Annotated in this window: 60 protein-coding genes, 1 pseudogene, 1 riboswitch and 1 other annotated feature (2 of these 63 running past the window's edge); of the genes and pseudogenes, 15 read left to right on the plus strand and 46 right to left on the minus strand. The window is 38.4% G+C overall.

Annotated features, from left to right (window positions below):
• The 21 genes and pseudogenes from NSQ14_RS13665 to NSQ14_RS13765 form a co-directional block, all read right to left on the minus strand.
• Nucleotides 1–10, minus strand: partial view of an acyl-CoA dehydrogenase gene (locus NSQ14_RS13665; RefSeq protein WP_326973567.1) — the beginning only. It extends 1,205 nt beyond the left edge of the window; the window shows 10 of its 1,215 coding nt (coding positions 1–10); its start codon is at nucleotides 8–10; its stop codon lies off the left edge, out of view.
• 133 nt (nucleotides 11–143) lie between these two features.
• A complete protein-coding gene (locus tag NSQ14_RS13670) occupies nucleotides 144–542 on the minus strand; it encodes a MaoC/PaaZ C-terminal domain-containing protein (protein WP_272537314.1) in 399 nt (132 codons plus the stop codon).
• 5 nt (nucleotides 543–547) lie between these two features.
• Nucleotides 548–997, minus strand: coding sequence for a MaoC family dehydratase N-terminal domain-containing protein (locus tag NSQ14_RS13675; RefSeq protein ID WP_041845580.1), 450 nt, complete (start codon nucleotides 995–997; stop codon nucleotides 548–550).
• A 12-nt stretch (nucleotides 998–1,009) separates the two neighbouring features.
• Nucleotides 1,010–1,774, minus strand: a complete 765-nt coding sequence (fabG, locus tag NSQ14_RS13680; protein WP_041845579.1) for a 3-oxoacyl-ACP reductase FabG — start codon at nucleotides 1,772–1,774, stop codon at nucleotides 1,010–1,012.
• Between the two features lie 60 nt (nucleotides 1,775–1,834).
• Nucleotides 1,835–3,010 (minus strand): acyl-CoA dehydrogenase family protein, encoded by a 1,176-nt coding sequence (locus NSQ14_RS13685; RefSeq protein WP_034771820.1) that lies wholly within the window; start codon nucleotides 3,008–3,010, stop codon nucleotides 1,835–1,837.
• A 165-nt stretch (nucleotides 3,011–3,175) separates the two neighbouring features.
• Nucleotides 3,176–4,363 carry a thiolase family protein gene (locus NSQ14_RS13690; protein WP_034771822.1) on the minus strand — a complete coding sequence of 396 codons (1,188 nt, stop codon included), beginning with the start codon at nucleotides 4,361–4,363 and terminating at the stop codon, nucleotides 3,176–3,178.
• Nucleotides 4,364–4,378: 15 nt separating this feature from the next.
• A pseudogene (locus NSQ14_RS13695) lies at nucleotides 4,379–5,526 on the minus strand (acyl-CoA dehydrogenase family protein).
• 460 nt (nucleotides 5,527–5,986) lie between these two features.
• A complete protein-coding gene (locus tag NSQ14_RS13700) occupies nucleotides 5,987–7,657 on the minus strand; it encodes a sigma-54 interaction domain-containing protein (RefSeq protein WP_428831596.1) in 1,671 nt (556 codons plus the stop codon).
• Between the two features lie 183 nt (nucleotides 7,658–7,840).
• Nucleotides 7,841–8,167: a bacillithiol system redox-active protein YtxJ gene (gene ytxJ, locus NSQ14_RS13705; protein WP_095142305.1), complete on the minus strand. Its 327-nt coding sequence runs from the start codon at nucleotides 8,165–8,167 to the stop codon at nucleotides 7,841–7,843.
• A 1-nt stretch (nucleotide 8,168) separates the two neighbouring features.
• On the minus strand, nucleotides 8,169–8,399 hold the full coding sequence (locus tag NSQ14_RS13710) for a hypothetical protein (RefSeq protein WP_346216488.1): 231 nt from the start codon (nucleotides 8,397–8,399) through the stop codon (nucleotides 8,169–8,171).
• Between the two features lie 63 nt (nucleotides 8,400–8,462).
• Entirely contained in the window at nucleotides 8,463–8,585 is a 123-nt protein-coding gene (locus tag NSQ14_RS13715) for a hypothetical protein (protein ID WP_346216489.1), read from the minus strand.
• A gap of 13 nt (nucleotides 8,586–8,598) precedes the next feature.
• The gene (locus NSQ14_RS13720) at nucleotides 8,599–9,063 is read right to left on the minus strand and encodes a DUF948 domain-containing protein (RefSeq protein WP_227091754.1); all 465 of its coding nucleotides are present in this window, start codon (nucleotides 9,061–9,063) and stop codon (nucleotides 8,599–8,601) included.
• Nucleotides 9,064–9,327: 264 nt separating this feature from the next.
• Nucleotides 9,328–10,644, minus strand: a complete 1,317-nt coding sequence (gene murC, locus NSQ14_RS13725; protein WP_227091753.1) for a UDP-N-acetylmuramate--L-alanine ligase — start codon at nucleotides 10,642–10,644, stop codon at nucleotides 9,328–9,330.
• Nucleotides 10,645–11,091: 447 nt separating this feature from the next.
• A complete protein-coding gene (locus NSQ14_RS13730; RefSeq protein ID WP_346216490.1) occupies nucleotides 11,092–13,962 on the minus strand; it encodes a DNA translocase FtsK in 2,871 nt (956 codons plus the stop codon).
• 474 nt (nucleotides 13,963–14,436) lie between these two features.
• Nucleotides 14,437–14,589, minus strand: coding sequence for a hypothetical protein (locus NSQ14_RS13735; RefSeq protein WP_161792927.1), 153 nt, complete (start codon nucleotides 14,587–14,589; stop codon nucleotides 14,437–14,439).
• Between the two features lie 307 nt (nucleotides 14,590–14,896).
• Nucleotides 14,897–15,505 carry a YtpR family tRNA-binding protein gene (gene ytpR / locus NSQ14_RS13740; RefSeq protein ID WP_041845695.1) on the minus strand — a complete coding sequence of 203 codons (609 nt, stop codon included), beginning with the start codon at nucleotides 15,503–15,505 and terminating at the stop codon, nucleotides 14,897–14,899.
• A gap of 4 nt (nucleotides 15,506–15,509) precedes the next feature.
• Entirely contained in the window at nucleotides 15,510–16,319 is an 810-nt protein-coding gene (locus NSQ14_RS13745) for a DUF1444 domain-containing protein (protein ID WP_041845696.1), read from the minus strand.
• A gap of 32 nt (nucleotides 16,320–16,351) precedes the next feature.
• A complete protein-coding gene (locus NSQ14_RS13750) occupies nucleotides 16,352–16,666 on the minus strand; it encodes a thioredoxin family protein (protein ID WP_041845697.1) in 315 nt (104 codons plus the stop codon).
• A 214-nt stretch (nucleotides 16,667–16,880) separates the two neighbouring features.
• Complete coding sequence (locus NSQ14_RS13755) at nucleotides 16,881–17,390, minus strand: hypothetical protein (RefSeq protein WP_340497489.1); 510 nt, start codon at nucleotides 17,388–17,390, stop codon at nucleotides 16,881–16,883.
• A gap of 2 nt (nucleotides 17,391–17,392) precedes the next feature.
• The gene (locus tag NSQ14_RS13760) at nucleotides 17,393–17,920 is read right to left on the minus strand and encodes a DUF84 family protein (RefSeq protein WP_346217125.1); all 528 of its coding nucleotides are present in this window, start codon (nucleotides 17,918–17,920) and stop codon (nucleotides 17,393–17,395) included.
• 247 nt (nucleotides 17,921–18,167) lie between these two features.
• Nucleotides 18,168–19,244, minus strand: a complete 1,077-nt coding sequence (locus NSQ14_RS13765; RefSeq protein WP_311316014.1) for a M42 family metallopeptidase — start codon at nucleotides 19,242–19,244, stop codon at nucleotides 18,168–18,170.
• A gap of 351 nt (nucleotides 19,245–19,595) precedes the next feature.
• Between NSQ14_RS13765 and NSQ14_RS13770 the strand changes: the two genes are divergently transcribed.
• Complete coding sequence (locus tag NSQ14_RS13770) at nucleotides 19,596–19,910, plus strand: PepSY domain-containing protein (RefSeq protein WP_034771855.1); 315 nt, start codon at nucleotides 19,596–19,598, stop codon at nucleotides 19,908–19,910.
• A 164-nt stretch (nucleotides 19,911–20,074) separates the two neighbouring features.
• On the opposite strand, the gene NSQ14_RS13775 is transcribed toward NSQ14_RS13770, so the two are convergent.
• From NSQ14_RS13775 to trmB, 3 genes are all read right to left on the minus strand, one after another.
• Entirely contained in the window at nucleotides 20,075–20,920 is an 846-nt protein-coding gene (locus tag NSQ14_RS13775; RefSeq protein WP_346216491.1) for a YtnP family quorum-quenching lactonase, read from the minus strand.
• Between the two features lie 129 nt (nucleotides 20,921–21,049).
• Nucleotides 21,050–21,922: a YitT family protein gene (locus NSQ14_RS13780; RefSeq protein ID WP_346216492.1), complete on the minus strand. Its 873-nt coding sequence runs from the start codon at nucleotides 21,920–21,922 to the stop codon at nucleotides 21,050–21,052.
• Nucleotides 21,923–22,156: 234 nt separating this feature from the next.
• Complete coding sequence (gene trmB, locus NSQ14_RS13785; RefSeq protein WP_041845704.1) at nucleotides 22,157–22,807, minus strand: tRNA (guanosine(46)-N7)-methyltransferase TrmB; 651 nt, start codon at nucleotides 22,805–22,807, stop codon at nucleotides 22,157–22,159.
• 215 nt (nucleotides 22,808–23,022) lie between these two features.
• On the opposite strand from trmB, the gene NSQ14_RS13790 reads away from it, so the two are divergent.
• Nucleotides 23,023–23,301: a YtzH-like family protein gene (locus tag NSQ14_RS13790; RefSeq protein WP_034771859.1), complete on the plus strand. Its 279-nt coding sequence runs from the start codon at nucleotides 23,023–23,025 to the stop codon at nucleotides 23,299–23,301.
• A gap of 78 nt (nucleotides 23,302–23,379) precedes the next feature.
• Here NSQ14_RS13790 and NSQ14_RS13795 read toward each other — a convergent pair whose 3' ends face one another.
• The 4 genes from NSQ14_RS13795 to dat all read right to left on the minus strand — a co-directional run bounded on the left by NSQ14_RS13795 (nucleotide 23,380) and on the right by dat (nucleotide 27,004).
• A complete protein-coding gene (locus NSQ14_RS13795; RefSeq protein ID WP_034771860.1) occupies nucleotides 23,380–24,153 on the minus strand; it encodes a phosphotransferase family protein in 774 nt (257 codons plus the stop codon).
• A gap of 204 nt (nucleotides 24,154–24,357) precedes the next feature.
• Nucleotides 24,358–25,317, minus strand: a complete 960-nt coding sequence (locus NSQ14_RS13800) for an NERD domain-containing protein (RefSeq protein ID WP_251245956.1) — start codon at nucleotides 25,315–25,317, stop codon at nucleotides 24,358–24,360.
• A 103-nt stretch (nucleotides 25,318–25,420) separates the two neighbouring features.
• Nucleotides 25,421–25,981 (minus strand): RNA 2',3'-cyclic phosphodiesterase, encoded by a 561-nt coding sequence (thpR, locus tag NSQ14_RS13805; RefSeq protein WP_041902929.1) that lies wholly within the window; start codon nucleotides 25,979–25,981, stop codon nucleotides 25,421–25,423.
• Nucleotides 25,982–26,137: 156 nt separating this feature from the next.
• Complete coding sequence (dat, locus tag NSQ14_RS13810) at nucleotides 26,138–27,004, minus strand: D-amino-acid transaminase (RefSeq protein WP_034771863.1); 867 nt, start codon at nucleotides 27,002–27,004, stop codon at nucleotides 26,138–26,140.
• 874 nt (nucleotides 27,005–27,878) lie between these two features.
• Between dat and NSQ14_RS13815 the strand changes: the two genes are divergently transcribed.
• Nucleotides 27,879–28,100, plus strand: a complete 222-nt coding sequence (locus NSQ14_RS13815; RefSeq protein ID WP_041845709.1) for a DeoR family transcriptional regulator — start codon at nucleotides 27,879–27,881, stop codon at nucleotides 28,098–28,100.
• A gap of 76 nt (nucleotides 28,101–28,176) precedes the next feature.
• On the opposite strand, the gene NSQ14_RS13820 is transcribed toward NSQ14_RS13815, so the two are convergent.
• On the minus strand, nucleotides 28,177–28,893 hold the full coding sequence (locus NSQ14_RS13820) for a pseudouridine synthase (protein WP_270578639.1): 717 nt from the start codon (nucleotides 28,891–28,893) through the stop codon (nucleotides 28,177–28,179).
• 430 nt (nucleotides 28,894–29,323) lie between these two features.
• Here NSQ14_RS13820 and NSQ14_RS13825 point away from each other — a divergent pair, with 430 nt between their 5' ends.
• The gene (locus NSQ14_RS13825) at nucleotides 29,324–29,584 is read left to right on the plus strand and encodes a hypothetical protein (RefSeq protein ID WP_346216493.1); all 261 of its coding nucleotides are present in this window, start codon (nucleotides 29,324–29,326) and stop codon (nucleotides 29,582–29,584) included.
• A 114-nt stretch (nucleotides 29,585–29,698) separates the two neighbouring features.
• Here NSQ14_RS13825 and NSQ14_RS13830 read toward each other — a convergent pair whose 3' ends face one another.
• Nucleotides 29,699–31,309 (minus strand): putative polysaccharide biosynthesis protein, encoded by a 1,611-nt coding sequence (locus tag NSQ14_RS13830; protein WP_034771868.1) that lies wholly within the window; start codon nucleotides 31,307–31,309, stop codon nucleotides 29,699–29,701.
• 566 nt (nucleotides 31,310–31,875) lie between these two features.
• Between NSQ14_RS13830 and NSQ14_RS13835 the strand changes: the two genes are divergently transcribed.
• Complete coding sequence (locus tag NSQ14_RS13835; protein ID WP_152618001.1) at nucleotides 31,876–33,153, plus strand: NAD(P)/FAD-dependent oxidoreductase; 1,278 nt, start codon at nucleotides 31,876–31,878, stop codon at nucleotides 33,151–33,153.
• A gap of 36 nt (nucleotides 33,154–33,189) precedes the next feature.
• Here NSQ14_RS13835 and NSQ14_RS13840 read toward each other — a convergent pair whose 3' ends face one another.
• Nucleotides 33,190–33,375 carry a sporulation protein Cse60 gene (locus NSQ14_RS13840; protein WP_034771870.1) on the minus strand — a complete coding sequence of 62 codons (186 nt, stop codon included), beginning with the start codon at nucleotides 33,373–33,375 and terminating at the stop codon, nucleotides 33,190–33,192.
• A 178-nt stretch (nucleotides 33,376–33,553) separates the two neighbouring features.
• The gene (locus NSQ14_RS13845) at nucleotides 33,554–33,868 is read right to left on the minus strand and encodes a rhodanese-like domain-containing protein (protein WP_034771871.1); all 315 of its coding nucleotides are present in this window, start codon (nucleotides 33,866–33,868) and stop codon (nucleotides 33,554–33,556) included.
• Between the two features lie 70 nt (nucleotides 33,869–33,938).
• On the opposite strand from NSQ14_RS13845, the gene NSQ14_RS13850 reads away from it, so the two are divergent.
• Both NSQ14_RS13850 and NSQ14_RS13855 read left to right on the plus strand, forming a co-directional pair.
• Nucleotides 33,939–34,232: a hypothetical protein gene (locus NSQ14_RS13850; protein ID WP_041845712.1), complete on the plus strand. Its 294-nt coding sequence runs from the start codon at nucleotides 33,939–33,941 to the stop codon at nucleotides 34,230–34,232.
• A 277-nt stretch (nucleotides 34,233–34,509) separates the two neighbouring features.
• A complete protein-coding gene (locus NSQ14_RS13855; RefSeq protein WP_346216494.1) occupies nucleotides 34,510–34,701 on the plus strand; it encodes a hypothetical protein in 192 nt (63 codons plus the stop codon).
• Nucleotides 34,702–34,783: 82 nt separating this feature from the next.
• On the opposite strand, the gene leuS is transcribed toward NSQ14_RS13855, so the two are convergent.
• From leuS to NSQ14_RS13885, 6 genes are all read right to left on the minus strand, one after another.
• Nucleotides 34,784–37,198, minus strand: a complete 2,415-nt coding sequence (gene leuS / locus NSQ14_RS13860) for a leucine--tRNA ligase (RefSeq protein WP_328168310.1) — start codon at nucleotides 37,196–37,198, stop codon at nucleotides 34,784–34,786.
• Nucleotides 37,199–37,297: 99 nt separating this feature from the next.
• Nucleotides 37,298–37,530 (minus strand) — a binding site (T-box leader).
• Nucleotides 37,531–37,818: 288 nt separating this feature from the next.
• A complete protein-coding gene (gene bioB / locus NSQ14_RS13865) occupies nucleotides 37,819–38,811 on the minus strand; it encodes a biotin synthase BioB (RefSeq protein WP_346216495.1) in 993 nt (330 codons plus the stop codon).
• 37 nt (nucleotides 38,812–38,848) lie between these two features.
• Nucleotides 38,849–39,433, minus strand: coding sequence for a biotin transporter BioY (locus tag NSQ14_RS13870; RefSeq protein ID WP_034771875.1), 585 nt, complete (start codon nucleotides 39,431–39,433; stop codon nucleotides 38,849–38,851).
• A gap of 79 nt (nucleotides 39,434–39,512) precedes the next feature.
• Entirely contained in the window at nucleotides 39,513–39,782 is a 270-nt protein-coding gene (locus NSQ14_RS13875) for a hypothetical protein (protein WP_328168313.1), read from the minus strand.
• A 135-nt stretch (nucleotides 39,783–39,917) separates the two neighbouring features.
• Nucleotides 39,918–41,105: an MDR family MFS transporter gene (locus NSQ14_RS13880; RefSeq protein WP_251250003.1), complete on the minus strand. Its 1,188-nt coding sequence runs from the start codon at nucleotides 41,103–41,105 to the stop codon at nucleotides 39,918–39,920.
• A 473-nt stretch (nucleotides 41,106–41,578) separates the two neighbouring features.
• On the minus strand, nucleotides 41,579–41,845 hold the full coding sequence (locus NSQ14_RS13885; RefSeq protein WP_041902934.1) for a YtzC family protein: 267 nt from the start codon (nucleotides 41,843–41,845) through the stop codon (nucleotides 41,579–41,581).
• A gap of 335 nt (nucleotides 41,846–42,180) precedes the next feature.
• On the opposite strand from NSQ14_RS13885, the gene NSQ14_RS13890 reads away from it, so the two are divergent.
• Nucleotides 42,181–43,146, plus strand: a complete 966-nt coding sequence (locus NSQ14_RS13890) for a TIGR01212 family radical SAM protein (protein ID WP_041902935.1) — start codon at nucleotides 42,181–42,183, stop codon at nucleotides 43,144–43,146.
• On the plus strand, nucleotides 43,143–43,715 hold the full coding sequence (locus NSQ14_RS13895) for a class I SAM-dependent methyltransferase (RefSeq protein WP_034771884.1): 573 nt from the start codon (nucleotides 43,143–43,145) through the stop codon (nucleotides 43,713–43,715). The genes NSQ14_RS13890 and NSQ14_RS13895 overlap by 4 nt, the downstream gene beginning before the upstream one ends.
• 209 nt (nucleotides 43,716–43,924) lie before the next feature.
• Here NSQ14_RS13895 and NSQ14_RS13900 read toward each other — a convergent pair whose 3' ends face one another.
• Nucleotides 43,925–44,926, minus strand: a complete 1,002-nt coding sequence (locus NSQ14_RS13900; protein WP_034771885.1) for an LLM class flavin-dependent oxidoreductase — start codon at nucleotides 44,924–44,926, stop codon at nucleotides 43,925–43,927.
• Nucleotides 44,927–45,112: 186 nt separating this feature from the next.
• Nucleotides 45,113–46,183: a tetraprenyl-beta-curcumene synthase family protein gene (locus tag NSQ14_RS13905; protein WP_041845719.1), complete on the minus strand. Its 1,071-nt coding sequence runs from the start codon at nucleotides 46,181–46,183 to the stop codon at nucleotides 45,113–45,115.
• A gap of 202 nt (nucleotides 46,184–46,385) precedes the next feature.
• Between NSQ14_RS13905 and NSQ14_RS13910 the strand changes: the two genes are divergently transcribed.
• Complete coding sequence (locus NSQ14_RS13910) at nucleotides 46,386–46,910, plus strand: gamma carbonic anhydrase family protein (protein ID WP_346216496.1); 525 nt, start codon at nucleotides 46,386–46,388, stop codon at nucleotides 46,908–46,910.
• 44 nt (nucleotides 46,911–46,954) lie between these two features.
• Here NSQ14_RS13910 and hmpA read toward each other — a convergent pair whose 3' ends face one another.
• Nucleotides 46,955–48,157 (minus strand): NO-inducible flavohemoprotein, encoded by a 1,203-nt coding sequence (gene hmpA, locus NSQ14_RS13915; protein WP_041845721.1) that lies wholly within the window; start codon nucleotides 48,155–48,157, stop codon nucleotides 46,955–46,957.
• A gap of 437 nt (nucleotides 48,158–48,594) precedes the next feature.
• On the opposite strand from hmpA, the gene NSQ14_RS13920 reads away from it, so the two are divergent.
• A complete protein-coding gene (locus tag NSQ14_RS13920) occupies nucleotides 48,595–49,041 on the plus strand; it encodes an Rrf2 family transcriptional regulator (protein WP_346216497.1) in 447 nt (148 codons plus the stop codon).
• A gap of 202 nt (nucleotides 49,042–49,243) precedes the next feature.
• Here the strand turns inward: NSQ14_RS13920 and metK are convergent, their stop codons facing one another.
• Entirely contained in the window at nucleotides 49,244–50,440 is a 1,197-nt protein-coding gene (gene metK / locus NSQ14_RS13925) for a methionine adenosyltransferase (RefSeq protein ID WP_041848375.1), read from the minus strand.
• A 331-nt stretch (nucleotides 50,441–50,771) separates the two neighbouring features.
• Nucleotides 50,772–50,876: riboswitch (SAM riboswitch) on the minus strand.
• A gap of 242 nt (nucleotides 50,877–51,118) precedes the next feature.
• Here metK and pckA point away from each other — a divergent pair.
• On the plus strand, nucleotides 51,119–52,699 hold the full coding sequence (pckA, locus tag NSQ14_RS13930; protein ID WP_326973592.1) for a phosphoenolpyruvate carboxykinase (ATP): 1,581 nt from the start codon (nucleotides 51,119–51,121) through the stop codon (nucleotides 52,697–52,699).
• A gap of 363 nt (nucleotides 52,700–53,062) precedes the next feature.
• On the opposite strand, the gene NSQ14_RS13935 is transcribed toward pckA, so the two are convergent.
• Together NSQ14_RS13935 and NSQ14_RS13940 are read right to left on the minus strand one after the other, a co-directional pair.
• Nucleotides 53,063–53,434, minus strand: a complete 372-nt coding sequence (locus NSQ14_RS13935; protein ID WP_034771896.1) for a PH domain-containing protein — start codon at nucleotides 53,432–53,434, stop codon at nucleotides 53,063–53,065.
• A gap of 162 nt (nucleotides 53,435–53,596) precedes the next feature.
• Entirely contained in the window at nucleotides 53,597–53,839 is a 243-nt protein-coding gene (locus tag NSQ14_RS13940; protein WP_034771897.1) for a DUF2584 family protein, read from the minus strand.
• Nucleotides 53,840–54,107: 268 nt separating this feature from the next.
• Between NSQ14_RS13940 and NSQ14_RS13945 the strand changes: the two genes are divergently transcribed.
• From NSQ14_RS13945 to NSQ14_RS13955, 3 genes are all read left to right on the plus strand, one after another.
• Entirely contained in the window at nucleotides 54,108–55,112 is a 1,005-nt protein-coding gene (locus NSQ14_RS13945) for an ABC transporter substrate-binding protein (protein ID WP_152641350.1), read from the plus strand.
• 176 nt (nucleotides 55,113–55,288) lie between these two features.
• Entirely contained in the window at nucleotides 55,289–56,068 is a 780-nt protein-coding gene (locus tag NSQ14_RS13950; protein WP_346216498.1) for an ABC transporter ATP-binding protein, read from the plus strand.
• Nucleotides 56,046–56,852, plus strand: a complete 807-nt coding sequence (locus tag NSQ14_RS13955) for an ABC transporter permease (protein ID WP_034771900.1) — start codon at nucleotides 56,046–56,048, stop codon at nucleotides 56,850–56,852. Before NSQ14_RS13950 ends, NSQ14_RS13955 begins: the two co-directional genes overlap by 23 nt.
• Before the next feature lie 83 nt (nucleotides 56,853–56,935).
• Here NSQ14_RS13955 and ytkD read toward each other — a convergent pair whose 3' ends face one another.
• Both ytkD and NSQ14_RS13965 read right to left on the minus strand, forming a co-directional pair.
• Nucleotides 56,936–57,409: an RNA deprotection pyrophosphohydrolase gene (ytkD, locus tag NSQ14_RS13960; RefSeq protein ID WP_041844759.1), complete on the minus strand. Its 474-nt coding sequence runs from the start codon at nucleotides 57,407–57,409 to the stop codon at nucleotides 56,936–56,938.
• A 46-nt stretch (nucleotides 57,410–57,455) separates the two neighbouring features.
• Nucleotides 57,456–57,671: the 3' portion of a hydrolase gene (locus NSQ14_RS13965; protein ID WP_346216500.1), read on the minus strand. Its footprint extends 111 nt past the window's final position; 216 of the gene's 327 nt are visible here — the last part of the coding sequence; its start codon lies beyond the right edge, outside the window; the stop codon is at nucleotides 57,456–57,458.

Below are 57,671 nucleotides of genomic sequence, written 5' to 3' on the forward strand. Positions count from 1 at the left end.
TAAAATCCACCCGACTCACCTCCGCTTTCATTTCAATCGTATTTGGAAGAAAGCCGGACGTTGGAACCTTTTGTCCGGCTCTTCACACGAAAATCAAACAACACTTTTTAAGCTTGCCTATTTGCCGATCGTTTCAACAGAAATCATACTGCATCATATAGCCTAAAATGAACGCTTCCCTTGACAACCTCTTGGCCATTTTCTTTAACAGCTTTAACATTGAAAAACAGATTATTTCCACTCGTTTCTGCTAACTCCGCTTTTAATGTCAATACATCATCAAGAAAAACCATTCCTGCAAAGCGAACTTTATATTCCTTGATAAAACCTTTTTCTAAAAAAGGAGTAAATAGTTTGCTTAAGTTTCCCATTGTCCACATACCATGAGCAATGATTCCCGGTAACCCCGCTTTTTTTGCTTCCTCGTCAATCGTATGAATCGGGTTGAAGTCACCGGAAGCTCCGGCATATTTAATTAAATCCAATCTTGCTACCGGGGCTAATGTCACTTCCAAGGTTTCTCCGGGTTTAAACTCTGTCATTGTTTTCACACATTTATCCCCTTTCGTACGGCTTCTGTAATAATAACATTTTGGATTTCGGTAAAAATGGTTTTACCTTTTGTATCCTCGCCCACTCGTTTGATGACCACAAAACCCATGTCACCACTTTTTCCCTTCTTTTCATAATAGTCCTGAATAATTGTATAACAATATACTTCTTCACCGACAAGGAGAGGACGTTCATATTGATACGTTTCTTCGCCATGAATTAACCCTTTCATTGGAAGATCGACTCCTTCCAATACGCCATAGTCGAATACCCTTGGGAATGTGGGCGGCGCGATATTCACGCCATACTTTGACTTTTCCCCGTATGTTTCATCGACAAAAATTGGATGCAAATCACCGATTGATTCAGCAAAACGTTTCACGAGTAATCGATCAACGGTATTTTTCACTTTGTTTGATGTCTTGCCAATCCATTCTTTTGACATACTTTTTCCCCCTTATGCTTTTGGTCCGCCGGCAACATACAGGACTTGACCGTTTACGAAAGATGATTTTTCATCGGCAAAAAACGCGACAGCATTGGCAATATCTTCCGGTTTCCCGCCTCTTTGGACCGGAATTTCTGCGGCTGCTGCTTTCACAAATTCATCAAACGGTACCCCGATTCGTTCGGCAGTAGCTTTTGTCATTTCTGTTTGAATAAATCCCGGCGCAACTGCATTGGTTGTAATCCCATATTTTCCCAGCTCAATGGCCAATGTTTTTGTAAACCCTTGTAAACCTGCTTTTGCCGTGGCATAGTTGGCTTGACCTCGGTTACCGAGAGCAGATGTAGATGATATATTTATGATTCTCCCATACTTTCTTTCTACCATATATTTTTGTGCCGCCCGTGCCGCATTGAATGACCCTTTCAAATGAACATCCATCACTTGTTGCCAATCGTCGTCCGTCATTTTAAATAGTAAATTGTCACGGATAATTCCGGCATTGTTAACAAGAATATCGAGCGACCCGTACTTTTCGACAACTTCTTGCATGGCAGTTTCTACTTCATTGGCGTTGACGACATTAGCTGCCTTTGTATAAACATCGAATCCCGATTGAGCAAATTCACTGGCTGTTTCATTCAATGCTTCCTGATTTATATCAATAATGGCTACTTTAGCACCTTCCTCCAAGAAAAGTTTTGCTATTCCTTTTCCGATGCCGCGGCTGCCTCCTGTAACAAATGCCACTCTTCCTTCAAAACGTTTACTCATATTTTCGACCTCCAATTGAATTTTTTGTTTTCCTGCTATTTTTACCGACTAATCATTGTCTCAAATAAAATCCCCGATATGAACATGACCTTTTAATAGATTCCGAGAAATAATCATACGCTGGATTTCATCCGTACCGTCGTAAATGCGCCATAATCTTGCTTCCCGGTACCAACGTTCAATCGGCAACTCCTTCGTATAGCCCATACCGCCATGAATTTGTAAAACTCGGTCAACTACCCGATTTCCCATATTTGACCCGTATAATTTTGCCATTGAAGCTAAATGGCGGTTATCTTCTCCTTGATCAAGGGTAAAAGCAGCGTTTAACACCAACCATCTGGCCGCTTCAATTTCGACGGCGGAATCGGCAATCATCCATTGAATGGCTTGACGTTCGGCAATCGGCTTTCCGAAAGTGACCCGTTCTTTTGCATAATCAATTGCCATTTGTAATAATCGTTCTGCCGCACCGACTGCCCGGGCACCGACAATCCATCTGGCAAAACCGATCCATTCCAAACCGAGTTTATAGCCACCATGCAATTCTCCCAAAATATTTTCTTCCGGTACGCGGACATTTTCAAAAATTAAACTGGCCGGTCCCCATTCGCCCATTGTATGAATATATTCCGAGCGCCAGCCCATATCACGGTCGACGATAAAACAGGTAACCCCTTCTCTTCCTGTTTTTGCATGCCTTTCTTTATCGGTAATGGCAATGACCATAACAAAATCGGCTTCGTTCCCACCGGTAATAAATGTTTTTTCCCCGTTTAAAACCCATTCGTCCCCGTCTTTTACCGCAGTCATTTTTATATTTCTTGTGTCACTGCCGGCACCCGGTTCTGTCATGGCAAAACAAGATTTTTTCTCTCCGTTAATTGTCGGGATTAAATATTTCTTTTTTTGTTCCTCGTTACAATAGTAAAGAATATTATCAGCTGAACCGCCGAAACTGAATGGAACAAACGTTTTTGAAATCTCCATGGTAACGATTGCCTGCATCATTTGGCCGAGGTCAGCCCCGCCATATTCACTAGGTGTATTAATTCCCCAAAATCCTGCATTTTTCGCTTTAAGTTGAAGTTCTTTTACTTTTTCTTGCGGCAAGCTTGGTCTTCCTTCCCGCTCATTTCTTAGCACATCATTTTCCAATGGGATTAGTTCTTTTTCGACAAATTTACGAATCGTTTCTTGAACCATTTTTTGTTCTTCCGTAAGACGTAAATGCATAAAAAATCTCTCCTTTATTAAAATTTATGGCGTCTGTAAAAACGATCGCTCTATACTTTTACAGGGTGCTCTTTAAAACTTGTTTTTCTATTTTCCGGCGGCTGTTTCGGTAAGTCTTTAGCATAGTCTGCCGATAAGCTTTTCAGTGCCGATTATTTATGGACTCTAAAGCAACTCAATCATCATCGCCATGCCTTGCCCCCCGCCAACACACAATGTGGCGATACCAAATTGTTGTTGCCGTTTTATCATCTCATAGAGAAGGGTCGTTAGGATTCTGGCACCGGTTGCCCCGACCGGATGTCCCAAGGCAATCGCACCACCGTTTACATTTACCTTTTCATAATCAAGAGATAGTTCACGAATACATGCCAATGCTTGTGAGGCAAAAGCTTCATTCAGTTCAAAAAGATCAATATCTTGAATGGATTTGTTTTGTTTAGCTAACAACCTTTTCACTGCGGGAACCGGTCCAATTCCCATAATTTCAGGAGACACACCGGAAACAGCCCAATCGACAATTTTGGCTAACGGTTTTAACCCTAATTCTTGAGCTTTTTGCCGCTTCATCATGACAAGCGCCGCTGCACCGTCATTCCTACCGCATGCGTTTCCCGCTGTCACAGTCCCGTTTGGTTTAAAAGCCGGTTTTAATGTTGCCAACTTATCCAAGGTTGTCGTGAATCTTGGATGTTCATCTTGAGTGAACTGAAAGGACTCTTTTTTCCGGTTCACTTGTACAGGAATTATTTCTTCTTGGAAGCGCCCTTTCATAATTGCCGCTTTTGCCCGCTTCTGGCTCTCAAGGGCAAAAATATCTTGGTCTTCTCTGGAAATCTTGTATGTTTCCGCCACATTTTCAGCGGTCATCCCCATGCCAAGGTTAGCACCATAAATCTCTGTTGGTTGCTGGCCCGCTTCTGTATTGGAATCTACTAAATAAGGTGTTTCATCGCCAAATCGGGCGCCACGGAGATAAATCGGCGAACGGCTCATACTTTCTGTTCCACCGGCAACGACAATTTCCGCATCCCCGCGAAGAATTTCTTGGACGCCGGATGCAACAGCCTGCATTCCCGAAGCACAAAGACGATTAACTGTAAATGCAGGAGTCGTCTCTGGAAGCCCAGCCCTAAGTGCTGCTACCCTGGCAACATTTGATGATTCGGTTGTTTGACGGACTTCTCCCATAATGACTTCATCTATTTGATCCGGTTGGATACTTGCTCGATTGATTGCTTCCTCAATGACGAGTGCGGCCAGATGTCCGGAGCTGATATTTTTGAGAGAGCCACCAAAAGTACCAATCGGCGTCCTGACAGCGCTTACAATAACAACTTCTTCGTTCCCCATTTACGCCCTCCTTTTTCAGCTGTACTCTTTCATTAACTGTTTTGCAATAATATTTTTCTGTATTTCAGATGTACCTTCATAAATTCTTGTAATCCGGGCATCTCGGTAAAATCGTTCAATCGGATATCCGGCAATATATCCTAATCCGCCATGAATCTGCAACGCTTTATCGGCAACACGGTTGTAAGTTTCCGAACCGTATAGTTTTAACATTGCCGCTTCTTTAATGACATTTTTTCCCTCATCCACCATCCAAGCTACACGGTATGTAAAAGATCGCAAAGCTTCTATTTCGACTGCCATTTCAGCAAGCATATGGGCGACTGCTTGATGTTCGATGATTGGTACCCCGAACTGTTTCCGTTCTAAGGTATACGTTGTGGCCATATCCAATAATTTTTGACAACTTCCCAGATTTCTGGCAGCCAGACCGGCACGACCATTCGTCAAGATTTTTAATGCATTTATATACCCTGCCCCTTCTTCGCCAAGCATGTTTTCTACCGGAACTTCACAATCTTCTAAAATAATTTCTGCGGAATGAGACCCGCGTAATCCCATTTTTTGTTCAACCGTGCCGATGTGGAATCCCGAAAAACCTTTTTCAACTATAAATGCGGTTATTCCACGAGCACCTTTTCTGCGGTTTGTTACCGCCATGACAGTAAAAATATCTGCTTCCGTTGCATTCGTAATATAATGTTTTGTTCCATTTAAAATATATTTATCTCCCTTTTTTACTGCGTTGTTTGCAAATTGGCGGCATTTGATCCGGCTTCCGGTTCCGTCAGCGCAAAAGCGCCGATTTTTTCACCACTTGCCATTGAAGGCAAATATTTTTCTTTTTGTTGTTCGTTTCCAAATTCGACGAGTCCAACAGTGCCAATCCCTGTATGGGCGCCAATTAAGGTCGTGTAACCGTTATGAGTTTGTCCAATCTCCTCATAGATCGCACATTTACCAACCATCCCGATCCCCAGACCGCCATATTTTTCCGGAATACTTAAACCGAACAGACCTAATTCTTTCGACATCTCAATGATATGTTGTGGAATTTTATCATCAGCTTCAATTTGCTCGGCAACCGCTTCAACCTCTTTTTGGATAAAGTCTCTGACATTTTCTTTCAAGAGTAAAATATCTTCATCCAGTTGAAAATCCACTCCCGTCACTTCCTCGTTTGTCAAATTCTTGTCACAATTTTATATTGCAAGTAGTGTGCCAACTTTTAAACGATAACAATATGCATAATCAAGTGAAACTTAAATCAGTGGGTTTTTATCATCACTGATGGTTAGTTGAACCAATTGGACCTTTACGGGCAGTTCATACCCTACCAATCTTCTTTGTAACTCAAAAATCTTGAGGTGAGGGACTTACTGCCCGTTAAGATGGGATAAAATGTAATGCAATTATGAATTATTAAACCATATTCCTATGTTTCTATTTGATTTAATTTTGTATCGAATAATTCATTTTTGAATTAAAAAACACTCGACTTTGACACGAAAGCCAAAGTAAACAGACTGAGAACATGGTTTCACCCTATGATTTAATTTAATTGTCAAAATTGAAAAAAACTGCTCCGGACAATGGGTTGGAACAGTTTTTCAATCCTTCACACTATTCATTTTTTACTTTGATGTTGTATTTCTTCAACTTGCGGACGACGGTTGGCTGACTTGTTTGCAGCGCTCGTGCAATTTCATATGTATTTTGATATTTTTTCGCCGCCTGACGCAACAGCCTCCTCTCAACGTCTTCCACGGCTTCTTTCAATGAAAGTTGAGTTTGTTGTCCAACGATTTCCGAGGAACGGTATTCTTTTGGCAAGTGATCAATTCCGATTTTATCTTGATATACGGTAACCACTAATCGTTCAATCAAATTAGAAAGTTCACGAATATTCCCCGGCCAATCATACACCGTGAGAAAATCAATCAGTTCGTAATCAAATTCCTTATACAACTGATATTTTTGATTATATGTTTTTAAAAACAAATGGATAAGCGGCAATATATCTTCCCGACGTTCACGCAACGGAGGAATATGAATTGGAATCACATTGAGTCGATAATAGAGGTCTTCCCGAAATTCACCCTGTACCACCATCTCATATAAATTTCGATTGGTTGCGGCAATAATATGGACATCAACCTTCTTCGGCTTCGTTCCCCCTACACGTTGGATTTCCCCTTCCTGCAGAACACGTAAAAGTTTTACTTGTAAATTTAATGGTAATTCAGCCACTTCATCAAGGAACAATGTACCGCCATTCGCTAATTCAAACATACCTGGTTTGCCATTCCGATTCGCCCCGGTAAAAGCACCGGCCTCGTAACCAAATAATTCGGATTCAAGTAATTCCGGCGGGATGGCACCACAATTTACTTTAATCAGTTTTCCGGTTTTCACTCGGTCACTATTTTCATAGATAAAATTTGTTAAAACATCCTTTCCGACACCGGTTTCCCCTAAAATTAAGATGGTTGCATCAAAATTAGCAATTCGTTTCGCTGTTTCAAAAATGGCTAACATTTGCTCACTTTGAACAACAATCCCGTACTTTTCCTCATATTCATTTTTTGGTTGCGGGGCCTCCGTCTGGAATTCATGGTCTTTAAGATAATCAATTTGTTCCGCTTGGATTCGATTCAAATCAGTGAGGTCTCTAATATTGGTAACAATCATATCAATATTTCCTTGACTGTCAAGTACCGGAGTTCCTGTTAAAAGCGTAATATTTCCAATATAATTTTTTTGGACAAATGACACCGTTTTCTTTTTCTTCAATGCTTCTTCTGTTACGGAATTTTTTAAAATCCCCCGTCTTACTAAATCCTTTACATTTTTCCCAAGATAATAATGTTTCGGGATCCCGGTAATTCGTTCAATTGCAGCATTTGTCCGAATCGTCACTCCTTCCCGATTTGTCAAATAAATACCGTCATAGGAATGTTCAAAAACAGCTTCCAATTCATACTTATGTCGTTTCAAATCATTCAATGCCTCGAGCAAATCGGTGACACCGCTTGTTTCAATTCCGACTAATAGATTTTCATTTTGCTTGATTTGTTTTTTAATAACTAAATAATCTTTCCCGGTGATTTTTGCCATTAATAAATTAGGGTCTGATTGATTCGGGACCACTTGTAAATAATCGGTTATGTTTTTATCCTTTCCTAATCCTGTTAACAATGATTCAAATGCTTGGTTGTATGAAACGAGTTTGTCATGATCATCCATAATAGCGAATGGGATAGGGAAATGGTTCCACTTTTGCAAAAAAATCACCTGCCTTGATAAAGATTGTTGCCGGGTTTTCGTTATTTGGCGGTCATACATGCTTTTGTACCAACGAAGCTGTCTTATTAAGTGGCACCACCTATATGAGGGGAAGGCTTATTTTAAGAAAAGGACTGTCCCCATCAGAACTTTCCTTAGGACAATCCCTCTTCTCTTGTTCATTGTATGATCTTATAAGGTAACTTTTTCTATCGCTTCTTTCGTTATCTCGCCGTGAGAATTGTGCCACTGTACCTCTCCGCTCTTAATATAAAAGATTTGCGGGGATTCATGTTTAATTGCAAAATGGTCTGCGATATAATTGGACAATGGTCTACTTTCTTGGACCGTTAAATAATATCCGTTGATTTCATTATGTTCTTCCAAATAAGCAGTAAATTGGTCAAATGCACCTCGGCTAAATGGACAAGTTAAACTATGTTTGAATAATAAGAATGAACTTTCTTTTTCCAGAATCGATTTAAATTCACTTTCTTCGTATATTTGTTTGAGAGGCAAATTATTTATCCCCCTTATTTTTTAAAGCTGCCAATTTCTCATCAATTTCATTTGATAATTCCTCAATTGTTTGCTTGGCATCTTCTAATACTTCTATGGCTTCATCATCGGATTTTTTTGTCATTGATTGTACGGCGTCGACTAAGAAGTTTGTTTGCTCTTGAACAGCTTTCGTTAATTTTTCTTTGGCATCATTGGCAAATTCCCGGACATCATTGCCTTTTTGAATCACAATATTCTTGACTTGATCACTTTTATCTAAAGCAAAATTGGCCTTTGATTGAATTTCGCTACGTTAATCTTTTCCGGATTTTGGTGCAAATAATAGAGCTGCAAGCGAACCAATTACACTCCCGATAATCACACCTGTTAAGAAATCCTTTGTCTCCCTTGTTTCCGCTTTTTTGTTTTCTTCCATTTTCATCATCCTCCTACTCTGTTCGATTATCGATGACAATATTTGCTTCCTTATTATGTTTTCTGCGTTCCTTAATTTCAATCCATTTGTCCTTCAGTTCGCCGGCAAGTTTCCCCCAGCTGATAACTTGTGAAATTTTATCCTGATTATCTGCCACTTTTTGAATGACTGTGTTTGAAATACTATTCACTGAATGATTAAATGCCTGAAGGGTGTGTCCGACTTCTTCTACCGCTATGACGACAGAATCTAGTTTTTTTGACTTTTGTTGGATATCAGCCGCCAAATCATTGGTTTTTTTGAGTAAATTTTCTGTTTCCTTTGTTACCCCTTGCAATTGCCCTTCCAAACTTTCTACAGTATGTGAAATATGGTTTAACGTTTGTGTTAATGATTTTAATGTTTGTATAATATAAATGACCAATACAACAAAAGCAACGGCCACTACAGCCACACTTATGTACAAAATCGCTTCCATTATGAAAAACTCCCTTCTATTTCCTCTCTTACCAATCTTTACATTCTATTCTATTTCAATTAAAACATTTTTACAAAGAAGAATCGAGCCTATATACTAATTTTTTATTAAATATTTCGTACAGGTATCTGAAAAAGTACCGAAAAGCTCTCCCGTATACAAAAAAAGCCATCCAACAGGTCCTTAACGAGCCAATAATCCGGTCAAACTTCCGGTTAGTGAATCGCAAAACTCCGTCAGACAGCTTTCCAATTTTCTATCACCTTATACGGTTTTATGTTCTTTTTTCAAATAGCGTTCATAGGCTTCTTGATATTTATGAACATCCCCGGCACCCATGAACAAGACAACACTGTTTTCAAAATCAGCTAATTTGGCAACATCTTCTTCTGCTAAAATTTGTGCTCCATCAACCTTGGCTTGTAGATCTTGGATAGATAAATTTCCGTGATTTTCCCGAGCCGATCCAAAAATTTCACAAAGGAACACTTCATCAGCTGCACTTAAACTATTGGCAAAATCATTTAAAAAGGTTTGTGTTCTTGTAAAAGTATGCGGTTGGAAGACGGCAACCAATTTTCTATCCGGATATTTTTGTCTTGCCGAATTTAGTGTTGCCCGGATTTCGGTCGGATGATGGGCATAGTCATCAATTAATATTTGCGAACCAATTCTTTTTTCAGTAAATCTCCTCTTTACGCCATGAAATGTTTTTAACCCTTCACGAATAATCGAAACATCAATATCCTCATAATGACAAATCGTAATGACACTTAATGCATTCAATACATTATGATCGCCAAATAACGGAATGAAGAAGGAAGAATAGAAATTGTTACGAACAAAGACATCAAAAGTTGTTCCTTCCTGTGTCGTTTCAATATTTCGTGCCTGAAAATCATTTTCATCACCGAAGCCATAAAAAAGTACCGGAACTTTCGCTTGAATTTTTTGCAGATGCTCATCATCACCGCAAGCAATAATTCCTTTTTTCACCTGCAATGCGATTTCTTGGAAAGCAGAAAAAACATCCTCTACATTGGCGTAATAATCGGGATGGTCAAAATCTATATTTGTCATAATACAGTAATCGGGAAAGTATGAAAGAAAATGGCGACGATATTCACATGCTTCAAAAACAAAATAAGTGGCGTCCTTAACCCCTTTCCCTGTTCCATCACCAATTAAATAAGATGTTGGTTTTGCCAATTCCATGACATGCGAAAGAAGCCCGGTTGTCGATGTTTTCCCATGAGCACCGGTAACTGCGATACTTGTATAATTTTGAATAAAATCTCCTAAAAAGCGATGATAACGTATGACCGGCAGTCCTAATGCCAACGCTTTTTGAATCTCTTCGTGGGAATCAGGAAATGCATTTCCCGCGATAATTGTCATTCCCGGTTTTATATTGTCTTCTTTAAAAGGATAAATGGGAATTCCTAGTTTTTCCAATGAATCTTGCGTAAAATAATGTTTTTCTACGTCCGATCCTTGGACTTTGAAACCCATATTATGAAGGATTTGTGCAAGGGCACTCATCCCGGATCCTTTAATTCCTACAAAATGGTAAATAGTCATGTTAGAACCTCCAACAATGTCACTATATAATATGCATTATATGTATGAGAGAACTTATTTCGTGTTTCGTACAAATTTCAAAAAGCCATTTTCCAAAAGTTCGTTATTTTTTAAAATGAACCGACCCTTTCGCTCAAGCAAAGACTTTCGCCGGCTTCCAAGCTTGCAAGTAACGTAAAATATTCACGACCGTTGGCGAAAACAGCCTTTCAAAAATTTCCTGTCCCTAATCCAATTAGAATTGTTCACTACATAATGCGCTGAACCGCACTTTATGTATTATAGCATTTTCATTTCAAAAAAACTATCGCTTATCTATATCCTTGCCCGCCAAACCTAAAATTTTCAACAAAAGCCGAGTTTTATAAAATTTTTTTTGAATCGGGTCGGTAGGATTTTTCGATCAGTCGACCCGGTTTCTGCAATTTTATTTGCATGTTTCCATCTTTATAGAAGCTCCTTCAACTGGTCTAAATCGTTATTTGTCATTAATACATCACGCGGTTTACTACCCTTTGCCTCCGAAATCATGCCTTTTTCTTCCATCAATTCAATAATTCGTGCTGCCCGATTATAGCCGATTCGAAAATGTCTTTGTAAACTTGATGTAGAGATATTTCCTTGTTCTAATGCATATTCACAAGCCTCATAAAGAAGTTCATCATTCTCGGCTAAATCAGATTTTTTAATAAGTTCTTCTTGTTCAAATAAGTAATTCGGTTCACCTTGGGTCCGAACATGGTCAACCACTTTTTCAATTTCTTCATCTGTAATAAAAGCACCTTGAATGCGGACCGGTTTTGCCGTTCCGTTTGCCACAAATAGCATATCGCCTTTTCCAAGCAGACGTTCCGCTCCACTAATGTCAATGATCGTACGGGAATCAATTTGACTCGATACGGAAAAAGCAATCCGTGTCGGTACATTTGCTTTAATCAAACCGGTAATGACATCAACAGAAGGTCGTTGGGTCGCAATCAACAGATGAATACCACATGCACGAGCCTTTTGGGCAATTCTGGCAATCGCTTCTTCGACATCAGCCGGTGCCATCATCATTAAATCAGCTAATTCATCAATAATAATCACAATATATGGTAATTTTTGTTCTTGCATTTCACACTTCTCGTTAAATTTACTAATGTCACGTACACCGGAATGAGCAAACAATTCATATCGTCTTTCCATCTCATCGACCGCCCACTTTAACGCCTGGGTTGCTGCTTTCACATCGGTAATGACGGGACTAATTAAGTGTGGAATGCCGTTATATGGAGACAACTCCACCATTTTTGGATCGATTAATAATAATTTTACTTCTTCAGGTCTGGCCTTATATAAAAGACTGATAATAAATGTGTTAATGCAAACACTTTTTCCGGAACCTGTCGCACCGGCAATTAAACCATGGGGCATTTTTTTAATATCGGTCATAATCGGTTTACCCGTAATGTCGAGACCAAGAGCCGCTGTTAATGGAGAGTTTGCATCAATGAAACTCGGTTGATCGATGATGTCTCGCAGATAAACCGGCCGGCTGATTTTATTCGGTACTTCAATCCCGATTGTGTGTTTACCCGGAATCGGTGCTTCAATTCGAATTTCTTTCGCGGCAAGACTTAGTTTTAAGTCATCCGTCAAGTTGGTAATTTTACTTACCTTCACTCCCATATCAGGGGATAATTCAAAACGAGTTACTGTGGGACCGACAGAAACATCAACGACTTTCGCACCGACATGGAAACTCCGTAACGTATTGTTTAGAATCGCTTTTTGATCCTCAATCCACTCGTCATTGGATTGTTGAAAAGTAAATTTATTTAAAAGATTACGGGACGGGAATTGATAGTCCTGTTCTTCAACTGTATTGGTTTCTGTAGCGGCAGCAGCCATTTGTTGAAAAATTTGCTGTTCCGCTTTCTTTTTCAAAAATTCCCGGTCTTTTTTCAACATAAGAACATTGAAAGGAAGATGTTTTTTCGTTGTCGGTTTCGTCGCTTGTTCTTGATCGTTTCGTTTACCAGATTGTTTTTCTTTCGCAACATTTTCCTTATGTTCATTCATTGATTTTGCTTTTTGAATTTCTTTTGCCTCTACCTTTTCCATATTGTTATTTGTTGGGTCGATCTCCACTGTATCGGTTAATTCCTCGACAGTGACTGTTTCCTTATTCAAGTCATCATCCGGTTCTTTGGCAAATTCATCTTCTCGCATGACCGGCTCTTGATTATTTTTTTCGAATTCAAGCGCTTCTTGTTGCTTGGAATCTTGATTTACAGTTGGGACATCTTGCAAATAGTGCTTCTCTGGTTTATCTGTTTCAATACTCCACTCGGTCAGTTGTATATCTTCCCCGGATTCAGCTGTTTCTGATGACGTTAAAAGGGGGGCTTCAGTCCTCTCCGCTTTCATGAAATCATCGTTAATTTCTTGATTTTTTTCTTGTTCCGGAGTTGTTTCTTCCATTTTTCCGATTGCTTCCTGCGACAACGAAGAAAGATCTTGTGTTTCGGTGTCAAAGTCAGATTGTTTTGATTGGATCATATCCGGAAATGAGGTTGACGTATCACCATTATTTTCCGTCTGTACCTCTATTTTCATTGATAAGGAATTTTCTTTATCTGTTATCTGACTATTTGTGGCAGCCCATTGCTGACTATATTCCGGCTGATCCGGTTTTTCCTTCCTATTGGGAAGTTGATTGATTGTTATTTGTTCTTTTTCTTGACCATCCTCATATAAATTTGAATGATCTCTGCTTTGAACAGTTTCCCTTATCTCATCTTGGTCATCATGGAACTCGTGACCAGACAATTTTTTATTTTCTGCATTTCTCTCAAAAGTGGTCAGTTCAAATTCAATGATGTCATCCTGTTTTTTTCTCCTTTGAAACCCGTAAATAGGTGAAGGAATTTCAGTTGGATGAAATGGTCGCTTTTTATGAATCTTTTCTTGCCGAACCTCATGAACATCATTGCTAATTGCTTCAGATGCTTGATTATTTTGTTTTGAGGTGGGTCCCAATTGCGGTGCAGAGGATGTCTTTTCCTTTTTCTTTTCATACCGGCGAATATCAGCTTCGTGGCGCCGCTGTAAAAGATCACGAATATCGGACATACCTTCTTTCATGTTTGCACGATGATGAATGATATGTTTGCCCTCACCCTTTTCAATTAAAGGCCGATTCGTGGAACTTTTTGGATATTGATATGTTACTTTTGTCTTAAGCTCTTTGCTTTGAACCGCATCGTTAGTTGGGCCTAGCCATTCATCCTCATCATCTTGGTAAAAAGAAAACCATTTTTTATACCAATCCATTTCCATCACTCTCTTTCAAAACATACAATAACATTTTACTATAAAATGAAGTTGAAAGGGGGGAAAACTAACATGACAATTGAAGCAGTCATTTTACAAGTTGATCATTTTTTTTACATTTGCTCAGGAAATAGAAATTCCTCAACTAGGAAAGGGGGGGCGCATTAATGTGACTGACGAGAGATTTGTCCTCGTCGCCAAAAAATAGAATTTTTCACCCAAATACGACGACGAGAATAGGTCTCGTCGCCAAAAATAGGATTTTTTCACTTCAAAACAGCGACGAGATTCAGGTTCGTCGTCAAAAATGAGCATTTTTCGCCTCAAAGTGGTGACGAGATTCAGGCTCGTCGCCAAAAACAGGCATTTTTCACCTTAAAACGGCGACGAGATCAAGGCTCGTCGTCAAAAACAGGCATTTCTCACCTTAAATCGGCGACGAGATCAAGGCTCGTCGTCAAAAACAGGCATTTCTCACCTTAAATTGGCGACGAGATCAAGGCTCGTCGCCAAAAAATCAAGATTTTCACCCAAATACGACGACGAGAATAGGTCTCGTCGCCAAAAAAGTGCGTTTTTCACCGGAAAATGGTGACGAGATTCAGGCTCTTCGCCAAAAATGAGCATTTTTCACCTTAAATCGGCGACGAGATCAAGGCTCGTCACAAAAAATCAAGTTTTTCATCCAAATACGACGACGAGAATAGGTCTCGTCGCCAGAAACAAGCATTTCTCACCTTAAAACGGCGACGAGAACGTATTTCATCGATTTGATTGGTTTGCTAAAACGCAAAACTAAACCATATTATTGTAATGTTTGATTTAGGATTCTGCCTCTTATTTGAAAAGCGCAGTACCAGTGATAACACACTACCAGAACTTAAGATGCTTGAGTTGCAACTGCAGCCAATTTAATCTTGTTTTTTAGCTGCTTTTAATATTTAAATTCAGTTCCTACCGTATATGTATCTTCCAGAACAAGAATCCCTTTTTTCTCCGGAGCATTTGGAAGTGCTAATTCCCGGGCTGAACAAATCATTCCTTGTGAAGATATACCGCGAAGTTCAGCAGGTTGGATAACAAGACCGCTCGGCATCACTGCACCAATTTTAGCGACAACGACTTTTTGCCCGGCATCCACATTAGGCGCACCGCAAACAATTTGTAATATTTCGGTTCCAACATCGACTTTACAAACACTTAATTTGTCTGCTTGCGGATGCTTTTCCTTTTCTTTCACATAACCGACAACAAATTTTGGTGAAAGATCAGCAGTTAACTGATCGGTGAATCCGTGACTGTTTATGATTTCATTTAATTTCGCCACCAATTCCTCCGTCAAGTCTACAAGTCCTTTCGTCACAGTAAAAGAAACATAGTTTGAGGCATTGAAGAGGTTGAACCCTGCTGTCTCACCTGTCTCACTGTTTACGATTTTTACAACATCATCTTTTTTCTCATATGTAAAATTTGCTTGATTTACCGGCTTCAACGAAATTAAAAATATATCGCCGACTCCTTCTTTATTGTAAAAAATGTTCATTCGATTACTCCTTTCTAATCGGCCGGTTTTTGGCCATAATAAAAATCGGTTCGAGTTTCCCATCTTCATAATAAAAAGAGAGGGCAGTAATTGGAATCGCTCCATTTGTAAAAAAACTCATCGTCATTTGGGCCAATATATCATATCCGATATCATTTTTTATGTCAGCAAAAATCAAAACATCTTGATGGGGAATGGAGATAGCGAGTTTCCCTTCAACCTTTTCTTCCATTTCTTTCAATAAGTTTTCATTCAAAATCCGGCTCGCATCATATCCGTCATTCGTATTTAAAAAATAAAAGTCATTCCCGCGGACGGAGTCTTTTTTCAACGGATTAGCAAGGGATCGTAAATTAAACTTGGCCATTTCCCGGATCATGTTCGGCTCCCAATTTTCTTTTGCTAACATGTTTTCATCAATTAGTCGATATGTATTGCCTAAATCCAAGGCATAATAAATCCTCGTTTCCGCGGTATGCTCATCCACTAACATTTCTCCACCTGTATCTGTTCTTTTCGGAAAAGAGGTGGAACGAATGACCGGAAAGATGTTTTTCTCCTGTCCGGTCAATTCGATTGATGACGTCATCGCTTTTAATGCTGCTTCTACATAATAGACAACTTCATCAATAGCATGGTCCCGTTCTTTTTCCCATTTCCCGATAATTGGTGGTAAAGAAATATTAATCCCTTTTTTGATTTTTGTATCTTCCACCCTTAATTCATCTTTATCACGATTGAAAGTAATTTTCCGGTTGTCGCCTGCTAAACGTTGTTCTAAAATTTTTTTCAAGGTTGTAACCGACATTTTCATAGGAATCACTCCATATTATGGATGCACAGGAACTACTTTAATGAATCCATAAATTTTTCCACTTCTTCTTTTGTTTTCCGATCTTTGCTGACAAAACGTCCGATTTCTTGACCATCTTTAAAAACAACAAAGCTTGGGATGCCAAAAATATCCAGTTCCCCGCATAAGTCGATAAATTCGTCCCGGTCAACGGAAACAAAAGTGTATTCTTTATATTCATTTTCAATTTCCGGCAAAAATGGTTCAAGGAAACGGCAATCCGGGCACCATCCGGCCGTAAATAAAAAGACATGACTTCCACTATTCTTTAGCGATTCAAATTGTTCAACGGATTGTAATTTTTCCACTTATAAACCCTCCAGCAATATTTAAAAATTTTGGTTGGAAATATTCTCTTATAGAGTTTAGCAAAGGAGGACAAGACTTTCCACTATCTTGTTTTTAGTACCTCTTTTGCAACTTCCCTCGTGGAGGTCTCCAATGTGAAGATGCTTTATCGCGTCAACTCGTTTTTGTCTTCTTTAAGTCTCCAACGCAACATATGGTACCAATTAGCTGTTATTATCCCTTTAATTCAATAGAAGATACCACTTTCATCATCGTTTCCGCATCCTGGGTTAATCGCTTCATATCTGTCATGGTAGTCATTTTATAGCCGCCGATTCCGACCGTCAGTTCATATTCATCTTTGTTTGTTTCTTTTAAAAACACATAACCGAACTTATTTTTATTCGTAAATGTTTCAGTAAACGTATAGGAATTAGCTTCCTTTAACATCGCCTCGTAAACAACCCGGCTATCCTCTTTTTCATTCTTATTGATGAATAAAATAAATATTTGGTCTCCTTTTGTAACAAGGATATTATTTGCATCCGATTCATTCATTTTCATTGCGAAAGGTAAATAGAAACGAATATCATCGGTCTCTTTATTTGGTTTCTCACTTTCAGCCGTCACACTTGACTCCAACAGCTCTTTAACATCTTGCTGTTTATCCTGAAGTGATGAAGTACAAGCAGATAAAAGAAAAACGAACAACAGTAATTGAATTACTTGTAATTTTCGAAGCATGATCAGCCCCCGTTACTTGTTTTGTTGGCATAATCGAATTGCCCTTTTAATAATTTCACTACCTGTGTAAACATCTCAACCCGGTTTACTTGGCCATCGGTAAAAATTCCGATTGCCCCTTCATGAGAACGAATATTTTCTTGTTGACAAAAGTCATCCATTACCGGTCCCAATTCTTCCCCATTTCTTAATCTCTGACTAATATAAGCAGGCAAAACAATTCGTGCACCGCCGGCGATAAAAGGTTGTTCAGAAAATTCGCGTATAACAAGTGCTCCCCAATTGCACAACATTAATCCGTGTAGTGATTCATTTACCCCTCCTTCCAAACCAGAACCAATATCAGCATCCGTTTCAGCAATGGCATTTTTTGCTCGATTGATCGCTCCTTGGATCGTTTCCTCATCAGAAAATGGCTGTTCGCTTACATTGGATGGAACTTTGCACGGGATTATATCCGCCCCATTATAAAATATATTATAAATAGCCTGCAATTTTGCCTGATTTGTTGTACCTGCCGCCAGTCTCATGATCATTCCTCTTTCTCTTAAAAGAATTTTTGTAAAAAAAGATAGGGTAAAAACAACAGTTCCTACCCGATGGCTTCATAATATATAAATATAGAAAGAACTCAATGATTGGGGGCGTTTCCGGGTAAAGCGGAAAACGTGAGCCCCCTAAGAATAAGGATTTCAATTTACGATCTTATTCAGTTCCGCTGCTTGCGTAAATAGCTTTCGATTAAGCTTGATCAAGGAAATATACGCAAATCGATGGTTATACATTGGCTTTTATACTCGCAACCGTTGTTTTATCAGCGGCTTTGACAAGTTTGATAAGCAATTCTTTCGCTGCCAAATAATCATCAACATGAATAATGGATGCATGCGAATGAATATACCGTGCACAAATTCCGATTACCGCACTTGGTACTCCTTCATTGGCAAGATGAACTTGACCCGCGTCCGTACCGCCACCGGAAACAAAATATTGATACGGTATATGATTCGATTCTGCCATATCTAATATGAATTCCCGTAACCCCCGATGTGTGACCATGGTTGGATCATAAATGCGAAGAAGCACACCTTCACCCAGATGACCAAATTGGTTTTTATCACCGGTCATATCATTTGCCGCACTGGCATCCAAAGCAAAGTATAAATCCGGTTTAATCATGTATGCGGAAGTTCTTGCCCCGCGTAAACCTACTTCTTCTTGAACGGTCGCTCCGGAATATAATGTGTTAGGCAATGTCACTCCTTGAAGCTCTTTTAAAAGTTCAATGGCAAGTCCACAGCCATAGCGGTTGTCCCAAGCTTTTGCCATGATTTTCTTCGGATTGGCAAGCGGTGTAAACGGGCAAATCGGGACAATTTGTTGCCCGGACTTAATTCCGATACGTAAAGCGTCTTCTTTATCGTCGGCACCGATATCAATTAATAAGTCTTTTATTTCTGTTACTTTGTTCTTATTTTCAGTACCTCTTAATAAGTGTGGGGGAATCGAGCCGATCACACCATCCACCGGCCCATTGTCCGTAAATATTTGGACGCGTTGTGCTTGTAATACTTGGGGTGACCAACCACCTAAAGGCTGAAAACGGATCATTCCGTTTTTTGTTATCGCTGTAACCATAAAACCGACTTCATCCATATGACCGGCGACCATAATCTTCGGACCGTCTTTTTCACTATGTTTTATTCCAAAAATACTCCCCAGACCATCTTGAACAATTTCATCCGCATATTTCGTCAACTGTTCTCGCATAAAATTTCGGACAAAATGTTCATTTCCGGAAGTTCCCGGAAGTTCAGTTAACACTTTAAATAAATCCAATGTCTCTTGATTCACATTATTACCTCATTTCTTTAGGATTACGAAAAATATGTACATTGTTTATTTTACAGAACTTTTATCGCTTATGCCATAAAATGAAACTTGAAGAAAATCGGACACTTACGATAAGTGAAACTCCTATCAGTGGGGGTTTTCCACTCCACTAATAGATAGTTAAACCAATCGGACCTTTACGAGCAATTCCCCCATCTATCCTCTTTGTAAACTCGAAAATTTTAAGGTGGAGACTTGACTCGCCGTTAAGGTAGGATAAAAAACCGGTTTTCTTTATATACCAAACTAAAATTAGCTATAGTATTTTATCTGAAAACTAGGTATACTTTTTCATAGTAGGAGGCGAAATGAATGAACAAAAAAAGTTTTCTTGCCGGGATCATGTGCGGAATCGCTTTTGGATTTCTCTCAAGCAAAGCAATGACAGAAAACCGCAGCAAATTTACATCTGAAGAAATTTTACATCTCATAAAAAACACTGCAGGGGCAAATGGGAAAGTGACCGGATCATGGATTATGACTAAACCCGAAACTTTGAATCAAAACTCATTCACATATCAAGCGTACCGTGGCGGGATTACGAAAATAGAAGACAATGATGAAAAACATTTTGAATTTTTAGCCGATGCCAATACAGGGGAAATTTTGGAATGGTCAATCGTTTAAACTACCACTAGGCTATAGGCGTAAGGGTTTTACGCCCATTTTAAAAAAATTTCAAACCGGACATCTCAATATGATACGAAAACCCAGGATTGCTGAAACATCCCTGGGTTTTTTCTTGATAACTCAATCGCCGTTTTAAAGTAATTTTTGCGACAGGTTAAAAATTAATTTTTTTGGATCGCAATCGACTGAACGATATTCCCTTGAATATCCCATTTAAGCGCACGATAAACAGCATCATGATAAAAGGTAAACCAAGCATTATGTTCCTCTGCATAAAGAATCCACTTTTGCTTTTCAGCGATGGAGTTCATTGGATAATCGTCATAGGCCATTACCCAAAGTACATTTTGATGTGCATGTGTCGGTAACAGGTCAGCCAGATGGATGGCCGTTTCCCCCTCTGATTCCATGATTATAATTGCATGACCGTTACTGTGCCCGCCTGTATGAACCATGCGGATACCGGGTACAATTTCTAATTCATTATGAAAGGTTTCAACTTGGTCTTCAATTCCCTTCCAATTATTTTCCCAATAGGTTGATTTTGAGCGTATATTCGGATTCCGCATTTCATCCCATTCCGTTTCTGTACAATAAATGATCGCATTTGGAAAACCGGGTACAAACTTATCTTCTTTTGGTAAAGTTAATCCACTCGCATGATCAAAATGAAGATGAGTCATCAATACCGCATCGATATCGGTTCTTTTCAATCCAAGTTCAGCCAATGATTCATCGATCTTAGATTCCTCTGTAACACCATAATTTCTTTTTTGCTTATCCGTTAATTTTCCATTGCCGATTCCTGATTCGATTAAAAAGCGTTTTCCATTTACTTCAACAAGAATTGGATCTGTTCGGCACTCAATTTGGTTTTTATCGTTAACTGCATATTTTTTCGTCCATAACGGTTTCGGGACAACCCCGAACATGGCCCCGCCGTCCAAATGGGTCACGCCACCATTCAGCCAAGTCAACCTTATTTTCCCAATATGTAATTGTTCCATTCTCCCACCCTTTCCGGAAAACCTTATTTATCAAAATATTAATCTAAAGTTAAATATTATTACAAGTAAAATCTATTTTCCGTCTAGGGGGGTTGGAAAAAAATTAGATTTTTACCAATGATTCGAAAATCAATGAATGCTTTTCTTTTTGAATTGCCCACCTTTTACATCGCTAACATCCGTCATAGCCAAAAAAGCATTCGGATCAAAATAGCGAACAATCGCTTTTAATTTTGCTTCCTCCAAGCGGGTTATCACACAATAAATGACCTTCTTCTCCTCTCCGCTGTAGCCTCCCTCACCGGTGAAATATGTAACTGTTCTCCCTAAACGATTCAACAAAGCTTCACCGATTTCTTTATATTTATCCGAGACAATCAAGACGGATTTCGATTCATTCATACCAACAATAACAATATCAATAACTTTAAAAGCGATAAAGTAAGCAATTAACGAGTAAAATGTACTGTCAATACTAAATACGAAACCGGCGCTACCAAGAATGAAAATATTAAAAATCATAACAACTTGTCCAACAGAAAATGAGGTTTTACTACTGATTAAAGTGGCTAAAATCTCTGTGCCGTCGAGTGCGCCATTATTTCGCAAAACCGTGCCGACACCGACCCCGAGTACGATTCCGCCAAAGATCGCTGCCAACAACGGATCGTCAGTGATTGGCTCAACATGGTGAAATAATTCCGTAAAAATGGATGCCAAAATAATCCCGTATAAACTTTGGAATGCAAACGATTTCCCGATTTGCTTGTAGCCGATGAATAAAAAAGGAATATTTAAAACAACGAGGAAAATACTGAAAGGGATAGGTACAATGAGTTCATCTAAAATTAATGATATACCGACAACGCCGCCATCGATCACTTGATTGGGAACTAAAAATGTTTCCAATCCATAAGCAAATATAATTGCACCAATTGTTATAAATATATAATTCTGAAAAATCTCCTTGAATGAATTTTTTTCTTGATAACGATCAGACATAAAATTCCTTCTTTCCTTATAAAATAAACTTATCTTTATATACTATTATAAAACGAAACTTTTTTATAAGGAAAGAATTTATTATTAAATTTCCAAAAAAAATTTTATGAGCAATATTTTCGTTACGAGAAATAGTCGCTGAAAACTTTGTTTGTCCGCGGCACAGTCAACTTATTTGGCAAACTAATCATACGGAAAACCAAACATTACAAAAAATAAAATCTATCTAAATTTTTATTTGCTAATTGTAGGAAATTGCACTTCACAACGATAAATCCGATTCCCTTTTTGTAAAAATTTCTCTTCATATTCGGTCATTATATTCCCTTGAAAATCACTATTGTGTAAATCAAGGCTAATATATTTCAATTTCAGTCCGTATTCAGAAAAACTAATAAGGGAATATTCAAACAAAGCTTGATTATCTGTTTTAAAATGCAGTTCGCCTCCACTAACCAAAACCTTCGCGTACATGTCTAAAAATGATTTATAAGTAAGCCTCCGCTTCTCATGCTTATTTTTTGGCCACGGATCGGAAAAATTTAAGTAAAGACGGTCAATTTCACCCGGACCGAAAACATCAATCAATTTTTGGGCATTCATATTGAGCAATTTTAAATTCGGTACTTCAGCTTCAATGGCACGGTCCAATGCCGAAACAATCACGCTTGTATACGCCTCAATCCCGATATAATTGATTTCAGGATTCGCCTTTGCCATTTCCGTAATAAAACGCCCCTTTCCCGTACCAATTTCTATATGAATAGGGTGATTATTACCAAAAAGGTCATGCCATTTTTCCTTCCACGTTTCCGGATGATGTACAACAAATTGCGGATAGTTCAACAATTTTTCTTTTGCCCACGGTTTATTTCTTAATCGCATCTTGCCACCTCTTTTGTTAAATGTATTACTTATTTTTGCATCAATCATTAAGTATAAAAACTGAAATTTGTTATATGATAAGAAAAACAGCAGCGCCAACTTAGCGACGTACAAATCGATCGGCTAAAAGCGCAATGCTTTGTTGATACAGCTTAAAGGCCCTGACGCCGAAGTTTTCTTTATATTATAAAAGATCTCATCAAGGGGGAATCATGATGCCTATCCAATACACTGATCAAATGAATTTGTTAAAAGATATTTTACAAAACCATTCTAAAGATTGCTGCGGATCTGTATCAGAATGTGAACAAATTGAACGACTCGCCAAGGCTTTGATGGTTAATCAAAATATTGATCAAACCGGAAAAGCAATACTAAGCGAAATTTATTCATACGGTCAGAATGGAAAATATACCCAACATCTTGATGAACATATATCAAATCACCAAGATCAATTAAACTCTTGGGTAGACCAGATTAATCAATTCAGTTAGTTCAATTCAGATAACGTGAAAAAATCTCCCTGACTTCGAAATTAGGGAGATTGTTTCAGTCGGTTTTCTTCGTACATCTTACTTGATTGTGTCTAAATATTCAAGCCAAAATACACGATCTTTTTCATTTCCTTTACTATCAAAAAATTGAATCGATAAGAGCGTCTGATAATAAACATACCATTTTAAACGATTATAGATGGAATCAGTCAAGTATATCCCATAATTATTTAACCAATTTTCCCATTCATCCTCGGGTACGTACCAATATAATAACGGTCCAAGATCGAAAGCCGGATCCCCGATAATGGCACTTTCCCAATCAATTAAAAATAATTCATTCTCATCGGTAATCATCCAATTATTATGATTCATATCTCCATGGCAAACTGCCCAATTATTCGGTCGTATTTCAGGTACATGTTGCTCCAAGTAACGAATCGTCTTGGAAATAGCGAATTCTTTTATTAAGTTCGCATTAAGTTTGCTCTGTAGTTGAGTAAGTAATATTTCAGGGGAAAAAGGTGTTTTTCCTAATCTTTTCATCATTGATAAAAGAGGCTTTGAACGATGAATTTTTTTTAATAATTTGGCAACATCTTCACCACTCATATCATTCGGTTCAAGTTTTCTGCCCTTGATCCATTTTTGTGCAGTAAACACATCCCCACTTTCCGACCGCTTTGTCCAAATCAATTTGGGAACAATTCCTTCAGCAGAAAGCACGGCCAAAAATGGTGATGAATTTCGTTTTATAAATAGTTTTTTGTTTTCATGAGAAGCGATGAAAGCCTCACCTGTTAAACCGCCGGCCGGTTCTAACACCCAACCATTTTCAAGTATATGTTCCACCGTGTTCACCCTCAATGCTGCTCTTTGGTCCCTAATAATGCATCGTATATAGAAAAGAAAAAATGATAAAGTTGCCGTTCAATAATAGTGACTTTATGATTGTATCCCTTTGTGAACGTTTGCGTCAAGTCAAAATTTCCTAAATCCTGCCATATGGAATATATTTACACAAAAATGCGAGCGCAAACTTTGTAGTGGGATGATTTAGTAAATTCTTGACTTGGAAACAGAATGACAATGAATAAGTAAAGCTCTGGCCGCTTTCAATTGTCCGTTTTTCATTGGTGCTTTAAATTCTCGCATTCTTTCAAACCATTCGGGATAGTTCCGATGGTCAACCAATGTAATTCCGTACGGAGCAGACGGAAAATCAATGAAACCGTTGCGGCTGATCAATACTTTTGATATCGGAAAATCAATATTTGCTTGCTTCCATATTCCTTTTATAATCGATTCCGTACGATTTAATGCAATAAGTGGGTTTAAAAATTTTTTCCGTTGATGATTAACCCTTTTTTCCCAAAAATGGTCTTCCGAGCCTATATAGACTGCTTGATCCTCTGATTCTATAAATTTTATACAAACAACTTCCAACGGGGTTAACAAAATGGTCTCGGTTTGAATCTCGGCCTTTTTTAAAGAAAATACCGGTTTATACAAAAATAAAAATGTATCCGGGAACCGTAACATAAAATATTTCAGGTTTTTTTCCCAAAAATAAGAAATGTCGACATTCGATTGTTCAAAAACGGTTGAACTTGCCCACTGAATTTGTACTTTAAATATTTCCTCCAAAAATTGGTACTTTAACTCGTCAACTGTTTTAGGCATTGTTTCAAACTGGAATGGAAATCTGTTCATGTTCGCGTCTTCATCGTCTATTATTGTCCATTCCTTGACTTGACCCGCAGCATCTTCCTGCCATTCTTCTTTATTTTTTGTAAATACCGATTTCATTTTTCCCCAGATTTTTTCCTTCCCTGACGGTTCTTCAGTCGCTGTACTAATTATTTCAGGGCTTGAATTTACTAATACGCCTTCATCCCAAGCTTTATACAATTGCTGCCACTGCAATCTTTTCAAACGAATAAAGCGGGAAGGATATTTATATATATCCAGTTCATATCTGGAAACATAGTCTTGCAGTTTTATCAATTGTCCCATTATTTCTACCCTTCCTTTTTAATACATCAGAAAAAATACTGAAGAACAGCCTATACATACGCTTTATTGTCCGGTCACAGACGGCATGTTCTTTTTCTTACCATCAAGCATCCAGTTGAAACACATGATATTCTTTATATTTTGGCGTTTGATCAAGATGTGTTTCATATAAAACAATTTGATTAACAGAAAATGAAAAAGATTTCCGGAAGCTATACAGATCCAGCAGGTTCATTTGGAAAGGATCGGTTCCACCCCATTTTCTGGCTAATGTAATATGAGGGCGGAATGGTTTTTTATCAAGAGAAAACCCGAGTTTTATACATTGATTATACACGTTTTTCTGTATACCTGTTAACCGTTCACAAGTTTTAACATCCAGCCAAAAAATCCGCGGTTCCGTCGCCTTTCCAAATGTCCCCAACTGATGAAAAGTAAGCTCAAATGGTTTTTCTTCCTTTGCGATTTTTTCAACAGCAGCGATTGCTCTTTCTAACATTTCTATTTCTTGATCCCCTAAAAAAGCAAGGGTGATATGATAATCTTCGGGATGGACCCAACGTTTAAACGGAAAATGCTCTTTATTCGTCATAACCCATTGGTGAATAAATTTCTTCGCTTCACTCGGTAATTTTACGGCAAAAAAATAATGATTCCCTTTCATAATGGTACTCCCTCGTACATTTTTATTCATTATTTATTGTACACCAAAAAAGGGAGTAGTACTCAAAGATTTATAAATAAACAAACTGTAATTGTTAAAAAATTATCTTATCTTTGGCCATTCCGTTTCGTGTAGAAGTATATTTGTAAGAGACAATTATTCCACCTTGCTTAAAAGATGACCACATTCATGCTCTATTTCTTGTTCAAATAATGTTTGAAGTTTTCTCGTTACATCCCCTGGCGTCCCGTTTCCAATTTTTACACCATCTACTTCAACAATCGGGATGATTTCCATTGTCGTACTCGTTAAAAACAGCTCGTCGGCATTTTGTAATTGTTCCACAGTAAAACCGGTTTCTTCATAAGGCAGTTGGTTGAAGTCAAGCAATGAAATTACTTTTTGTCTGGTAATCCCATTTAAAATAAATTGATTAGCCGGATGAGTAAATAGCTTCCCGTTTTGAACCATCCATATATTGGTCGAACTACCCTCTGTAATGATGCCATCTCGATGTAAAATTGCTTCCAGACAGCCGGCATCCGTTGCTTTTTTCTTTGCCAAAACAGCTCCTAACAAACTGATCGACTTTATATCACAATAATGCCAGCGTAAATCCTCCGTAATAACGGCTTTCCCCCCGGTTTTCATTAAATCAACCGGACGAGTACCGGGCATAAGATAACCGATCAAGGTGGGTGAAACCGTTTCAGGAATAACATGATTTCTGGGAACTACACCTCTTGAAATTTGCAAATACAGATTACATGTAGAAGCATTCTCTTGTTCAAGCAAATTGATAATTAAATCCGTTATTTCTTGTTTAGAATAAGGAATCTCCATATAAATTTTTTGGGCACTTGCATAAAGCCGATCAATATGCTCTTTTAATGTAAAAGGCTTTCCATTGTAAATCCTGATTACTTCATAAACACCGTCACCAAACTGAAATCCGCGATCCTCAATATGAATGATCGCTTTTTCCCGATCAACAATATGACCATTAAAAATAACTTTTCCCAATGTTCTCCCTTCCCTTCGTTGAAATCAGCCTACATTTAAGTGAAATCTCACCTTTGCTGGAAATTTATTCTTAAACGTATAAGAAAATAACCTATTACCATTCAAACATCTATTGAATGAATTTCTTTGAATATTTTATAACATTATTCATATAATGGCAAAAAAGGAGGTGAATATTTTATTAGCTTTCTATTAAACTTCCGAAAATCTTACGTAACTATTAGAAAAGACCGTCATTACATAATTCTTGACAATAGAGTGAGCCTTCCATCAGTGGGGGTCTCATCCTACTGATGATTAGTTAAACCAATCGAGCACTTACGGCACTTATCTTCCCCCTCCTTTCCATCTTTGACTTTCTTTTAACCATAAGAGGAAGTTTTAGTGACCGTTTGTGTGGACAAATTTAACAAGATATTCAACAATTTGTTCAAAAAAATTTATTTTCTAATAATATAAAAAGACTGGCAATTTAAATGTCAATTCGTTATAATATTAGTATTACATTTTCCATTTATCAGAAATCAATGTCATGAAACCTCATGATATAGCTATTGAGATGATATGAGGAAAAATATTTTCTTAGATATGAATGGTAAGCAAAAGTTTTTAGTCGAGCCTTATCCTAATGTGAAAGTAATTTATTGGAACATGCATTGTTAGTAAAAATCCTTATCAAAACAAATGGTTCTATGTGCTGTATTACTCCATTGAGAAGTTAGGTTTTACTAAAATGGAAAAGGTGCAATTAGGAGAAGTTTGCGTAGATAAGAACCTGCCGACGATAGTTGTGCAGAGTCTCAGAGAACAGGGATGCTATTCCCCGTTGTCGTTTGCAGTTCGCCAATTAATAATTTTATAGGGGTGTGGTTTTTTGAAAAACTCAACAGACCGAATGCTAACTCGAATCAAATCCGTATACATGTTTATTTATGAAAACGGAACGGTGTCAACACAGGAATTAGTTGACGAGTTTGGCACGACTCCTCGGACCATTCAAAGAGATTTAAATGTTTTGGCATATAATGGCTTAGTTACAAGCCCAAGCCGAGGCAAATGGACAACGACAGATAAAAAAGTGAGAATTTCATCTTAGATATAAAGATTTATATAGGGATCGCCTTTAATTGGCGATTTTTTTCAGCCCGCACTTCATAATTATAAAAAACAGGTCATTGCCTATTTTTCAGAAGATCGATTTCTTCATCGGTCAGTTCTCGATATTCCCCTTCAGCTAAATCCCCATCCAGCTTAATCGGTCCCATGGAAAGCCGCTTTAGATAAACTACTTTTTTTCCTACCGCTTCAAACATGCGTTTCACTTGATGAAATTTCCCTTCTGTAATCGTCAATTCAATTTCCGACCGAATTTCACCGCTCCGTAAAATATTGAGTTGAGCAGGCTTTGTGACATAACCATCATCAAGCTTAATTCCGGCTGCAAACGCTTTTTTGTCTTCCTCCGTAATGGTTCCATCCACTAATGCATAATACGTTTTCGGTACATGCTTTTTCGGTGACAACAGCTGATGCGCCAATCCCCCGTCATTCGTTAGAAGCAACAGACCCACTGTATCTTTATCGAGTCGTCCAACGGGAAAAGGCTCATAAACAGCATCCTCCATTCCTAACAAATCAATCACGGTTTTCTCACGGACGTCTTCTGTCGCGGAAATCACACCGGCCGGTTTATTCATCATTAAATAAATATATTCTTTGTATTCAATTTTTTCCCCATAAACAGTCATTTCATCTTTTTTTGGGTCGACATGAGTTTTCGCATCTGTCACGGTCTCTCCATTTACAGTTACCACCCGATTCTTTAATAACTTTTTCACTTCTTTCCGGCTCCCATAGCCGATATTTGCCAAAATTTTATCAATTCGCATTTAACAGCCTCCTAACGTCTTTCGGCTATAATGACATTCTTCCCATGTTTTTACATAGGAAAAGATATTGGACCCTTTAATGACCACAAATTAGCCAATATACTCTTTCATCCACATGCAAATTTCTTAGCAAACGATATTTTTCGATTGCACATTAGGGTAAAAATTCTTAAAACCATTCCCTAAATTTAAAGCAGACCATATATTTTTTTCCACGAATCAGGCTAAATTTTCTTAACTCCATTCCCAAAAATTTAAAGCAGATCATATATTTTTGCCCATACTTTAGACTAAATTTTCTTATCTCCATTACCAAAAACTTATTAAAGCAAACCACCTCTTTTTTAATCAAGAATTAGGCATTCCAATCAGTCCCTTTTAGTTATATGCACATACACTAATTACTGAGATTATAGAGGAGGTTATGTTTATGATTGATTACTACCGGCAATATCAATTTCCCGGCCAAGGACAATTTCCAGGAATGGATCAATTTCAAACCCCGGGACAATTTCCGGGACAGGGGCAATTTCAAACCCCGGGGCAAACCGGACAATTTTCCCCCGGCTTTCCGGGAACAGGTACACAAACCCGAATTGACAGATTAGAAAGGAATGTAAACCGTTTGGAACGGGAAGTCGACCGCTTGGAAAACCGACTTCGCAGAGTAGAAAGACGTTTAGGTTTTTAATTTGAAAAGTTCAGGACACGCACCTAGAGACATCCAACCAGGTCAGCTAAAGACATGATTCGTCAACTAACGATCAGCGGGGGAACGATTTCCTCCGCTGATGTAAGTTTGACTCTAACTAGATAACTTCTTTTTCAAACTTTGCATTTGTTCAGGAAACAAGAAATACAATAAGCGTGACTTGAAACTCAAGTAAAAATAAATAACCGCTCCAATTATTGTACAGACCAAAATAATCAGTAATGACATGGATTTTGTTTCCGGTGCTATGAATAGGGTGATTAGTTTATAAAACAGAAAAACAGAAATACCCATAATTACATTAAATATAATAATCAAAATCCCCCGTCGGAATACAAGACGATATTTATAATTGGCAAAATATTTTATCACGATCAAATTGATTATGATTGTGACTGAATATCCGATAACGGTAGCATAAATCGCCCCGAACGTTTGAAATCGCTCAATCATCGGTGTATTTAAAATAAGTTTAAACAAAAGCCCTAACAACAAGCTGAACACCGTAAATTTTTGTTGATTTAACCCTTGTAAAATCGCAGCGGTTACGGAAAATAGGGCAAAAAGGATGGCAACCGGTGCATATATCATTAAAATTTTGGTACCGAATGGATCCGGCTTATAAAAGAATGTATAAAACGGTTCGGCCAAAATAGAAATTCCAATCGATGCAGGCAATGTTAAAAACAATAACACTTGAAACGTTTGATTCATTTGTGATTTCAATTGCTTTTCACGATGATTAACAAACGCATCGGTAATTGATGGGACAAGCGAAACGGAAAAGGCGGTCGCCAGTGATACAGGGATAATGACAATTTTATGTGAATTTACGTTTAAAGCTGCAAGACTTGCATCAGCAATTTTTGCCAAACCGATATTTGCCATTGCCTGATTATGGATTAACTGATCGACTAATTGAAATAAGGAATTCGCGATCCCAACGACAACAAACGGAATTGCCGATATAAAAATCTCTTTATAAATCTCTTTTAAGGATATTTGAATAGTTCCCTTATCTTTTCGTAACAATTCATCCAAATACGGTTTTCGCTTATACCAATACCATAGTAAAACAATTAAACTGCCGATCGCACCAACAAAGGCTGCAAATGTCGCCACTTGGACAGCTGTAACAACAGAACCATGAAATACTTTTAAAACGACAAGTGCCCCGATTAAAAGAAATGCAACCCGAACAATTTGCTCAACGACTTGTGACACAGCAGACGGTCCCATGGATTGATGCCCTTGAAAGAAACCACGTATGAGACTCATAAACGGGACAATGATTAATGCAAAGCTGACTGCCCGAATAACTGACACAACATCATCAGACTTTATTATTTGATCTTTATCTGCAATGATAATATCAGCAAATGTCGGAGCCAATAAATAAAGAATGATAAATGAAGCCAAGCCTGTCAAAAGCATGACAACCAAGCCTGACTTAAATAATTTCCGCCCAACACCATACTCTTCCAAGGCATTGTATTTGGAAATAAACTTGGAAACAGCTAAAGGAATGCCCGCCGTCGCAATACTAATAAAAATCGTATACGGTACATATCCGTAATTATAGAGTGCGTTACCATTATCTCCAACCAATGCAAAAAAAGGAATTATGTATATTAAGCCAAGAAATTTTGAAATATATGTACCAAGGGTCAGAATAAACGTACCCCGCATAAATTTTGAACCCATACAATCCCAACCTAACAGTTTTTCTCTTTTAATAATATTATCTGCTCAACATTATGACAAATTTTTACGTTAAAATACACTAATCTAGTTTACATGTTTTTATATTGAATTGACAATTTACTTTTATATTTTTTGCGAACTTTTTAGGGATGAAGCAGATTGAACTGCTTTTTTTATTTTTCTGTCGAAATTCAAGTGATTTGTTGTTGAATTTTTCCTTCCGTAGTTGAATTTGAGGAATCTGCTGATGAATTCGATAGGTTGCTGTTGATTATAGGTGCCCTGCTGTTGAATTTTTCATTTTTACTATTGAATTAAGGCTTGTTTGCTGTTTATTTTTCTCTTTTTACTGGTGAATTAGATGGGGGGACTGTTGAATAAATTAAGATATCTTACGGTTGAATTCGGCAGCGGTACTGTCAAGTCGCCATGGGAACTGCTGATTTCACCCTGTACGATCACCCACCTTGATCTATCAGTAAAAAAACTTAAATCCACTTTCTTTCTGATTTCCCCTTTTATATAATGAATGAAGTTATAACCTGATAATGAAAAAGGTGATTGTTTTGAATGTAGATGTATTCGTAATAGGTGGCGGTCCGAGTGGATTGATGGCGGCAATTGCAGCAGGAGAAACAGGGGCGAACGTGTTGCTTGTCGATAAAGGTGATAAGCTTGGTCGAAAGCTTGCTATTTCCGGTGGCGGGCGCTGCAATGTAACAAACCGTCTTCCGGTTGATGAAATTGTTAAACATATTCCCGGGAACGGCCGCTTTCTTTACAGTGCCTTCTCTATTTTTAACAATGAGGACATTATAAAATTCTTTGAAAATTTAGGTGTGAAGCTGAAAGAAGAGGATCACGGACGGATGTTTCCGGTCACAAACGATGCAAAATCAGTCGTCAATGCATTACTGAACCGATTGAAAGAACTTGACGTAATGATTAGAACAAATACCCCTGTTGCGGATATCAATTACGAAGACGGTCATGTGGCAGAAGTTATTTTAAAAAATGGTGAAAAAATAAAGGCCCGCTCTGTCGTTGTTGCGGTCGGCGGTAAATCGGTCCCTCACACCGGTTCTACAGGTGACGGATATCCTTGGGCGGAAAAAGCCGGACATACAGTAACTGAACTCTACCCGACAGAAGTTCCTTTACTTTCGGATGAACCTTTTATAAAAAATCGTACATTACAAGGATTATCGCTTCGAAATGTAGCTTTATCGGTATTAAATCCAAAAGGAAAACCGATTATTACCCATCAAATGGATATGATTTTTACCCATTTCGGTATTTCCGGACCGGCTGTTTTACGGTGCAGCCAATTTGTCGTTAAAGCAATGAAAAAATGGAATCTGTCACATGTAACCATGAAACTGGACACAATTGTTGACCGGACCGAAGAAGAAATTTTTCAGGAAATTGTTTCTCATGTAAAAGAAGAAGCGAAAAAAGCGGTCAAAAATGCTTTGAAAGGTCTTTTACCGGAACGTTACCTTTTATTTTTATTGGAGCAAGCAGAAATTGACCAAGACCAGCCGATGAACACCATTGCAAAAGAGAAGCTCCGAAAGCTCGCTCAACTTTGTAAAGATTTCCGCTTTACTGTTAACGGTACCTTACCTTTAGAAAAAGCCTTTGTAACAGGCGGTGGAATTTCTATAAAAGAAGTCGAGCCAAAGACAATTGCATCGAAAAAAATGGAAGGACTTTATTTTTGCGGGGAAATTTTGGATATTCACGGCTACACAGGGGGATATAATATTACGTCGGCTCTTGTCACCGGAAGACTTGCAGGCTTAAATGCGGCAAAATTTGCTTTAAAACTGGAAAACGAGTAAAAAACCAGGAGCACTGTGTTCCTGGTTTTTTTCAACTCATTTCCGATAAATAACCATAGCCGAAAAACAATAGATTTGATCTTCATCATCTTCTTCATACATTGCCGCAACATGATATTTAATATCTATTAGCTGATCTTCATCAAGTTTTCCTAAAAAATTATTCATTTCATGTTCCAAGTCTTTTTCATGTTCATAATCGAATACCTTTACCTTGACCATTTTCCTTTAACTCCTTTTTTACAGTATAGGAAAATATAAAAATATTGGTGAAAAAGTAGACTAAGTTTTATTGTCCGGATTTACAAGAGAAGTTCCGCCAACAAACAAAGCACTTTCACTATTGTTATTTTCATCATGGCCAAGTTATCCGAATTTTATAACACTTTATTTAAAAATTTTATGAATTTTGCTCATTCCATTCTAATTCACCGGTCCACTCAAGCATTCCGCCAATCATATTGACGACTTTATAGCCATGGCCTTCTAAAAATCCACACACTTGCCCGCTCCGATTTCCCGAACGGCAAATGAAAATATATTCTTTATCTTTGTCAAGCTCTGTCATTCGTTCCGGAATTTGCATCATTGGGATATGTTTCGCACCCGGAACCATTCCTTCTGCTATTTCTTCTGGTTCACGAACGTCAATGATGTGCAGCTTTTCCCCTTTTTCTATTTTTACTTCAAGTTCTTCAGGCGTAATGACCTTCATCTTCCATCATCCTTTGTAAAAAATATCATGCGTTCATTTTAGCATAATAGATTCAGTAACGAGGATTAGTTTGACTTGGTTAATTAGTGATGGGATACGTAAATCTTTTATTATAACAAAATTAGCGACGAGAAAGGGTCTCTTCGTCAAAAAAAGGAAGTTTCCACTTCAAATTGGTAACGAGTTCGAGGCTCGTCGTCAAAAATGGGTGGTTTTCGGCTCAAAACGACGACGAGAACAGGGCTCGTCGCCAAAATTGAGACTTTTCCATCTCAAAATGGTGACGAGAATAGGGCTCGTCGCCAAAAATTCAAGTTTCTCGCCTCAAAATGGTGACGAGATTCGCCCTCGTCGTCAAAATTAAGCGGTTTTCACCAAAAAAAGGTGACGAGATTGAGTCTCGTCGCCAAAAAAGAGCGTTTCTCACCGAAAAATGGTGACGAGAACGGGGCTCGTCGTCAAAAACAAGCATTTCTCACCCAAAAACGGTGACGAGAACGGGGCTCGTCGCCAAAAATTCAAGTTTCTCGCCTCAAAATGGTGACGAGATTCGCCCTCGTCGTCAAAATTAAGCGGTTTTCACCAAAAAACGGTGACGAGAATTAGTCTCGTCGTCAAAAAAGAACGTTTCTCACCGAAAAATGGTAACGAGAATAGGGCTCGTCGTCAAAAAATTGAGTTTTCCGCCCAAAAGTGGCGACGAGAAACGAGGCTCGTCGTCAAAAAAGAGCGTTTCTCACCGAAAAATGATGACGAGATCGGGTTTCGCCGCCAAAATAGAGCAGTTTTCACCTCAAATTGGTGACGAGAATAGGTCTCGTCGTCGAAAATGAGACTTTTTCACCCCAAAATGGTGACGAGATTCGCCCTCGTCGTCAAAATAGGTCATCCGTAAAAGATGACCTTTTTCCAAAATTAATTTGCCACGATATTTACCAATTTTCCCGGTACGGCAATCACTTTACGGATTGTTTTCCCGGCCAATTGGGCTTGAATGGCTTCATCCGCTTTTGCCAATTCCTCCAATTGCTCCTTACTGCTATCCACCGGCACCATTTTCTTAGCCCGAACTTTGCCATTCACTTGAATAACAATTTCGATTTCATTATCAACTAATTTACTTTCGTCAAAAGTCGGCCAAGTCGAAAAAGTAATCGATTCATGATGCCCTAATTTTGACCATAGCTCCTCAGCGATATGCGGGCAAACCGGTGATAACAATTGCAAAAATCCTTCCGCAAATTTCCGCGGTACTTCCCCAACTTTATAGGCCTCATTGATAAATACCATTAATTGGGAAATTGCTGTGTTAAAACGAAGGCCTTCATAATCCTCCGTCACTTTCTTCACGGTACGGTGATATGTTTTTTCCAATTCATCGCCAACTTTGTCGACAATCTTATCAGAAAGCGTGCCATCCTCGTTAACAAAGAGACGCCAAATCCGGTCCAAGAACCGGCGCGAACCGTCAAGTCCGGTTGTTGACCAAGGTGCGGATGCTTCCAGCGGTCCCATGAACATTTCATACAAGCGCAATGTATCGGCTCCGTGGCTTTCCACAATTTCATCCGGGTTTACAACATTGCCTTTCGATTTACTCATTTTTTCATGATTTTCACCGAGGATCATTCCTTGGTTAACCAATTTTTGGAATGGTTCCTTCGTAGGTACTACCCCAATATCGTATAGTACTTTATGCCAGAACCGGGCATATAGCAAGTGTAGGACTGCATGTTCAGCTCCACCGATGTACAAATCAACCGGCAACCAATATTTCAATTTTTCCGGATCTGCGATAAATTGATCATTGTTCGGATCGATGTAGCGGAGATAATACCAGCAGCTACCGGCCCACTGTGGCATTGTATTTGTTTCCCGACGTCCTTTTTTGCCTGTCACCGGATCAATGACTTCCAACCAGTCTGTCGCATTGGCAAGCGGTGATTCCCCGGTTCCGGACGGTTTAATTTCTTTCATTTCCGGTAAAAGCAGCGGCAATTCTTCTTCCGGAACAGTTGTCATGGTACCGTCTTCCCAATGAATAATCGGAATCGGTTCACCCCAATAGCGTTGACGGCTGAACAACCAGTCACGCAATTTGTATTGAACTTTTTTCTGCCCGATGCCTTTTTCTTCTACCCAAGCAATCATTTTTGCAATGGCATCTTGTTTATTCAAACCATCAAGAAATCCGGAATTTACATGCACGCCGTCACCGGTATACGCTTCTTTTTGAATATCCCCGCCGGCAACAACTTCACGGATCGGCAAATCAAATTTTTTCGCAAATTCATAGTCACGTTCATCATGTGCCGGTACCGCCATAATTGCCCCGGTACCATAAGTGGCCAGCACATAATCGGCAATCCAGATGGGCATTTTTTCACCGCTTGCCGGATTCACTGCATAAGCGCCGGTAAATACACCCGTTTTTTCTTTTGCCAAATCCGTCCGCTCCAAGTCAGATTTTGTTTGGACTTCTTTAAGGTACGCTTCAACTGCATCCTTTTGTTCAGCTGTCGTAATTTTCTCGACTAAAACATGTTCTGGAGCCAAAACCGCATACGTGGCACCGAACAAAGTATCCGGACGTGTTGTGAAGACGGTGAAAGTATCGTCGTGACCGTCAATTTGGAAGTTAATTTCTGCACCCTCTGAACGGCCAATCCAGTTCCGTTGCATTTCTTTAATACTTTCGGACCAGTCCAATTCATCCAAATCTTCCAATAGACGATCGGCATATTCAGTAATCTTTAACATCCATTGTTTCATCGGTTTCCGAATTACCGGGTGGCCTCCGCGTTCACTTTTCCCATCGATGACTTCTTCGTTGGCAAGAACTGTTCCAAGCGCCGGACACCAGTTAACCGGCACTTCATCAATATAAGCCAGCCCTTTTTCATACAATTTGATAAAAATCCATTGGGTCCATTTGTAATAATTCGGATCGGTTGTATTCACTTCCCGCTCCCAATCATAGGAAAAACCTAGATCGTTTAATTGTTTCTTAAATGTTTGAATATTTTTTTCAGTAAATTCAGCCGGATCATTACCTGTATCAATTGCATATTGTTCGGCAGGTAATCCGAACGCATCCCAGCCCATTGGATGAAGAACATTATAGCCTTGCATTCTTTTCATACGTGCAGTAATATCAACCGCCGTAAAACTTTTCGGATGTCCGACGTGAAGACCTGCCCCTGATGGATAAGGAAACATTCCCATTGCAAAAAATTTCGGTTTATCTTTGTCTTCGGTTGTTCGAAATGTATGATGTTCTTGCCAATAGTTTTGCCATTTCTTCTCGATTTGTCTATGGTTGAAACTCACTGAAATTGCCTCCTTTAACTTTTTCAATTATCCTCCATTTTGACCAATAGCTTTCTTTTCAAAACATTCACAAATAAAAATCCCCCCATCCCAAAACTGATTTGGGACGAGAGGATTGTCTCCCGCGGTACCACCCAATTTAATATATATCAGCATATAATGCCGAAATATATTCACTTGATTAGCCCGTAACGTGGGTCGAGCCGGCAAATATTACTCAATTCATATTTGCAACTCAGAGGCGAGTTCATGTTGCTGATGACTAACTCCCACCGACCGTTAGCTCTCTTTGAACAACAGCGGACATTACTACTCCTCGTCACCGTTTTTATCCAGTTAGTATGGCAATATTATAGTGAAAAATTTGGAAAAAAGCAAGCAAAGTTCGAGAAATTTCGATAATTCACCCCGCTCATTAACAATCAACAGGGGCCATCTATCTCTCACTTAGTAAAAATGAATCGGACATTTGCAAAATTGCTCTTTTCCTTCCCCTTATTATCCCGAGTTTTGAGACTGAAGTTTGATTTGTCGTTAAACTCGGGATAAACTTACATTGCCATGCTATCGGGATTAAACTTTGTCAGTGGCAGGTGACTGAGAACATAGTTTTTAAAAGCTTATCTGGTCGAAACGAATTGATAGTTAAAGTCAATTTCAAAACCGAGATCATCCAACATTCGTAAATCGGCTGAATCTGCTTGACCTTCTGTAGTTAAATAGTCGCCAACAAAAATTGAATTGGCCGGATATAACCCGAGCGGTTGCAGACTGCGTAGATTTACTTCTCGACCGCCGGCAATCCGAATTTCTTTTGAAGGATTGACAAACCGCATCATCGCTAATACTTTTAAACAATACCGGGGATTTAATTCCTTTGTTCCTTCCAAAGGGGTCCCGCTTATGGCATTTAAGAAATTTACTGGAATGGAATCAGCATCTAAAGCTTTTAAACTGAAAGCCATATCAACGACGTCTTCTTTCTTTTCTTTCATACCAACAATAATTCCTGAGCATGGAGAGATTCCCGCCTGTTTTACCCTTTCAACAGTATGTATCCGATCTTGATAGGTGTGGGAAGTGGTAATTTCGGGATGATGTCTTTCTGATGTGTTTATATTATGGTTATAACGATCGACTCCGGCTTCCTTCAGTTTTACCGCTTGTTCCGGTTTTAAAATACCTAAGCATGTACAAATCGTTAACGGATATCGCTCCTTTATCTCCTTGACAGCTGCAGCAACGGTTTCAATTTCGCGATTACTTGGTCCTCTCCCACTTGCAACAATACAATACGTACCTATTTTCATATCATAAACTTGTTTCGCACCGGCTAAGATTTCTTCTTTTGATAACATCGTATATTTTTCTATCGGTGCTTTGGAAATGCTTGATTGCGAACAGTAGCTGCAATTTTCCGGACAAATACCTGATTTGACATTTTTTATTTTATTTAACTTCACTTTATTTCCATAATAATGGTGACGAATGATATATGCACCGTGAAGAAGTTCCAGTAATTGTTTATCAGGTGTTAGTAATATTGATAATGCCTCTTCATATGTTATTTCCTTGCCATTTAGTACTTCATATGCCAGTTCTTTCCAATCCACAAGATTTCCTCCTTTTCCCCTTGTTTCTCTGTCAAAGCTATGCACCTAATTTCAATTTTTTGAATTGGCCTTTTGAAAGGATGGAAACCCGCATGCGATGAGCAAAGATTCCGGCAACTACTGCAAGAATAATGTCTTTAGGAAGCGGCGGCAACATCCAAAGCCATGCCAATCCATATGAAAATCCGTCCGGTGCATCTGCCCAAAATTTATAAGCGAAATACATCCAGTTCGTCCCGAATAAATAATTAATCGCAGTGGCAACTAATGATGCAAAAACATACCATGATACAGTTTTTTTCTTTTCAATAATTTTTCCGCCCACGTAAGCAGCCAAAATGAAAGAAAGTATAAAGCCAAAGGTTGGGCTAAGAAGTGAACCAAATCCACCGCTAAAACGGGCAAAAACCGGTAATCCGACAAGTCCCATAAATGCATAAACACTTGTCGTAATCGCACCTAGGCGACTCCCTAGTATTAAACCGGATAACACGGCAAAAAATGTTTGTAAAGTGATCGGCACCCCACCTACTACCGCAAAGGGAATAATGGATGTAATATTTGCTCCGATTGCAATTAAAACAACAAACATACTAACCAATGTGATTTCAATAGTTTTCATTCGCGTTACCTCCTTTAAACAGTTGATATTTTAAAAATAATGAATAAGGAGGTATTTGTCAACTTATTTTTAGTATTAGTTAACATATTTTAAAAATAATTTTTAGTTCGCCTAGTTCAACAATCTTACCCGGATTTAACAGTATAGGACCAATTTCAATAGTGACATCACGATATTTCAACAACAAGATTCCCAATTCAATAAACCCACCCTTGAATTCAACAGTAACCCCCGCCAATTCAACAGTAAAAGGAAAAAATTCAACAGTAGATAGACGGGAATTCAACAGTAAATAGAAAAAATTCAACAGTAAATAGAAAAAAATCAACAGTGCACTCTTAAAATTCAACAGTACCCCCACCGATTTCAACAGTAAGATACCTTAATTCAACAGTGTATCCTAAGTTTCACCAGTGCCACACCAAAATATCAACCGCAAAAAAATCGCTGCCCGAAATGAGGCAGCGATTCAGTGAAGACAGCTTTACACAACTTTTGTCTGAAATTTTTTGTCCAAACCTTTATCATAAAAAATCGTTGTAAACATTGAAATAATGTACAGAAAAAATAAAATAATAATGAGGATAGACATCCCAAAATGATCGACAAGAATACCACCTAAAATCGGTCCGACCATCCTTCCTGCGGTTGCAGCACTGTTAATAATACCTTGGTAAAATCCTTCTTTCCCTTTTGGTGCCAATTGATCTGCGATAGTCGGAATGGCCGGCCAAACGAGCATCTCTCCACAAGTCAAAATAATCATTGCAGACATAAAACCGCTGAAATCGTGAGAAACGGCAACAACACCAAAGGAAACCAAGAATATGAAAGTGCCGATGATAATTTGTATTTTTAAAGATCGGGCAAACTTTTTCACAAATACGGCCAATAGCGGTTGTGCCAAAACAATTAATGCACCGTTCACTGTCCACAGAAGGCTGTATTGCTCAAGGGAAATATGAATTTCTTGCGTGTACGTTGCAATTGTTGTTTGCCACTGAACATAGGCAATCCAGCAAAGTGCATAACCAATAGAAAGAATAAGCAGGGCACGCATATTCCGTCTATAATGATGTACATTTTCTCCTTGAATTTTTATGGAGGAGATTCCACTGACAGCCTCATCGGAAATATTTCGATAAGACATAAATGCAATGATAAAAAAGATAAGGTATAAGACCATATTGGAAATAAAAATTAAATCAAAAGAAATAGATGCAATAAAGCCTCCCATTGCGGAACCGATAGCAACACCGATATTTGCCGCCACATACATCGCATTAAATGCTTTTCTGCCTCCATCTTTCCATGCTGCACCGGCTAAAGCGTAAATGGAAGGGTTGACAACCCCGGAGCCCAAGCCGATAAAAACAAGTAGAATCGCATAACTTGGCCAACCATGTGAAAATGTTAGAGCAATTAATGCGGCCAGTGTAATTCCGGCACCGGTAATAATGGCCTTAAAACCACCAATTTTATCAAACAAATAACCGCCTAACAAATTCCCAATGACCGAAGCTGCCGCATTTAACATTAAAACAAAACCTGCCAAAGATAACGATTTTCCTAAATAGTCGTGTAAATAAATGGTATTTAACGGCCATAAAAAAGAGCCTCCGGTAGTGTTGATCAAATGACCAATAAAAATAAACCAAAACGGACGAGGCATGAAAAACACTCCTTATAAAGTTTCATCCGTGGGATCATTCTCCCACGGATAGTTAGTTGAACCAATCGGACCTTTATGGACAGCCCTTCACTACTCTTCTTTGTAAACTCAAAATCATGATGTGGGGTATCACTGCCCAATAAGGTGGGATAAAAATTTTTCTAACAATATATTTAAGTTCACAAATTATTGTAGGAGTTTTTTTATAAACATGCAAAGAAAAGTTTTTGTGCAATAATATTTCTTTTTACATCAAATCATAAATATATTCAAAATCATTTTAAAGAAAACTCGGCGACTGCCGAACCTTCAGGCGTTGGCAGAGCCGCTAGAGCACTTATACTTAATTCTTAAAATTTCCCTCTACGTCGAAATCGCTTCTTTGCTGGAAATTTATACATTCTTAACGTACAAAAAAGGGTACCTAGAGGAATAAAGAAAATAATTCCTAATTCCAGGCACCCTCAAGTTCATTAATGATGGTCGAGCAATGTCATTTCATTTTGCAAAGATTGGATTTGTAATCTCATCCGATGAAGACGGTCTCTTTGCACGGCATTGGCACTCCTATACACGGCCATTAGTTCATTATATTGGTCTTCCAGCCTTTGTTGTGCCTCACGATATTCTTGATCATGAAAATGCCCTTGTTTTGAACCGTCGATTAACTGTTCTTGTGCAAATTCAACCGTTTGCTGACATTGGTAAAGAAAATCCTCCATAGACTTTCTTGTTGTCATCCACGCCCCTCCTCAATACCATCATTCATGTCCTTTCACATTTATTTTCCTCGTTTCATTGTAAATGTTGTCTCTCAATTAATGGGAAAATTGTCAAACACGATTTTTCCTTTAAGAACATGCAAGATATGAATAGGGATGATAAAATGAAAGTTATGGAATAAGTTAGTCATAAAAAACGCTCCTTATAAAGTGAAACTTCCATCAGTAGGGATTTGATGGTTAGTTAACCAATCAGACGCATGCGGGCATTTTCTTTGTAAACTATAATCTTGAGGGTGGGTCTTGACTCGCCGTTAAGATGCGATAAAACTGAAAGGAAGTTACGTTACGCAATGAATCCATTTCCGTATACAAATGATCATAAACGATACCATACTTGGAATTATCATCTAAGAAACCAGTTTGGCCATAAAGTTTTTAAAATTTCGTTGGACGGCGGGTTCGATTGTCCAAACCGTGATGGCACGGTCGCCTATGGGGGCTGTACGTTCTGCAGTGCGGCCGGATCCGGTGATTTTGCCGGTAATCGAGTTGAACCGATTGAGGTCCAATTTCAGTCAATAAAAGAAAAAATGCATCAAAAATGGAAAGACGGAAAATATATTGCTTATTTCCAAGCTTTCACCAATACACATGCCCCCGTTGATGTTTTACGGGAAAAATATGAGACGGCACTCAAGCAAGACGGTGTTGTCGGTTTATCGATTGCAACAAGACCGGACTGCCTTCCCGATGACGTCGTCGAATATTTAGCTGAGTTAAATGAACGGACCTATCTTTGGGTTGAATTAGGTTTACAAACGGTCCACGAGCAAACAGCCAAACTCATTAATCGCGCCCATGATTTTCAAACCTATGTAGATGGTGTTGAAAAATTGCGCAAACATCATATTCGCATCTGCAGTCATATTATTAACGGGCTGCCAATGGAGACACCGGAAATGATGATGGAAACCGCAAAAGCAGTCGCAGCTCTTGATGTTCAAGGAATTAAAATCCACTTGCTCCATTTATTAAAAGGAACTCCAATGGTAAAACAATATGAAAAAGGAATGTTGAAATTTTTAACCTTTGATGATTATGTCAATCTTGTTTGCGACCAATTAGAAATTTTACCCCCGGAAATGATTGTTCATCGGATTACCGGTGATGGTCCGATTGATTTAATGATTGGTCCGATGTGGAGTGTAAACAAATGGGAAGTGCTGAATGCGATTGATGCCGAATTGGAACGGAGAAACAGTTATCAAGGGAAGTTTTATCATGCAACTGTTGATCAGGAAGTGCATGGGGTATGAAGTTAGAAAAAATCTTGCCCTATTCACATTCTTTGTTGGAAAAAGCGGCTGCGACCGGTGATGTTGTTGTTGACGCCACGGTTGGTAACGGCAATGACACAATTTTTCTTGCCAAATTGGTCGGGCCGACTGGAACGGTTTTTGGCTTTGATATTCAGCAGGAAGCGATTGAGCGGACGAAGGAGAAATTGGCAAATAATGGTTTGCACGATTCGGTTATTCTGTTCCAAAGTGGGCATGAAAATTTGCTGGATTGCATTCCGGATTTATACCACGGGAAAATTAAAGCGGCCATTTTTAATCTTGGTTACTTACCAAATGGTGATCATTCAATCGTTACAAAACCGGAAACAACAATTACAGCCATTGAACAGCTGTTAGAAATAATGGATGTGGAAGGGATTATTGTCCTTGTGATCTACCAAGGCCATTCGGAAGGAAAAATTGAGAAGGAAGCTTTACTTAAGTTTGTAACTAATCTTGATCAACAAAGAGCACATGTATTACTTTATCAATTTTTAAATCAAAAAAATGACCCGCCATTTATTGTTGCAATTGAAAAACGGTAAGGGGGAAGTAAAAACCTTTTGGGAAGTAGCCAAAAGGTTTTTCTTTACTGTCTGATAGTGAGCACTCAAAAAGCTAATTGAATATTTTCCGTGTTGCTAAATGGCCATTCGTCCTGTATCTACGTTAAAAAAACATTTTTCATCCTCTGTAGTGTAGCCCGCTACATGGAGACCTTGAGAATTTTATCACAAAATCTATTCAGTACCAATCAAAGCATCTCATCCGCAATCAACGCATATGACTTCAGCTTATCTTGAAAGTCATAAGTGATTGAAACGAGCATGATTTCATCTGTTTGGTAAAGTTCACTTAATTCTTCAAGCTTTTGTTTGATTTTATTCGGATTCCCGACAATCATCCGCTTCCGATTTTCCTGAATTCGCTTAAGCTCAAAAGGACTGTACCGATAACTTATCGCTTTTTCCGGACTCGGTGTTCCTTTCGATTCCATACCTTGCTCCAACATAATCATACTTAAATCTATACTTGATGCAACTCGTTCTGCTTCTTCATCCGTTTCGGCACAAATAGCAAATACCGCTACCATATTTTTTGGCTTCTCCAAATAGTTTGACGGAGTGAAATTATTTATGTAGTGATTCATGAACGATACCCCGCCCTCGCCATTAATAAAAAGGGCAAAATTGTAGGGCAACCCCATTTTTGCCGCCAACACAGCACTTGCCGGACTGGAACCTAACATCCAAAGCTCCGGTACAGTCTTAACCATTGGAGATGCCTTCAAGCCATATAAAGGGTTCGTCTCCGGAAGATCATCATATAAATATTGCAGCAATTCTTCTACTTTTTCGGGATAATCATCGACATTCCGAGTACGACTTTTATTCAAAGCGATTGTTGCACGCGGCATTCCACCGGGAGCACGTCCGACACCTAAATCAATTCGTCCCGGCGCCAATCCCTCCAATACGCGAAAATTTTCGGCAACCTTATACGGACTATAATGCGGCAACATCACGCCACCTGAGCCGACTCGTATATGCTCAGTTTTTGCAGCCAAATATGCTAACAACACTTCCGGGGAAGAACCTGCTAAACTATACGTATCATGATGTTCTGATACCCAAAATCGGGTGTATCCCCATTTTTCGGCAGATTGAGCTAATTCTACCGTATTTTTCAAAGCTTCCTCGGCACTTTGCCCTTCTGATACCGGTGATTGATCTAAAATACTTAGTTTTAAAGACATTTTTCCATCCTCCTTAAGCGTTTTTGTTCAAATGATATGAATTCGCATATAGTGGAAAATTTCAAGTTTTAAGTATTAGTTCGCAAGCCGAAAAAATTTTATATTTTTTCGGTGACCAGAGACTTCGATAGCATTACCTCGCAAGCGAAAATGATTTTTCGCTGATTCCGGCTCTCCTCCTACCTATTACTGAGTTTTCCTTGCTTGATATTTTCGATAGGCTTTTGCATTTATATAAAAGAAGTAGCTTTTCGTACCACCTAATTTTAATAATTTTTGTGACAGTTCCTTTAATGATTGTTGTTCATCAACTTTCCCGTCGGATAAATATAAACCAAGTAAGCCGCGATTAATTAACTGATGAAATTTCCGATCCGGTAATTCCTTCGTATGTGTATCTGCCTCTTGTAAAAATAATCGAAACCTACGATACAGCTGTTCATGATTTTTATAATAAAAACAAAAGTTCAAATCACCGCCTTCCCGATCTTCTTCCTGGTCAATGAAATAATCGAGGAGGATGTGGAGCCCCTGAATATATGGAAAATAACCGTTGCGAATGGCTAATCCATCTTTTTCGGTAAAATCATCCCGCGTCGCATAGGCAACTAAACAAAAAATCCCTAATGTTGAACCGGAACAAGCGGAAAATTCAAACCATTCCATTTCCGGGAGATTCGTTTTTGACTCGTTAAACCATTTTTGTAACCGGGGAATCCGCTCCTCTACTTTCACATGTTTATGTACCTGTAAATCACAGTAATACTGGCATAGCTCAATTAAATATTCTTTAATCATTGGGTAATGCTTTATTTTTTTCAATACATTTTGGCAAGTTGTTACCAATTCCTGCAAATAGTTGCCATCCTCTTGATCATCCCGGTACCTGTAATAGTTCGTTCCCCCTTTTCCGACAGTCAATGCGGTTATCATGGATTCATGAAGTGCTCGAAAATCTGTCGGGTCTTGTGAATTGGAACGATCACATAAATTATCCAAATAATCACTGATTGTTTGATAAGCAATAATGAAGGATATAACTTTCGGATAGTTTTTCTCTGCCAAAAGAGCCAATATTGATCCACCTTCACAATGGAATCGTTTATTCTTAATACTTAAAAGCGCCTGTTTTCGCAATTCTTCATTCGGTATTTCATTCGCCCGCTTTTTCCAATAGTCTAGTTCCTTATGAACAGCTGGAAAAATTTTCTTATATGAATGAATCATTAACGTTATTGGGCCAGATGGAACTGCCACTTGATTCGCCTCACTTATCACTTATTACAATATAGTTTTTTTATATAAAGTATATTATATCGAAAAACAACTTGAATTTGTAATGACCTGTTTTTTCCGGCGTAGTTTTCTTTATTCTAACTTTACTCCTATGTTAAGCGTGAATAATTAATTATTATCATGTAAAATAGACTAGGTAGATTTTCATGAAGGGTGGAGTTGGATGTATAAAATATATCCCTATAAAGGGAAATACCCAAAGATTGCTGAAACGGCTTATTTGGCTGATTTTGTTACGGTAACCGGAGATGTGGAAATTGGGGAATATTCCAGCGTGTGGTTTCAAACGGTAATTCGTGGTGATGTGGCGCCGACAAAAATCGGGAATAACACAAATATTCAAGACTTATGCATGCTTCACCAAAGTCCCGGTAATCCGTTGATTTTGGAAGAGAATGTGACTATCGGGCATCAGGTTACCTTGCATAGTTGCATCATTCGTAAAAATGCGCTTGTCGGGATGGGTTCCATTGTTCTTGATGGCGCGGAAATTGGCGAACATGCTTTTTTAGGTGCCGGAAGTCTTGTCCCACCCGGCAAAAAAATCCCGCCACATACAATGGCTTTCGGCAGACCGGCAAAAGTAATCCGGGATTTAACTGACGAAGATTATGAAGAAATGAATCGGATTTACAAAGAATACCGGGAGAAAGGGCAATATTATAAAAATTTAAGAGACAATAACTAAAAAGACCGGATATCTCATTTCCCGGTCTTTTCATCCACTGCAAACTATTGAATAAAATCTACCTTTGGACCAAAGAACTCATAGCGAATATGGTGTTCAGGCAAACCCATCTGATTTAATATTTGAACAACAGCTTTCATAAAGGGTACCGGTCCACATAGATAACAAATAGTATTTTTAGATACAACCTTTTGTAAAAATGAAAGATCGATATAGCCGATATGATCACAGTCGGTCTCCTCAAGATTTTTTTGTTCTAAAACTGTATAAACTTTTGCCTTGTTTAGTTTTTTCGCAAGCTCCTTAACATAATCACCGAACGCTTGCACATTTTCGTTTTTGGCAGCTTGGATAAATGTGATTTCACGTTCGCTATTATCCTTAACCAATGTCTCAAACATACTTAATAACGGCGTAATTCCGACTCCACCGCTAATGAATGCGACAGGTTCAGTTTCTTCCGTATTTAATACAAAATCTCCAGCCGGTGCACTGATTTCTAGTTGATCCCCGACATGTACATGATCATGTAAATAATTCGATACCACACCCAACGGTTCACATTCATTTTCCCGTTTTACAGAAATGCGGAAATAATCATTCCCGGGTGCACATGATAAACTATAATGGCGATTATGTTTGAATTTTTCATCGGGTATGCTTAGGCGAACTGTTATGTATTGCCCGGGTAAGTAAGTTGGAATAGATGCGCCATCCGTTGGTTTTAAATAAAAAGATGTAATTACTTCACTTTCTTTAATTTTATCAATAACTGTAAATGCTTTAAAGTCAGTCCAACCGCCTTTTTGTAAGCTGGCTTCCCGATACATTTCCCCTTCAACTTGAATAAATACATTGGCAATTTCCTCATACGCTTCTGCCCACGCTTGCAAAATTTCATCTGTTGCTGCTTCACCCAATACCTCTTTAATTGCGGCCAATAAGTTTTCACCAACAATCGGATAATGTTCCGGTCTAATGCTTAAAGCCCGATGTTTATGGGCAATTTGTTTTACTGCCGGTAAAATTATCTCTAATTCATCAATATGTTTTCCTGCAGCAATGACTGTGTTGGCTAAAGCAGTCGGTTGAGTTCCTCTTCGTTGGTTCACATGGTTAAAATAATTTAACAGTTCAGGATGATTTTGAAACATTCTTTTGTAAAATGTGCTTGTAATCGTTGTGCCATATTCCTCTAATACAGGTACGGTTGATTTTACAATTTTGACTGTCTTTTCAGATAACACTATTACCATCTCCTTTAACATGTAAATTAAATACATCTTTAATCTAAAATAATTCTCTCTTTAAAGCAATATTTAAAATACATCTTTTAAAAAACGTTCACAATTAATAAACTGGTACTTTAATCGGTGGAAGAATTGATTGTCAGTTGAACTAATCAGATGTATGTGGGTACCCCCTCTCCTACCTATTTTCCTCGTTGACTATAATTTTTTGGGGCCTAACCTTGCTGTTATCTGTGGGATTTTCTCCATTCCCCACTCATGGTCAGTTTTGAACCAAACGGACGTATGCGAACAGTTCATCCTCTACCTTCTTTATAAACTCGAAAATATTGAGATAGGAATCTTCCTGCCCGTTAAAATAATAAATGTAGTATAATTGAGATAGCCGTAGTGATAATAATCTATCCATGCAAAATCTATGATTGGTGATGATAATGAAACTGACTTCTTATACAGATTTTTCTTTACGAACATTGATCTATTTAGCTTCACTTGAAACAGATAGACTTTGCAATATTCAGGAAATTTCAGATGCCTATGGTATTTCAAAAAATCATTTAATGAAAGTGGTTCATCACTTAGGAAAGCTTGGAATTATTGAAACCGTACGGGGAAGAAACGGGGGTTTTCGTTTGGCCCTTCCACCCGGCGACATCAATATCGGTAAACTTGTCCGGCAAACAGAAGATGGTTTTTATTTAGTTGATTGTTTTAATCCCGACACCCCGAATGCTTGTGTCATTACTCCGGTTTGCGGACTTTCTCATATATTAAGAGAAGCTTTACAGGCGTATCTTCATGTTTTGGATAAGTATACACTGGCCGATATTGTAAAGTCGCCCGAGGCCTATCAGGAATTACTATTTAAAGAAATACAATGAGTAGCAAACCATAGTTATACAAATCTGAAATCAATTTCTAAAATCTCTTTATTAGGATTTAACTTCTCCCATGGACTTTATAACTCAAGAAAGGGGCTGTCCAGAAAGTCATTTTTTCGACTTTTGGATGCCCCTTTCTTGTTTAAAAAACTTGATAAATCAATATTTTAAATGATTCGATATTAGAAGTTCTCCACAATAATTATCCCATTGCTGCTTTTTTCAATAACTCAGCTTTATCTGTTCGTTCCCACGGCAAGTTTATATCCGTCCGACCAAAATGTCCGTATGCCGCTGTTTGTTTATAAATCGGTCTGCGTAAATCAAGCATTTTGATAATTCCGGCCGGTCTTAAGTCAAAATGTTTACGGACTAGATCAACTAAAACTGCTTCATCAACTTGCCCCGTCCCGAATGTATCAATAGAAATTGAAACCGGTTGGGCAACCCCAATCGCATAAGCAAGCTGTACTTCACATTTATCGGCAAGTCCGGCTGCAACAATATTTTTCGCCACATATCGGGCAGCATAAGAAGCGGAACGATCCACTTTCGTCGGGTCTTTTCCGGAGAACGCACCGCCACCATGATGAGCATAACCCCCATATGTATCGACAATGATTTTTCTCCCCGTTAACCCGGCATCACCTTGTGGTCCACCGACAACAAAACGGCCAGTCGGATTAATAAAAAATTTCGTTTTATCATCAATAAACTCGTTTGGAACAACCTTTTTAATAACGAATTCATGAATATCCTTTTTTATCTGATCCAAATTTACTTCTGGGTGGTGTTGTGTTGAAATAACAATTGTATCGATTCGAACCGGTTTGCCATTTTCATCATATTCTACAGTTACTTGAGTTTTCCCGTCCGGACGCAAATATGGAATAATTTCTTCTTTTCTAACTTCAGCAAGCCTCCGTGCCAGCCGATGCGCTAATGATATCGGAAGCGGCATCAACTCACTCGTTTCATTGCAGGCAAAACCAAACATCAACCCTTGGTCTCCGGCACCGATTGCTTCGATTTCATCATCAGTCATCAAGCCTTCGCGCGCTTCCAAAGCTTGGTTAACGCCCATCGCAATATCCGGTGATTGTTCATCGATGGCTGTCAATACGCCACAGGTCTCTGCATCAAACCCATATTTTGCCCGCGTATAACCAATTTCCCGAACCGTATCCCGTACTATTTTTGGAATATCAACATAAGAAGTTGTGGAAATTTCTCCAAATACAAGCACTAACCCGGTTGTAATGGATGTTTCCGCAGCAACACGGGCATTCGGATCTTCGCTTAAAATCGCATCCAGAATCGCATCTGATATTTGATCGCAAATTTTATCCGGATGTCCTTCCGTTACCGACTCTGAAGTAAATAGATGTCGTGTCCCCATAATTTTCCTCCTTAAAATCGCGCTGGCATTCATTTTATAAAAGTAAAAGCCAGCTTTTTATTTGAAACGGATACAAGCCAATGCCCAGGATCAACATCGGAACGTTTTTAAAACATCTGCTTTATTATATTAATAAGCATTCCCCATTCAAATTGGAGATATAATTATACAAAAATCTAAAGAAAACTCGGTGACTGCCGAGCCATTAGGCGAAAGCAGAGCCGTAATTGCACTTATGCGTTAGGAAAGTAGAAATTGAAAAATTTCTACTTTCCTATTAGCAAAAAAAAACACCTTCCCATGAGGAAAGGTTGCGCACGTCTTCCTTTCACTCTTATCGTTCAAGGAATCACCTTGCATCGGTTAGCACCTTACTTGCAATAAGTAGGTTGCCGGGTTTCCTCGGGCCTGTCCCTCCACCATCTCGGGATAAGAGTATCCGTTATAGATAAATCATACATGATATGAGAAATATGTCAATTGTTTTAAACAGAGATTAAAAAAGTTTTTTAGAAAACCAATTCAATTCCGTTATCTAAATTAGAAAAATGAGCTTAAAAATGAATGGAAAATGGGGCAATTTTTTTCTTTGAATAGTATAGACTAATAAAATATATATGTTATACTATTTTTCGAAGGGTATGAGAAAATAACAAAGGGGAAGGTTTACTAATGAAAATGGTAAGTACGGTAAACAGTCTGTATGAATTAGTAAATGGAAATAATATTTTAGTACAATTATCCGTTCCACAGTTAATGGAAAAAATTATTAACAATAAAGAAGGCTTACTAACTGACAAAGGTGCAATCAGTGTAACAACCGGGAAGTATACGGGGAGATCACCGAAAGATAAATATATTGTTCAAGAAAACTCTGTGCTGAATAAAATCGATTGGGGCAGTGTCAACCAACCAATCTCAAAAAAAGTATTTAACAGATTGTATCATAAAGTTTTGCATTATTTAAAACACAAGAAAGAACTGTACGTGTTTAAAGGATTTGCCGGCGAAGACAAATTATATCAACTGCCAATCCAGGTGATAACCGAATATGCATGGCATAATTTATTTGCCCATCAGTTGTTTATCCGCCCAACCGAAGAAGAATTGAAAAATCACCAAAGTCAATTTACAGTTATTTTTGCACCGGATTTCAAAGCTGATCCGGTCATTGATGGCGTTAGATCGGAAACATTTATTATTATTTCTTTTGAAGAGAAGGTTGTTCTGATTGGTGGAACAGAATATGCCGGTGAAATGAAAAAATCAATTTTTACAATTATGAACTATTTGCTTCCCGAGCAAGATATTTTCTCTATGCATTGCTCTGCCAATGTCGGGGATGACGGGGATGTTGCACTGTTCTTTGGCTTATCCGGTACCGGTAAAACAACGCTATCAACAGATAAAAACCGGCGTTTAATCGGGGATGATGAACATGGCTGGTCGAATCACGGCGTGTTTAATATTGAAGGCGGATGCTATGCGAAGTGCATTCATCTATCCCGAGAAAAAGAACCGCAAATCTATGATGCGATTAAATTCGGGGCCGTTTTAGAAAATGTTGTAGTAAACGAGAATACAAGAATACCGGATTTTGATAATGGTAGTTTAACGGAGAATACACGGGCCGCTTACCCGATTGATGCGATCGATAATATTGTTCAACCAAGTGTAGCCGGTCACCCGTCAACGATTATTTTCTTAACGGCCGATGCATTCGGCGTACTTCCACCGATTTCAAAATTGACAAAAGAACAAGCCATGTATCATTTCTTGAGCGGGTATACAAGCAAACTTGCCGGGACAGAACGTGGGGTGACTGAACCGGAAGCGACCTTTTCCACCTGCTACGGTGCACCGTTCTTACCTTTACCGGCCAAGCGTTATGCGGAAATGCTCGGCAAAAAAATTGATGAGCATAAGGTGCAAGTATTTTTAGTCAATACCGGTTGGACAGGCGGCGTTTACGGTGTAGGCAACCGTATGAAGCTTGCTTACACTAGGGCAATGGTGCAAGCTGCGATTGAAGGAAAATTGAAACATGTGGAGACCGTCAAGGATGAAATTTTTGGACTTCATATCCCGGTTCATGTTCCCGGTGTTCCGGATGAGGTGCTTTTACCGAATAAAACATGGAAAGATGAATTGGCCTATAAAGGAAAAGCAAAAGAATTAGCAGGGAAGTTCCGGGAAAACTTTAAGAAATTTACCGATATTGATGCGGAAATTGAGAAACTTGGAGGACCAATTGCGTAATAACTGATAGAAAAAACAAGGACCGGATATGGTCAGCAATCCACCATTCACGTTTACAGGGCTGTCCTAAAAGTACAACTTTCTAAATTTTATTGTTAAAAGAATAGATTCGGTTTATTTTCGTTTCAGTGGCGGACGCTTTCCGCGGGCACGGCCTCAGCCGCTTCGTCGCTCGTTACCTCGATCCTGCAGGGTCTTCGGCTCGTGCTGTTCCCGCAGGAGTCGCCGCCACCTTCACTTCAATCAAACTATTCAAATTAAATTAATTTTTGACTTTCTATACAGCCCTGTTCTTTTAATTGCTCCCAACATGGAATATCATTTGTCATTCTTTTTGCCAAAGTCCATTTTCTTTCAGTCTAGTCATAGTAAAACCGCTTCGGCAATGAGCTTGTCGAGTTTACGGATATCGACTCCTTTTTTTACATTCACTTTAATATGGCCGGCTCTTGTCCATAATTCTACTTCGGCATTAACATCCAAAAAAGTGCCTGCATTTTCAGTCGACCACATATTGATTGATGAATAAGGAAGCGAGTATATTTCAACCTTTTTCCCGGTTATTCCTTGAGCATCTCTGACAATTAATCTTTTGTTTGTAAAAATGGCACTGTCGCGAAATGTTTTATAAGCAGCAACAGCAACTTCCCCTTCCACCAAGATGTCTTGAACGTCATTTGGAATCGGACATTCGGAAATCAGCGTCCATTCCAAAATTGCTTGTGTTTCAGCCATAAATAATACCCTCCTTTTATTCTTTCATTCTAATTAGGATTGCACATCGACTTCTGGAATTTTCCATTTAAAAAAAGCATACCATGAAAAGTGTGGCCCAACATATTGTATTTTGAGCGTAAGTTTTTAGAAAAACCAGCTTTTTTTGTGTTTACTTGTGCCTTAATTAATTGTTTTTAATGCTGTCAACCTGTATATGATCGTTGTTTTTCCTTCAGACCATTCCAGCTTGTTAATTACACCTGAGCCGACAATTTCATCATCTTCCATTCTTTTCACTATTAAAGATGTATCCAATGGAAAAAGATGATATCCTTCTTTGACAATTTGAAAATAGTTTTCTTTTAAACGTGTTTCTTTTCCTGTAATGACAATTACCGACTCCAATTGAACCGGCATACCCATAAAAAAACCTCCTTATTTTTGTTAGTTTTCCTTTATATAAAAAATGTGTAATCAAAGTTTGAAGACAATCCGGTACATCTCAATTATATCATTTGTCATATTAAATATACGCCTTATCTGACAAGAATCCCTGCAATGATGTGGAATGCTAATGTAAAAGTCGTAACTTTTCACATGCTCGTCCCTTTAAAAAATAGGCATTCACACATTTTTTTCAACTTCATACAATAATGTAACAAATTGACTCAATCATTTTGGAGGAATGAGTATGAATAAGTTGATGAAGAGAGGTTTGATCCTTCTTGTAACAGTAGTTGCTGCAATTGGATTAACGGCCTGTAAACAGGAAGATAAACATTTACAAAAAATTCGTATTGCCGAAGTTACCCGCTCCGTTTTCTATGCGCCACAATATGTAGCCATTGAAAAAGGTTTTTTTAAAGAAGAAGGGCTCGATATTGAACTAACAACTGTTCCGGGCGGTGATAAAACGATGACTGCCCTGATTTCTAACGGAGCGGATATTGCTTTAGTTGGAGCAGAAACAAGTATTTATGTAAACAGCCAAGGAACTGAAGATGCAATCATTAATTTTGCCCAACTGACACAAACAGATGGAACTTTTCTTGTTTCGCGGGAACCAATTGACAATTTTACTTGGGATATGTTAAATGGTTCAACATTCCTCGGACAACGAAAAGGCGGGATGCCACAAATGGTCGGAGAATTTGTCTTAAAAAAACATGATATTGACCCGAAAAACGATCTTGAACTCATTCAAAACATCGATTTTGCCAATATATCTTCCTCCTTTGCTTCCGGTACAGGTGACTTTGTTCAACTATTTGAACCGACGGCCAGTATTTTTGAAAAAGAAGGAAAAGGTCATATTGTTGCTTCATTTGGAAAAGAAAGCGGCCATGTTCCGTACACCGTTTTTATGACAAAAGAAAGCTATTTAAAAGAAAACAAAGAAACAGTTGAAAAATTTACTCGGGCTTTATATAAAGCACAACAATGGGTTTATGAACATTCATCAGAAGAAGTGGCAAAAGTAATTCAGCCATTTTTTGAAGATACGGAGCTGGACATCCTTACGTCCTCCATTGAGCGTTACAAAGAACAAAAATCGTTTGCGGAAAATCCGTTATTGGATAAAGAGGAGTGGAATCATTTACAAGATATTATGGAGGAAGCCGGTGAATTGCCTGAACGATTGGATCACAGTAATTATGTGAATACGGAAATAGCCGAAAAAATTACAAACGAGTAATTTACATCAAACGAAAATTATCATTAGTTGCCGAAAGAACAATGAATCATGTGGATAGTCTTTTATTTTTTATCCCAAAAATATTCTCGTTTAGTACTTTTATCCAATTATAAAAACCGTATTTGAATATATTGAAGTATCTGGAATTTTTCACAAAAAATAAGGAGGCTGAAAAAATGAGCTTTTTGGAGATTCAAGATGTAACCCACAGTTATTTTTCGAAACAATCAAAGACGACGGCTCTTATTGATGTTAGCCTCTCCATTCAAGAAGGTGAATTCATATCTTTTCTCGGACCGAGTGGATGTGGAAAAACGACTTTGTTATCCATCATTAGCGGATTAATTGAACCAACCATTGGTCATGTTTTGCTGGAAAATGAAAAAGTAACCAGGACGAACAAAAAAACAGGCTATATGCTTCAACAAGATTACTTATTCCCATGGAAAACAATTGAGGAAAATATTTTCATCGGTTTAAAACTAACAAAGCAACTAAATGAAAAAACAAAACAAAATACTATTACCCTTCTTGAAAAAATGGGATTAAAGAATGTAAGTAAACAATTTCCCTCCCAGCTGTCGGGCGGCATGCGACAACGGGTAGCACTTGTTCGTACACTTGCGACAAATCCGAAATTATTGCTTCTTGATGAACCATTTTCAGCACTGGATTTTCAAACAAAATTAAAGTTGGAAGATCTCGTTTTTTCGACATTAAAACAATTTCAAAAGACAGCTATCCTTGTCACTCATGATATTGGAGAAGCGATCGCAATGAGTGACCGAATTTATTTATTTACTAACCGCCCCGGTACAGTCCACCGTGTCTTTCATGTACCTGATGAACTAAGAAGAGAAATCCCTTTTCATGCTAGAAGTCATGAGCAATATTCGGATATTTTCCAGGAGATTTGGAAGGAGTTGGAAGAACTTGAGCAAACAAACGATGATTGAACAGCTCCATCGAGATTACAAAAGGTCATTGACCAGAAATAAGCGTTGGGTCCACTTTTTCCAGATTATTATCTTTCTCACATTCTTTGTTTTATGGGAAATTGCCAGTCGCTTTCACTGGATTGACCCGTTGATTTTCAGCTCACCATCCAAGGTATGGGAATTATTAAAGGAAAATATTTTAGATGGTTCTATTTTTCCACATATTTGGACCACTGTATTTGAAACGATACTGGGCTTTATAATCGGGACGGTTGCCGGTACAATCTTGGCTGCGATTCTTTGGTGGTCACCGTTTTTGTCAAAGATTTTGGATCCATACTTAGTTGTGTTAAATGCGATGCCAAAAGTGGCAATCGGCCCGATCCTGATTGTTGCCCTTGGACCGACCATGACGTCTATCGTTGTCATGGGAGCGATCATTTCCGTTATTATTACAACCATTGTCGTTTATACGTCCTTTCGGGATGTCGATCAAAATTATCTGAAGGTCCTGCAAACATTCGGTGCAACAAGATGGCAATGTTTTAAAGAAGCGATTCTTCCCTCTTCCTTTCCAACCATTGTTTCAACATTGAAGGTCAATGTGGGGCTAAGTTGGGTTGGGGTTGTTGTCGGCGAATTCCTTGTTTCTAAACAAGGACTCGGTTATTTGATTATATATGGATTTCAAGTGTTTAACTTCACCCTTGTCATGCAATCCCTATTCATCATCGTCATCTTTGCCACCATCATGTATAAGTTGGTTGAATATATAGAGAAAAAAATCGTAAAAAACGGATAACAATCGTTGTCCGTTTTTTTTAATGTATACAAAATGGTGAACAGCTTTTTAAAAAAACTTTATCCGGACGATCTGGGCATTTCTTAAAGTACATGATTCTCTTTAATAAATGCAATACATGATTGGATGACTTCATCTTTCATAATGAAACTATATTCATCCGTTAAACTTTCAGGTGTTAATGATGCCGAACTTAGAACCGGGCCATCCGTTTCAAAATATTGGTCATATTTTTCCATGCTTTTAATTTTTGCATAGTAAACGTTTTTGACAAAATGCTCATTTGAGCCAATAACCTCATATTGACCAATATACAGTAAAGAATCGATTATTGCCCCGGTTTCCTCCTTCACTTCACGAATCGCCGCATCTTCGGGTGTTTCCCCTGGTTCCACCTTACCACCCGGAAATTCCAGTCCTCTTTTTTTATGTCTTGTAAACAACCACTGATTTTTATAACGGCAAATGATCAATACATGTTTTGGTTCCATGGCAAAAGCCTTTTTGGAAAACGATAAGTGCACGGTATTTCCATTTACATCTTGAAACGTCTTCATTTCCTGTCCCTCTTTCCAACCTTCTCCACACATCTTATCATATAAACTATAAATGGTCCGAATAATCGCTGTTTAGAACGCCCATTGATTGAATATGATTTTTTGTTTCCTTGTCTCCAAGTTCATACAACAGCGAATACATTTCCTTTATTCCATTATCATATATCTCATTCTGTCTGTCATGATGATATTCTAAAAAAGGGATATGTGAACGGACAAACGTTGCTAAGTTCGCCTGATGAAGATTGTTAAATATTTCTCT

Source organism: Caldifermentibacillus hisashii, from assembly GCF_039654145.1.
Lineage (GTDB): Bacteria > Bacillota > Bacilli > Bacillales > Caldibacillaceae > Caldifermentibacillus > Caldifermentibacillus hisashii.

Bases quoted from the DNA above. Each gene is read 5' to 3' on its own strand.
- NSQ14_RS13670 (WP_272537314.1), bottom strand. From the start codon at position 542: ATGACAGAGTTTAAACCCGGAGAAACCTTGGAAGTGACATTAGCCCCG.
- NSQ14_RS13675 (WP_041845580.1), bottom strand. From the start codon at position 997: ATGTCAAAAGAATGGATTGGCAAGACATCAAACAAAGTGAAAAATACC.
- fabG (WP_041845579.1), bottom strand. From the start codon at position 1,774: ATGAGTAAACGTTTTGAAGGAAGAGTGGCATTTGTTACAGGAGGCAGC.
- NSQ14_RS13685 (WP_034771820.1), bottom strand. From the start codon at position 3,010: ATGCATTTACGTCTTACGGAAGAACAAAAAATGGTTCAAGAAACGATT.
- NSQ14_RS13690 (WP_034771822.1), bottom strand. From the start codon at position 4,363: ATGGGGAACGAAGAAGTTGTTATTGTAAGCGCTGTCAGGACGCCGATT.
- NSQ14_RS13715 (WP_346216489.1), bottom strand. From the start codon at position 8,585: ATGGAAGAAAACAAAAAAGCGGAAACAAGGGAGACAAAGGATTTCTTA.
- NSQ14_RS13720 (WP_227091754.1), bottom strand. From the start codon at position 9,063: ATGGAAGCGATTTTGTACATAAGTGTGGCTGTAGTGGCCGTTGCTTTT.
- murC (WP_227091753.1), bottom strand. From the start codon at position 10,644: ATGACTATTTACCATTTTGTAGGAATTAAAGGATCCGGGATGAGTGCC.
- NSQ14_RS13730 (WP_346216490.1), bottom strand. From the start codon at position 13,962: ATGGATTGGTATAAAAAATGGTTTTCTTTTTACCAAGATGATGAGGAT.
- NSQ14_RS13735 (WP_161792927.1), bottom strand. From the start codon at position 14,589: ATGCTCATTTTTGGCGAAGAGCCTGAATCTCGTCACCATTTTCCGGTG.
- ytpR (WP_041845695.1), bottom strand. From the start codon at position 15,505: ATGAACATTTTTTACAATAAAGAAGGAGTCGGCGATATATTTTTAATT.
- NSQ14_RS13745 (WP_041845696.1), bottom strand. From the start codon at position 16,319: ATGAAAATGTCGGTTACAACCTTGAAAAAAATTTTAGAACAACGTTTA.
- NSQ14_RS13755 (WP_340497489.1), bottom strand. From the start codon at position 17,390: ATGCTTCGAAAATTACAAGTAATTCAATTACTGTTGTTCGTTTTTCTT.
- NSQ14_RS13760 (WP_346217125.1), bottom strand. From the start codon at position 17,920: ATGAGACTGGCGGCAGGTACAACAAATCAGGCAAAATTGCAGGCTATT.
- NSQ14_RS13770 (WP_034771855.1), top strand. From the start codon at position 19,596: ATGAACAAAAAAAGTTTTCTTGCCGGGATCATGTGCGGAATCGCTTTT.
- NSQ14_RS13775 (WP_346216491.1), bottom strand. From the start codon at position 20,920: ATGGAACAATTACATATTGGGAAAATAAGGTTGACTTGGCTGAATGGT.
- NSQ14_RS13780 (WP_346216492.1), bottom strand. From the start codon at position 21,922: ATGTCTGATCGTTATCAAGAAAAAAATTCATTCAAGGAGATTTTTCAG.
- trmB (WP_041845704.1), bottom strand. From the start codon at position 22,807: ATGCGATTAAGAAATAAACCGTGGGCAAAAGAAAAATTGTTGAACTAT.
- NSQ14_RS13790 (WP_034771859.1), top strand. From the start codon at position 23,023: ATGCCTATCCAATACACTGATCAAATGAATTTGTTAAAAGATATTTTA.
- NSQ14_RS13800 (WP_251245956.1), bottom strand. From the start codon at position 25,317: ATGGGACAATTGATAAAACTGCAAGACTATGTTTCCAGATATGAACTG.
- thpR (WP_041902929.1), bottom strand. From the start codon at position 25,981: ATGAAAGGGAATCATTATTTTTTTGCCGTAAAATTACCGAGTGAAGCG.
- NSQ14_RS13820 (WP_270578639.1), bottom strand. From the start codon at position 28,893: ATGCGAATTGATAAAATTTTGGCAAATATCGGCTATGGGAGCCGGAAA.
- NSQ14_RS13825 (WP_346216493.1), top strand. From the start codon at position 29,324: ATGATTGATTACTACCGGCAATATCAATTTCCCGGCCAAGGACAATTT.
- NSQ14_RS13830 (WP_034771868.1), bottom strand. From the start codon at position 31,309: ATGGGTTCAAAATTTATGCGGGGTACGTTTATTCTGACCCTTGGTACA.
- NSQ14_RS13840 (WP_034771870.1), bottom strand. From the start codon at position 33,375: ATGGTCAAGGTAAAGGTATTCGATTATGAACATGAAAAAGACTTGGAA.
- NSQ14_RS13845 (WP_034771871.1), bottom strand. From the start codon at position 33,868: ATGAAGGTCATTACGCCTGAAGAACTTGAAGTAAAAATAGAAAAAGGG.
- NSQ14_RS13855 (WP_346216494.1), top strand. From the start codon at position 34,510: ATGGTAACGAGAATAGGGCTCGTCGTCAAAAAATTGAGTTTTCCGCCC.
- NSQ14_RS13870 (WP_034771875.1), bottom strand. From the start codon at position 39,433: ATGAAAACTATTGAAATCACATTGGTTAGTATGTTTGTTGTTTTAATT.
- NSQ14_RS13880 (WP_251250003.1), bottom strand. From the start codon at position 41,105: ATGCCTCGTCCGTTTTGGTTTATTTTTATTGGTCATTTGATCAACACT.
- NSQ14_RS13885 (WP_041902934.1), bottom strand. From the start codon at position 41,845: ATGACAACAAGAAAGTCTATGGAGGATTTTCTTTACCAATGTCAGCAA.
- NSQ14_RS13890 (WP_041902935.1), top strand. From the start codon at position 42,181: ATGAATCCATTTCCGTATACAAATGATCATAAACGATACCATACTTGG.
- NSQ14_RS13895 (WP_034771884.1), top strand. From the start codon at position 43,143: ATGAAGTTAGAAAAAATCTTGCCCTATTCACATTCTTTGTTGGAAAAA.
- NSQ14_RS13900 (WP_034771885.1), bottom strand. From the start codon at position 44,926: ATGTCTTTAAAACTAAGTATTTTAGATCAATCACCGGTATCAGAAGGG.
- NSQ14_RS13910 (WP_346216496.1), top strand. From the start codon at position 46,386: ATGTATAAAATATATCCCTATAAAGGGAAATACCCAAAGATTGCTGAA.
- NSQ14_RS13920 (WP_346216497.1), top strand. From the start codon at position 48,595: ATGAAACTGACTTCTTATACAGATTTTTCTTTACGAACATTGATCTAT.
- metK (WP_041848375.1), bottom strand. From the start codon at position 50,440: ATGGGGACACGACATCTATTTACTTCAGAGTCGGTAACGGAAGGACAT.
- pckA (WP_326973592.1), top strand. From the start codon at position 51,119: ATGGTAAGTACGGTAAACAGTCTGTATGAATTAGTAAATGGAAATAAT.
- NSQ14_RS13935 (WP_034771896.1), bottom strand. From the start codon at position 53,434: ATGGCTGAAACACAAGCAATTTTGGAATGGACGCTGATTTCCGAATGT.
- NSQ14_RS13940 (WP_034771897.1), bottom strand. From the start codon at position 53,839: ATGGGTATGCCGGTTCAATTGGAGTCGGTAATTGTCATTACAGGAAAA.
- NSQ14_RS13945 (WP_152641350.1), top strand. From the start codon at position 54,108: ATGAATAAGTTGATGAAGAGAGGTTTGATCCTTCTTGTAACAGTAGTT.
- NSQ14_RS13950 (WP_346216498.1), top strand. From the start codon at position 55,289: ATGAGCTTTTTGGAGATTCAAGATGTAACCCACAGTTATTTTTCGAAA.
- ytkD (WP_041844759.1), bottom strand. From the start codon at position 57,409: ATGAAGACGTTTCAAGATGTAAATGGAAATACCGTGCACTTATCGTTT.